This is a genomic window from Lysobacter enzymogenes, assembly GCF_900106525.1.
GTDB lineage: Bacteria > Pseudomonadota > Gammaproteobacteria > Xanthomonadales > Xanthomonadaceae > Lysobacter > Lysobacter enzymogenes.
This window is the reverse complement of record NZ_FNOG01000004.1, coordinates 527,677-585,347: the sequence shown is the minus strand read 5'-3', so window position 1 is coordinate 585,347 and position 57,671 is coordinate 527,677. Positions and strand designations below refer to the sequence as shown.

Here is a 57,671-nt window from a genome sequence, read left to right as displayed (position 1 = left end):
GCCAGCGCCTGGAATTCCGCCTGCCGCCGGCGGACGAAGCGCTGGCCTGGCTCAAGGCACAGGGCCATGCGGACGCCGCCGCGCGCGAGGCGTTCGACGCCGCGCGCGGCCATCCCGGCCTGGCCCACGACTGGCTGACCGGCGAAGGCCTCAAGCTGCGCCGCGAAGTCGCCGCCGACCTGGCCAAGCTCGGCCGCGGCGAAACCTCCGCGCCCGAAGTCGCGCAGCGTTGGGTCGGCGACGAACACGCTGCGCTGCGTCTGCGACACGCGTCGGACATCGCGCTCGCCGAAGCCAGCGCCGGCTTGACCGACCCGGCGCGCGCGCGCAGTCTTGCGTCCTGGTTCGACCGGGCGAACCGCACCCGCGACCTGCTGCGGACCACGGTCCGCGCGGATCTGGCGGTGACCGAATTGTTGATGGCTTGGCGCAGCGACGATGCGCGCCGCGCCGGGGGAGGAAGGGCATGAACGCACCAGCGGGCGCAGCGCGGCAGGGCATCTTGTCGTTGACGATCAAGGACAAGGCGGCGTTGTACAGCGCTTATATGCCGTTCCTGAAGTTCGGCGGCATTTTCGTGGCGACGCCCAAGCGTTATTTCCTCGGCGATGAAGTGTTCCTGCTGCTGACCCTGCCCGAATCCGGCGAACGCCTGCCGGTGGCCGGCAAGGTCGTCTGGGTGACCCCGACCGGCGCTCAGGGCCACCGCACTGCCGGCATCGGCGTGCAGTTCGCCGAGACCGCCGAGGGCGATGCGGTCAAAGGAAAGATCGAGGCCTTGCTGGCCGGCACGCTGGGCGCGGAGCGGCCGACGCATACGATGTGAGCGCGATTTGCGCCGCGTTGCGGGATTGAGCGTTGGCGGCGAACGGCCGAAGCTGTGCGGCACCGCTGCAGTGTGTTGAAAGCCAGGCCCCTGGCGGTTGTTCCGGTTGCGACCGGAATCCAACCGAAGCGACAGAGCTCCGCCGTCGCGTACCGAAGCAACGCCTCTCCCTTGCGATTCCGGCGAAAGCCGGAATCCATATCGCCGTTGCCGTTGCCGTTGCTTTTCGCTCCCCCCGCCGCCCCGAACTCGCCACAGGCAAGCGTAGACCCGAAGGGCGGCGCACAGGATGTGCGCCGTGCGCCACCCAGGCCATGGATGGCCTGTGTGGCGCATCCCTGCGCAAGCTCCGCCCCATAGTGGCTCTTGATTCGAAAACAAGGAAAGCGCCTTTCTTTGGTCACTTTCTTTGGCAAGACAAAGAAAGTGACCCGGCCGCTTGCGGACGGAAGCTTTGGATTTCGGCTTGTCCTCACTCGTTTTGCAGGTAACGAAGAAAGCCCCCGCGGAACGCCCCCCCTGTAGGAGCGACGCAAGTCGCGACCGAGACAACACAACCATCGCGCAGGTGTCGTCGTAGTTGCGAATTCGCAGTCGCGGCTCGCGCCGCTCCTACAGCCGGATACGTAACTCGCCGGAGACCCTGTAGGAGCGACGCAAGTCGCGACCGCGAAGTCGCAACTACGGCAAACTCCGCCTAAGCCCGTTGGTTTCGCTTGACGACAGACCAAGATCAACAGCTTCCGTCCGCAAGCGGCCGGGTCACTTTCTTTGTCCAAAGCAACAAAGAAAGTAACCAAAGAAAGTGCTTTTCCCTGTTTCGAATCAAAAGCCACTATCGTTCGGTGCGTTCGCGGGGATGCGCCACACAGGCCATCCATGGCCTGGGTGGCGCACGGCGCACATCCTGTGCGCCGCCCTATCGGGTCTACGGTTGCCTGTGGCGAGTTCGGAGCGGCGGGGGGAGCGAAGGGCAGAACGGCAGTGGTAGTTGTCGCTGCGAACTGACACAAAGAAAAAGCCGCGCAATGCGCGGCTTTTCCTTTTTCTTTGCAGAGCGGGCTTATCGCCGCAGCGCCGGCGAGTCCCAACCGGGGCGCGGAGCGAACCGCTCGCCATAGCGGGCTTGCAGCTGCTTGAGCCGCGCCAGCACGTTGTCCACGCCGGTTTCGCGCACGTATTGGATCGGGCCGCCGCGGAACGGGGCGAAGCCGGTGCCGAAGATCACGCCGGCGTCGAGCAGGTCGCCGTCGGCGACCACGCCGTCGTGCAGGCAGGCCACCGCTTCGTTGACCATCGGCAGGATCAGGCGGTCTTCCAGGTCGGTCGGCGCCTTGTAGTCCTTCGGCAGTTCGGGCTTCTGCGCGCGGCCGTTTTCCCACTTGTACAAGCCCTGGCCGTCCTTCTTGCCGCGCTTGCCGGGCTCTACGCCGGCCAGCGCTGCGGGCACGGTCAGGCCGAGGAACGGCGCGAGTTCGGCGCCGACGCCCGCGGCCACGTCCAGGCCGACGGTGTCGATCAGTTCGATCGGGCCCATCGGCATGCCGAACTTCACCGCCGCCTTGTCGATCGCCGCGCCCGGGATGCCTTCGGCGAACGCGGTGCCGGCTTCGAGCATGTACGGGAACAGCACGCGGTTGACCAGGAAGCCGGGCGTGCCGGCGACCGGCACCGGCAGCTTGTCCAGCGCGCGACAGAACGCGGCCAGCCGTTGCTCGGTTTCCGGCGCCATGCGGTCGTGGCGGATGATCTCCACCAGCGGCATCAGCGCGACCGGGTTGAAGTAGTGCAGGCCGGCGAACTCGGCCGGACGGCGGATGTGCTCGCGCAGTTCGTCGAGCGGAATCGACGAGGTGTTGGTGGTCAGCAGCGCGTCGGGCTTGAGCTGCGGCTCGACCGCGTCGTAGAGCTCGCGCTTGGCCTCGGGCTTTTCGATGATCGCCTCGATCACCAGGTCGGCGTCCTTCGCGCCGTCGCCGGCGAGGTCGCCCTTGAGCCGCGCCGCCACCGCCGGACGCTTGGCCTCGTCCTTGACCTTCTTGGCGAACAAGGCCTGCGCGCGCTCCAGCGCGCCATCGATGAAGCGCTGCTCGCGGTCGCTGAGGGTGACCTCGAAACCCTTGTAGGCCGACCACGCGGCGATGTCGCCGCCCATCACGCCGGCGCCGACCACGTGCACGTTCTTGATCTTGTGATCCTTGCCGCCCTGGCTCTTGAGCCGCTCCTGCAGGAAGAACACCCGGATCAGGTTGCGCGCGGTCGGCGTGCCCGACAGTTTGACCACCGACTTGCGCTCGGCCGCGAGCAGCGCCTGCACGCCGCCGCTGCTGCGTTCCCAGGTCGAGATCAGCGCGTAGGGCGCGGGGTAGTGATCCTTCTTGGCCTTGCGCGCGACCTGCTTGACCAGCATCGGCGCGAGGATCTTGCGCGCCAGCCAGGTGTTGCTGGCCCAGGCGGTGAAGCGCTGCTTGAACGGACGCTGCGCGCCGTTGAGCGCCAGCGCCGCGGCGGTATCGACCAGCACCGCCGGTTCGGCGGTCTTGTCGACCAGGCCGATCGCGCGCGCGGCCGAGGCCGACAGGCTGCGGCCGGTGAGCATCATGTCGAACGCGGCCGGCGCGCCGACCAGGCGCGGCAGGCGCACGCTGCCGCCCCAGCCGGGATAGATGCCCAGCTTCACTTCCGGCAGGCCGATGCGGGTGGAGGCGTCGTTGCTGGCGACGCGGTAGCGGCAGGCCAGCGAGATCTCGGTGCCGCCGCCCATGCAGAAGCCGTGGATCGCCGCGACCGTGGGGCAGGGCAGTTCGGCCAGGCGCTGGAACACCTGCTGGCCGCGGCGGATCGCATCGCCGACCGTGCCCTTCTCGTCGAAGGTCTGGAATTCCTTGATGTCGGCGCCGGCGATGAAGCCGCTGGCCTTGGCCGAGCGCAGCACCAGGCCCTTGGGCGGGTCCAGCGCCAGACGTTCGAGCAGGCCGTCGAGTTCGATCAGCACCTCCTGGGCGAAGGTGTTGACCGGCGATCCTTCGCGGTCGAAGGAAAGCACCAGCACTCCGTCCGCGCGCAGTTCGGTATGCCAATGGCGGGCGCGTAGCCCGTCAAACGCGGGGAGGCCGTCGAGGGCTGCAGTCATGCCGCACCATCCGTTCAGGTATGGAATAGGCCGCTATCATCCCGATCAGGCTCGGCTGCCGTCAAATCGGCGTCGCCGCGGCCCGGTCCCGCGACCGTCCGGCGGGGCTTTCAGCCGCGGTGCGGGCGTCGGGGATACAGGTTGTGTGACACTTGGCGGTTGCGAGCGGTCGCCGGCGGCCCCATTACTGCGACGATTGAACTTTTGCCCCGACAGGGTTGTCCCATTGCTCGGCCATGCGCCGAGCCGACAGGAGTGCCGGCGCGGTATGGCCGATAACGAGTTGTTGGACCAGGAGCTGGTCAGGCGTGTCCAGCGCGGCGACAGCACGGCCTTCGATGCTTTGGTGCGCAAGTACCAGCATCGGATCACCGCGCTGATCGGGCGCTACATTCCCGACTGGAGCGAATGCCAGGACGTGGCCCAGGAAACCTTCATCCGCGCTTACCGCGCGATGGCGAATTTCCGCGGCGACGCGCAGTTCTATACGTGGTTGCACCGCATCGCCGTGAATACCGCCAAAAACCATCTCGTCGCGCAGAACCGGCGCCCGCCGACCGACGACATCGACGCCGGCGACGCCGAGCAGTTCGAGACCGGCATCCGCCTGCGCGACACCGACACCCCCGAACACGAACTGCTGCGGCAGGAGATCGAGCGCACGGTCATGCGCGTGGTCGAGTCCCTGCCGGAGGAGTTGAGGTCTGCGATCACCCTGCGCGAGGTGGAAGGCCTGAGCTACGAAGAGATCGCGCAGAAGATGAATTGTCCGATCGGCACCGTGCGTTCGCGCATCTTCCGCGCCCGCGAGGCGATCGATACGGAACTTCGGCCCCTCTTGGACAATCAAGACCAAGGTACCCACCGCACCAGGGAGCGCGCTCACTGATGACTTCCACCCCTATCCATAGCGACGAACGCGAGAACCTGAGCGCGCTGTTCGACGGCGAGCTCGACGGCGACGCCGCGCGCTTCGCGTTCAAGCGGCTCGGCCACGACGCGCAATGGCGCGAGGCCTGCGGCCGCTGGCAGCTGTGCGGCGACGTGCTGCGCCGCCGCGCCCACGGCGCGGCCGAGCCGACCCCGGGCTTCGCCGCGGCCGGCTTCGCCGAGCGCGTGGCCGCCGCGATCCAGGCCGACGCCGCGTTGCAGGCCAGCCAGCGCGCCGCCGCGCCGGCGCAAACCGAATTGAAGCCGCGCAAGGCGGCCGGATCGCGTCGCGGCTGGTTCGGCGGCGCGGCGCTGGCGGCCTCGGTGGCGGTGGCGGCGCTGTTCGTGGCGCGGCCGTTCTCCGACGACACCGCGACCGGCGCCGGCGATCCGGCCCAGGTCGCCCAGCAGGCCGCCCAGCCCGCGCCCGCCCAGCCCGCTGCGCCGCAGCAGCCGGTGCCGGCTCCGGCGCCGCAGGCGGTCGCCGCCAACACGCCGGCCGAAACCGGACTGACCTCGGCCGACGCCTCCGGCCTGGCCGCCGGCGCCGCGGTGGCCGTGGCCGAGCTGCCGCGCCGGCTCAACGAGCGCCGTTCGCGCGGCCAGAGCCAGCGCGCCGCGGTGCGCGCGTCCGAGCGCCAGGAAGCGCCGCTGCAGGCCGTTGCCGGCGCCGCGCCGCTGGTCGCCGACGCCCGCGCCACGGCCAATGCCGGCGCCCACCCCAATCCGTTCCGCCCGCAGCAGAGCGAAGCGCCGGCGGGCCGGCCGTGGCCGCGCGCGGCGTTGCCGAACTACCCCAGCAACAGCGCCTACACCGCCAGCTACGGCGGGCCCGGCCTGGCGTCGCCGTCGTTCTACCCGTTCGAGCCGGCGCAGGACGCCGCCGCGCGAACCCGGCCGCCGGTCCAGGAACCGCAGCCGCAGCAGCCCTAAGCTCAGCGGTGCGGGTTCGACCGCACCGCGCCGCCCGGGTCCGCGCCGCCGCCGGCCGGACCCTCCCCCGAAACCTTCCCGCCTGCGCGCTTCGTCCGCGCGACGGGATCGCCTTGCCGCGGTTTTGCCGCGTGTCGCCCCCACCATCGGACCCACCAAGCCGTCTCGAGGCCGCCGCCATGAATCTGCCGATCCCCGCTCCGTCCGCGAACCGTCTGTCCACGACCCTGTCCTTCCGCCGCCGCCGGCCGCTGCAATCGCTGGCCCTGGTCGGCGCGATCATCGCCGCGCTGCCGGTGGCCTGCACCGCGCAGGCGCCGACCGCGCCGATCGCGCCGCCGCCGTCGGCCACCCCGTCCGCGCCGATCGTCGCCGGCCTGCCGGACTTCACCCAACTGGTCCAGCGGGTCGGCCCGGCGGTGGTCAACATCAGCGCCGAGGTCACGCCCAAGCGGGTCGCGCGTTCGCGCAACCAGATGCCGGACGAGGACCAGGTGCCGGAATTCTTCCGCCGCTTCTTCGGCCCGGATTTCCCCGGCCCCGGCGGCGGCCAGGGCCAGGGCCCGCGCCAGCCGCGCGGCGGCGCGCGCTCGATCGGCAGCGGCTTTTTGATCTCGCAGGACGGTTACGTGCTGACCAACCACCACGTGGTCGACGGCGCCGACACGGTCACGGTCAAGCTGACCGACCGGCGCGAGTTCAAGGCCAAGGTGATCGGCAGCGACGAGCAGTCCGACGTGGCCCTGCTCAAGATCGACGCCAAGGGCCTGCCGTTCCTGCGCAGCGCCAACGCCAGCCTGACCAAGGCCGGCCAGTGGGTGGTCGCGATCGGCTCGCCGTTCGGCCTGGACCACTCGGTCACCGCCGGCATCGTCAGCGCGGTCGGCCGCGCCAATCCTTACGCCGACCAGCGCTACGTGCCCTTCATCCAGACCGACGTGGCGATCAACCAGGGCAACTCCGGCGGCCCGCTGCTCAACACCGCGGGCGAGGTGGTCGGGATCAATTCGCAGATCTTCTCCAACTCCGGCGGCTACATGGGCGTGAGCTTCGCCATTCCGATCGACGTGGCGATGAATTCGGCCGAGCAGTTGCGGGCCAAGGGCAAGGTCAGCCGCGGGCAGTTGGGGGTGGTGGTGCAGGCGCTGACCGCCGAAAGCGCCAAGGGCTTCGGCCTGCCCGACAGCAGCGGTGCGCTGATCACGCAGGTCGTGTCCGGCGGTCCGGCCGAGAAGGCCGGGCTGCAGGCCGGCGATATCATCCGCACCGTCAACGGCGCGCAGGTGCGCGAATCCAGCGACCTGCCGCCGCTGATCGGCAACATGGCGCCGGGTTCCAAGGCGCGCCTGGGCGTGTTCCGCGAAGGCAAGACGGTCGAGATCAGCGTGGCGGTCAACGAGCTCGATCCGAACCTGGCCGGCGAGGCCGGCGGCGCGGGCCCGTCCGACCGCGACGGCGCGCCGGCGGCGCCGAGCGCGAAGGGCAACCCGCTGAGCCTGGTCGCCCAGGACGTCGACCCAGCCGCGCGCCAGCGCCTGGGCCTGAAGGCGGGCGAGGGCGTGATCGTGCGCGACCCGGGCGATGCCGGCGACGCCGGCGTGCGTCCGGGCGACGTGGTGCTGTCGGTCGGCCGCACCCCGGTCGGCAACGTCGCCGCGCTCAACCGCGCCCTGGCCGGCGCCCGTCCGGGCCAGACCGTGATGTTGCTGATCCGGCGCGGCGCGCAGACCCAGTTCATCGCGGTCCAGCCGGCCGAGGCCAAGTGATCCGGGCCTGACGGCCGTCGCGGTTGCGCCCGCGGGCGCAGCCGCGGTGGGCCGGGCCTGCTGCGACGCCCGCCGTGCCGAGGCGGGCGTCGTCGCTTCCGGGTTCCGTTCGCGCGCCGGCGTTGGCCGGCCGTGGATGGGGGAGGGGCGTAAAGCCTCGGCCTAGCCCGGCCGATCTTGCCGGGCCGGGTTTGCCCGAGCGGGCGTTCGCCGCGATCCGTGATCCCGTCCGGCCGCGCGCCGGCGGCCGGTTCAGGAGCCGCGAACTCGCAGCGGCGGCTGTGCGACAATATCCCGTTAACTTTCCCGACCGACCCACTCTTTGGAGCCGGCGAATTCCGCGTCGCCCTGCATGCATCTGATCAGAAACTTCTCCATCATCGCCCACGTCGACCACGGCAAGTCGACGCTCGCCGACCGCATCATCCAACTGTGCGGAGGCCTTGAGGCGCGCGAGATGGAAGCCCAGGTGCTCGATTCCAACCCGATCGAGCGCGAGCGCGGCATCACCATCAAGGCGCAGTCCGTGTCCTTGCCGTACAAGGCGAAGGACGGCAACACCTATCAGCTCAACTTCATCGACACCCCCGGCCACGTCGACTTCAGCTACGAAGTCAGCCGCTCGCTGGCCGCCTGCGAAGGCGCGCTGCTGGTGGTCGACGCCGCCCAGGGCGTGGAAGCGCAGTCGGTGGCCAACTGCTACACCGCGGTCGAGCAAGGCCTGGAAGTGGTGCCGGTGCTCAACAAGATCGACCTGCCCACCGCCGACATCGAGCGCGCCAAGACCGAGATCGAAGCGGTCATCGGCATCGATGCCGAGGACGCGGTGGCGATCAGCGCCAAGACCGGCCTCAACGTCGACCTGGTGCTGGAAGCGATCGTGCAGCGCATCCCGCCGCCGAAGCCGCGCGATACCGACAAGCTGCAGGCGCTGATCATCGACTCGTGGTTCGACAACTACCTCGGCGTGGTCTCGCTGGTGCGGGTCATGCAGGGCGAGATCAAGCCGGGCAGCAAGATCCTGGTGATGTCGACCGGCCGCACCCATCAGGTCGACAAGGTCGGCGTGTTCACTCCCAAGCGCAAGGAGCTGACCAAGCTCGGCGCCGGCGAGGTGGGCTGGATCAACGCCTCGATCAAGGACGTGCACGGCGCGCCGGTCGGCGACACCCTGACCCTGGCCGCCGATCCGGCGCCCACGCCGCTGCCGGGCTTCCAGGAAATGCAGCCGCGCGTGTTCGCCGGCCTGTTCCCGGTCGACGCCGAGGATTACCCGGCGCTGCGCGAAGCGCTGGAAAAACTCCGCCTCAACGACGCCGCGCTGCGCTTCGAACCGGAAAGCTCCGAGGCGATGGGCTTCGGCTTCCGCTGCGGCTTCCTCGGCATGCTGCACATGGAAATCGTGCAGGAGCGGCTCGAGCGCGAGTACGACCTGAACCTGATTTCCACCGCGCCGACGGTGATCTACGAAGTGCTCAAGACCGACGGCACCGTGATGCCGATGGACAACCCGGCCAAGCTGCCGCAGTTGAACATGGTCGCGGAAATCCGCGAGCCGGTGATCCGCGCCAACATCCTCACCCCGCCGGACTACATCGGCAACGTGATCAAGCTGTGCGAGGAAAAGCGCGGCGTGCAGATCGGCATCACCTATATGGCGAGCCAGGTGCAGATCAGCTACGAGCTGCCGATGGCCGAGGTGGTGCTGGACTTCTTCGACAAGCTCAAGTCGGTCAGCCGCGGCTACGCCTCGCTGGACTACCACTTCCTGCGTTTCCAGGAAGGTCCGTTCGTGCGCGTGGACACGCTGATCAACGGCGACAAGGTCGATGCGCTGTCGATCATCGTCCACCGCAGCCACGCCGACCGGCGCGGCCGCGAGCTGTGCGAAAAGATGAAAGACCTGATTCCGCGGCAGATGTTCGACGTCGCCATCCAGGCCGCGATCGGCTCGCAGATCATCGCCCGCAGCACGGTCAAGGCCATGCGCAAGAACGTTCTGGCCAAGTGCTATGGTGGCGACATCAGCCGCAAGAAGAAGCTCCTCGAGAAGCAGAAAGAGGGCAAGAAGCGGATGAAGCAGGTCGGCCGGGTCGAGATCCCGCAGGAAGCGTTCCTGGCGGTGCTCTCGACCGACAGCAAGTAGTCGGGCAATCAAGCAATCAGGACGGGAATAGGGAATGGGGAATCGGGACTCGTCGATGCGACGCTCGCGATCCGGGCTCCCCGAGGTTTTCGTCTTCAACCACTATCGTGGCCGGTGGGTGCGGGCATGAGGGAAACGCAGCGGCGCTAGCCGCTTGCGCCTCCCGACTCCCGGCTTCCGGCGGCCTCCAAAGGAAAACGCATGCGTTGGTTCGAAATCGCCCTGGTGTCGCTGACCCTGTTCACCGGCCTGGTGTGGCTGCTGGACAAGATGGTGCTGGCCAAGCGCCGCGCCGCGCGCGAAGGATTGCTCGACGACGGCAAGGAGCCGGTGCTGGTCGACTATTCCAAGGCGTTCTTCCCGGTGCTGGCCGTGGTGCTGATCCTGCGCAGCTTCGTCGCCGAGCCGTTCCGGATCCCGTCGAACTCGATGATGCCGACCCTGCTGACCGGCGACTTCATCCTGGTCAACAAGTTCACCTACGGCCTGCGCCTGCCGATCACCAATCAAAAGGTGCTGGCGATGGGCGAGCCGTCGCGCGGCGACGTGGTCGTGTTCCGTCCGCCGCACCATCCCGAGCAGGACTGGATCAAGCGCATCATCGGCCTGCCGGGCGACAAGATCAGCTACCGCGACGGCCGCCTGACCGTGAACGGCGCGCCGATCGCCTACACCCCGATCGGCTCCTACCAGGGCCGCGGCAACGGCGCGGAAATGACCGGCGCGCAGGAACTGAGCGAGCAGATCGGCGAGCACGTGCACCGCATCCTGCTGCGCACCGAATCGCCGCTGCTGGATCAGGGCGAAGGCGACTGGGTGGTGCCGCAGGGCGAATATTTTGTGATGGGCGACAATCGCGACAACAGCGAGGACAGCCGATACTGGGGTTTCCTGCCGGAGCAGAACCTGCGCGGCCGGGCCTTCCTGATCTGGATGAATTTCGACGAAGGCGTGGATTTTTCCCGAATCGGTAATAGCATTCCCTGACCGGCGCGACGCACCGATGGGGCGGCGCGCGGCGCCGGGGATCGCGGATCGGGGCCGCAGCGGCAAGCCCGGGACGGCGCGGTCGGCAACCAGGATCGGCGGTTCCGCATCGGTTCCGCCGGGATCGGCACTCTAGAGCAAACGGGGATTCAAGCTCATGAAGCGTAATCAGCGCGGCATCACTCTGCTGGGTTTCATCATCACGCTGGCCGTGGTCGGCGTTTTCGCCTACGTCGGCATGAAGCTGGTGCCGATGTACACCGAGTTCTATTCGGTCAAGCGCTCGCTGGCCGACCTGGCCAAGGAGCCCGGCGCCGGGCAGATGGATTCGGCCAAGATCCGCGACCTGTTCTTCCGCCGCATGGACATGAGCTATGTCGAAAGCGTCCGGCCGGAGAACTTCAAGATCCAGCGCACCGACCGCGGCCTGGAAGTGACGGTGACCTACGACGTGCGCCGTCCGCTGATCGCCAATCTCGACGTGATCGGCCATTTCGAAGCCAAGCAGGCGATGACCAGTAAAGAAGGTGACTGATCCGATCTCCCATCGCTTCGCCAGCCCGGCGTTGCTGGAGCAGGCGCTGACTCACCGCAGCGCCGGCGCGCCGCATAACGAGCGCCTGGAGTTCCTCGGCGATGCGCTGGTGAACCTGATCGTGGCCGAAGCGCTGTACCAGCGCTGGCCGCAGGCCGACGAGGGCGCGCTGACCCGCGCCCGGGCCGAACTGGTGCGCGAATCGGCGCTGGCGCCGATCGCGCGCGCGCTGGAGCTGGGCGCGCGCCTGACCCTCGGGCCGGGCGAGATGAAATCCGGCGGCCACCGCCGCGACTCGATCCTGGCCGACGCGCTGGAAGCGGTGGTCGGCGCGATCTATCTCGACGCCGGCTTCGATACTTGCCGCGCGCAGGTGCTGCCGTGGTTCCTGCCGGCGATGGACGCGCTGCCGCCCGCGCACAAGGTCGGCAAGGACGCCAAGACCCGCCTGCAGGAATGGCTGCAGGGCCGGCAGAAAGCGCTGCCGGTGTACGCCTTGCTGTCGGAGAGCGGCGAAGACCACGCCAAGACCTTCCAGGTCAGCTGCACGGTCGCCCAGCCGGCGCTGAGCGCCGTGGGCGAGGCCGGCTCGCGCCGCGCCGCGGAGCAGTTGGCGGCCGAGGACGTGCTGCGGCAGCTCAAGGCGGACGATTGAGCGGCGGGATTCGGGATCGCTTTGGAGCTTGGGGCCCGCCTTTGGCGGGCTTTTTGCTTTTGGGGCCGGTGTCGGGCTTTTCGCTTCGGGGCCGGGCCTGGAGATTGAAGCGCTTGAGGCCCGCCTTCAGGTTTTTGCTCGGATGCCGACCTTCGAAGGCATCGGCGAGGCGGCAAGCCTGCAAGCCCGCAAGCCGCCGCGCTCGCCACCTACCGTCATCCCCGCGAAGGCGGGGATCCAGGGCTTTATCCAGGCATGACTCTGAAGTCTCTGGATCCCCGCCTTCGCGGGGATGACGGTAGGTGGCGGGCACGGTTACTGGTGAGGCTCGGGAACCTGCAGCCGCTCCCAGCGCCGGATCCAGGCTCCTGGACCCACTGCAGCCCCCGATTCCCAACTCCTTAGCCCCTGTTTCGATCCTTCGATCCATCCCCAACCCCCAACCCTCAATTTGCCGTCCCAGCCGCCCAAGCGGACAATTCCCCCCATGACTCCCACTCCGCACCGCGCCGGCTACGTCGCCGTCATCGGCCGACCCAACGTCGGCAAATCCACCCTGACCAACGCCCTCGTCGGCGCCAAGGTCAGCATCGTCTCGCAGCGGCCGCAGACCACGCGCCACCGTCTGCTCGGCATCGCCACATTCCCCGAAGGCCAGCTGCTGCTGGTCGACACCCCCGGCATCCACCGCGAACAGAAGCGGGCGATGAACCGGATGATGAACCGCGCCGCGCGCGGCTCGCTGGAAGGCGTCGACGCCGCGCTGCTGGTCGTGCGCGCCGGCCAGTGGGACGACGAGGACACGCTGGCTTACGACGCCCTGCGCGGCGCCGGCGTGCCGGTGGTGCTGGTGGTCAACCAGGTCGACCGCATCGCCGACAAGACCAAGTTGCTGCCGTACCTGGCCAAGATCACCGAAGGCCGCGAGTTCGCCGGCGTGCATCCGATTTCCGCGCTCAAGCGCAGCGGCCTGGAAGCCCTGGTCAAGAGCCTGCTGGCGCTGCTGCCCGAACAGGACGCGCTGTACGGCGAGGACGAGATCACCGACAAGAGCCAGCGCTTCCTCGCCGGCGAGATGGTGCGCGAACAGCTCATGCGCCAGCTCGGCGAAGAACTGCCGTACGCGACCACGGTCGAGATCGAGCGCTTCGAAGTCGACGGCGCGATGCTGCGCATCGGCGCGGTGATCTGGGTCGAGCGCGACGGCCAGAAGGCCATCGTCATCGGCAAGGCCGGCACGCGCCTGCGCGAGATCGGCGCCAAGGCGCGCATCCAGATGGAGCGCCTGTTCGGTTCCAAGGTGTTCCTGGAAACCTGGGTGCGCGTGCGCGAGGGCTGGTCGGACGACGAGGCCGCGCTGCGGCAGCTCGGTTACGAATGAGGCCGGGAATAGGGGCCTGAGGGAACCGGCGATGGCGGGCGCGGCGCGATAGCGCGTTGCGCGCCGGACACCGAAACTGGGTCAAGCTGCGCCTCCGGCGTAACCCAAAGCGCCAACGTCCCCATCCTTCCCCGATCCCTCATCGCCTGTTCCCCGCTCCTAAGCCATGCGCCTGACCGCGGAACCCGCCTACATCCTGCACGTGCGCCCCTGGCGCGAGACCAGCCTGCTGATTGAAGCCTTGAGCGAGCAGCACGGCCGCGTCGGCCTGGTCGCGCGCGGCGTGCAGGGGCCGAAGAAACAGGTGCTGCGCGCGGCCTTGCAGCCGTTCCAGCACGTGCGCCTGGATGCCTTGCTGCGCGGCGAACTGGCGCGGCTGACCACGGCCGAGGCGGTCGACGCGGCTCCGCGGTTGCACGGCGACGCCGCGCTGGCCGGCTTCTACATCAACGAACTGCTGCTGCGGCTGGTGCCGCGCGGCGATCCGTTCCCGGAACTGTACGAACTCTACGGCCGCACCCGCGCGCGCCTGGACGGGCCGCAGCTGGCGTGGACCTTGCGCCGGTTCGAACGCGACCTGCTCGATGCGCTGGGCTCGGGCTTCGACTGGGGCGCCGATGCCGACGGCGCGCCGATCGATCCGGCCGCGCGCTATCGGCTCGACCCGGAGCAGGGCGCGCGCCGCCTGCTCAGCGACCGCGGCCACGGCGAACGCAGCGCCGCGGCGACCGGGCGCGCGCTGTTGGCGCTGGCCGAGGATCGCCTGCCCGAGGCCAGCGACCTGCCGGGCCTGCGCCATGCGCTGCGCGCGGTGCTGGTCCACCACCTCGGGCCGCGCGGTTTGAAATCGTGGGAAATGATGGCCGAACTGGCGCAGGTGTCGCGGCCGAAGCCGGCGCGCGACGACGGCGGCTAAGCGTTCGCCGGCTGGCGGCGAACGCTGTGGATCGTGCGCGCCGAACGGCTCGCTGCGAACGACTGTTTCGATGCGACCCCGCCCACACCATTCGGTGCGCGGCCGACCCGCTCAGTTGGCCTGCTCGGCCGTTTCCTGCGCCGTGCGCTCGAAGCGTTGCAGCTCGTGCGCCGAATCGGGTTGGGTCTGCAAGGCTTGCACCGCCTGCGCAAGTTTCGCCGCGCCGACGAAGCCGCAACTGGCGCGCAGCTTGTGCAACTCGCCGCGCAGCGCGTCGAGATTGCCGATCCGCGCCGCGGCCAGGATCGCGCGCCGCGCGTTCGGCAGTTCCTGCACGAACAGCTCGCGCAAGGTGGCGATGTGGGCGCGGTTGCCGTTGAGCGCGCGCGCCGCGGCGTCGTCGTCCCACACCGGCGCGGCCGCGTCGTGCAGCGGCGCGGCGGCCAGCGCGTCGTGTTCGGGCAGGTCGAGCAGGCGCCGGATCGCGCCGCGCACCGCGGCCGCCGGCAGCGGCTTGACCAGCACGTCGGAGAAGCCCGACGCGATCAGCCGCGCGCGCACTTCGCTCTCGCCGGTGGCGGTGTGCGCCAACGCGGGCGTGGCCGGATGTGAGCGGCGCAGGCGTTCGAGCAGGTCGATGCCGCTGCCGTCGGGCAGGTGCGCGTCGAACAGCCACAACTGGTAATCGGTGGAGGCGCTCAGCGCCATCGCCGCGGCCAGGCTGTCGGCGCCGTCGACCTGGGCCGGTACCGCCTCTACGGCGGCGGTCAGAAAGGCGCGGCTGGTCGGGTCGTCCTCGACCAACAGCACGCGTGGGACCTGGGAATTCTTCATTGCCGGTTCGCTTCCGCCCGCTATCCTGCTTCCATGCTGCGGCCCATGTTACGCCTACTGATGGGGTTGTCGCTGCCCCTGCTCGGGGCGGCGGCGCTGTGCAGTTTGCCGGCCGCGGCGCAGGCGCGCACCCTCGAGGCGCGCATCGCCAAGGTCGTCACGTCCGTGGCCCGGCTGGAGCAGGTGCGGGTGCGGCTGGCCTGGCCCGACGGCGCCGCGCAGGGCGAACTGGAGCTGCAGGCCGGGCGGATCGACGCGCCGGAACTGGGCTACCGCTTCCAGAACGTGGCCTGGCGCTGCCCGCTGCGCCGCGACGGCCGCGGCGGCTGGCGATGCGCGGGCGAGCTGCGCGCGCCGGGCGGCGCGCCGCTGACGCTGGCGCTGGACCTGGGCGTGGCCAGCACCGACGCGCGCCTGAGCCGCGGCGCCAGCGCGGTCTCGCTGCAACGCGCCGCGGCCACGCCCGACCTGACCCGGATCGACCTGACCCGGGTGCCGCTGGCCTGGACCCAGGCGCTGGCGGCGCAGGCCTGGAGCGAGGGCCGGATCAAGAGCGGCACCCTCGACGGCCGCCTCGACATCGCCGCGCCCGCGCGCGCGCCGCTGCGCATCGCCGGCGAGCTGCGTCTGGCCGGCGCCGGCTTCGACACCCCCGACGGGCTGATCGCCGGGGAAAAACTCGCCGCCGACCTGCGCGTGGACAGCGAACTGGGCGCGGTCACCCGGGTGCGCCTGGGCGGGCGCCTGCGCGACGGCGAGATGCTGTTCGGCAACGCCTACATCGCCCTGCAGGGCAAGCCGGTGGAACTGGACGTGCAGGCCGAAAGCGCGCCCGGCCAGGGCTGGCGCCTGCCGCGCATCGCCTGGCGCGACCCGGGCGCGCTGAGCGCGAGCGGCAGCGCCGCGCTGCGCGGCGATGCCAGCATCGAAGCGCTCGACCTGCAGCTCGACAGCCCCGACCTCGCCCCGCTGCGCGAGCGCTACCTGAGCGGTTTCCTCGGCCTGGCCGGCTTGGCCCAACTGGAACTCTCCGGCGGCCTCGACGCGCAGCTGAGCCTACGCGGCGGCGACCTCTCGCAGGCCAGCGCGCGGCTGCACGAGGTGCGCCTGCGCGACGCGCAGGGGCGGTTCCGTTTCGATGGGCTCGACGGCACGTTGGCTTACTCCGATGCCGCGCCGCGCGAGAGCGAACTGAGCTGGCGCAGCGGCGCGCTGTACGGGTTGGAATTCGGCGCCACCCGTCTGCCGTTCTCCAGCGACCACGGCGAATTCCGGCTGCAGCGCGCGATCTCGTTCCCGATGCTCGGCGGCCGCGTCGGCGCCGACAACCTGCGCTTGCGGCCGCCGGCCGGCGGCAAGGGGCTGGACCTGCGCTTCGGCCTGAACCTGGACAAGCTCGACGTCGGGCAGTTGTCCAAGGCGCTGGACTGGCCGGCCTTCACCGGCGAACTCAGCGGCCGCATTCCCGAAGCGCATTACGCCGACGAGCGCCTGGAGCTCGACGGCGGCCTGGCCATGCAGTTGTTCGGCGGCACCGTGGAAGTGTCGTCGCTGGCGATGGAGCGGCCGCTCGGGGTCGCGCCGACGCTGAGCTCGGACCTGGCGCTGCGCAATATCGACCTGGAATCGCTGACCGGCGTGTTCGGCTTCGGCAGCATCACCGGGCGCCTGTACGGCCGCATCGACAGCCTGCGCCTGGTCGACTGGCAGCCGACCGCGTTCAACGCCGAACTGCACACCGAAAAAACCCGCGGCGTGCGCCAGCGCATCAGCCAGCGCGCGGTGCAGGACCTGTCCAGCGTCGGCGATTCGTCCTTCGTCGGCAGCCTGCAGGACCGGCTGATCGGCTTCTTCGACGACTTCGGTTACGCCCGCCTGGGCATCTCCTGCAAGCTCGCCGACGAGGTCTGCCAGATGGGCGGGCTCGACGCGGCCAAGCCCGGCCCCGACGGCAGGCCCGGCTTCGTCATCGTGCGCGGCGCCGGCGTGCCGCACCTGGACGTGGTCGGCTACAACCACCGGGTCGACTGGCCGACGCTGCTGGAGCGCATGGAGGCGGTCAGCAAGGGCGAGCTCAAGCCGGTGGTGCAATGAAGCCCGCGCCCGCGCCGGCGTAGCCTTGCGGTTCAACGGCGCCGTGGTTCAATGGCCCGCATTCGTTCACTGCCGCGGACGGACCCGCGGCCCGCCGCGCCGGACGCGCACAACCAGAAAGGACCCGCACATGCGCCGTTGGATGGGAGTACCGGTCGCCGCCGTGATGTTGACGGCCTGCGTGACCATCAACGTCTACTTCCCGGCCGCCGAGGCCAAGGAAGCCGCCAAGGAATTCGTCGAGAAGGTCATCGGCGACACGCCGGCGGCGCAGCCCGAGGCCAAGCCCGCCGACGGCGGCAAGCCCGGCGGCAGCGCTTCGCTGCAGCGTCCCCCGCTGCAGTGGGGGCAACTGGCCAGTCGCATCGACTGGTGGTCGGTGGCCGGCATCGGCAGCGCCCGCGCGCAGTCGCCGGACATCTCGATCAAGACCCCGGCGATCCAGGCGATCCAGTCGCGCATGGCCCAGCGCTTCGATTCGCAGCTGCGCGCTCAGTTCGACTCCGGCGCGCTCGGCTTCGCCAGCAACGGCACGGTGAGCGTGCGCGACGCGGCCAAGATCCCGCTGTCGGACCGGGTCGGCGTCAACCAGGCGGTGGCCGACCAGAACCGCGATTCCAACGCGGTCTACAAGGAAATCGCCGTGGCCAACAACCACCCGGAGTGGGAAGGCCAGATCCGCCAGGTGTTCTCGCGCCAATGGATCGAAAGCGCCAAGGGCGGCTGGTGGTATCAGGACGGTGGCGGGGCCTGGAAGCAGAAGTAACCGGCAATCGCCCAGCGCCCAAGCGCAAAGCCCGCCATCGGCGGGCTTTGTCGTTTCTGCGCAGGAGCTTGGGCGCGCAGACGTTCAGGTTTTCCGGCCCCGGCCCGGGATGGCCGAACATGCGACAATAGCCGGCCGTAAAACCCGCCAGCCGCTGTGGCCCGCATCGATCAGACTCCCTTCGAAATCGCCATCTCCGATTTCACCCACGATGGCCGCGGCGTCGGCCGCCGTCCCGATCCCAAGGCTCCCGACAGCGCCGGCAAGGCGGTGTTCGTCACCGGCGCGCTGCCGGGCGAGCGGGTCATGGCCAAGCAGACCGCGCGTTCGCGCAGTTTCGACGAAGCCATCGCCGTGCAGGTGCTGCAAGCCTCGCCCGACCGCGTCGAGCCGCGCTGCGCGCATTTCGGCGTGTGCGGCGGCTGCGCGCTGCAGCATCTGGCCGAGGACAAGCAGATCCTGGCCAAGCAGCGCGTGCTGATGGAGAACTTCGAGCGCATCGGCCACGTCATGCCCGAACGGGTGTTGCCGGCGCTGACCGATTCGGCCTGGGGCTACCGGCGCAAGGGCCGGTTCTCGGTGCGCCGGGTCGAGAAGAAGGACAAGACCCTGGTCGGTTTCCGCGAGAACGATCCGCGCTTCGTCGCCGATATTTCGCGCTGCGAAACCGTGATCCCGGCGATCGGCGACAAGGTCGAAGCGTTGGCCGCGTTGATCGACGGCATGGACGGGCGCCGCGAGATTCCGCAGGTGGAGTTCATCGGCGGCGACCGCATGAGCGACCACAGCGGCATCGCGCTGACCTTCCGCCATCTGGCGCCGCTGTCGGACGGCGATCGCGACAAGCTGATCGCGTTCGGCCGCGAGCACGAGTTCGCGATCTTCCTGCAGCCCGGCGGCCTGGACACGGTGCATCCGCTGTGGCCGGCCGATCCGCAGTTGCAGTTCTCGCTGCCGGATTGGGATCTGCAACTCAAGTTCCGGCCGCTGGACTTCATCCAGGTCAACGCCTCGCTCAACGGCCGCATGATCCAGCACGCGCTGGACCTGCTGGAACCGCAGCCCGAGGACCGCGTGCTCGATCTGTTCGCCGGCCTGGGCAATTTCACCCTGCCGCTGGCGCGGCGCGTGCGCGAAGTGGTCGGCGTGGAAGGCGAGGCCGGGCTGGTCCGGCGCGCGCGTGAGAACGCCGAGCACAACGGTTTGGGCAATGCGCAGTTCTACGCCGCCGACCTCAGCAAGGATCTGCGCAGCGAGCCGTGGATGCGCGAAGGCTTCGACCGCCTGCTGCTGGATCCGCCGCGCTCGGGCGCCGATTTCGTGCTGACCCAGCTGCCGCTCAAGCAGTTCAAGCGCATCGTCTACGTGAGCTGCCATCCGGCGTCGCTGGCGCGCGATGCGGGCTATCTGGTGCGCGAGAAGGGCTGGAAGCTGCGCGCGGCGGGGGTGATGGACATGTTCCCGCATACCGGGCATGTGGAATCGATCGCGATGTTCGAGCGCTGAGGCGTTCGGGTTCGGGTTGTGCTTGCAGTGCCCTGATGCCGTCGTTCCGGCGAAAGCCGGAACCCATTTTGACTTTGCTCTTCGCTCGCGGGGTTTGCGGGCAACAACGCGAGCCGAATAAGAGCCAGATCAAAATGGATTCCGGCTTTCGCCGGAATGACGGCGTTGGGACGTGGGGCGATGGTTTGCATCGTACGGCGGCGCGGGCGATGGTTGCGGCGGCTGCGCGCGGACGGTGGGTTCGGCGTTGTTTTTACTAATTGGAATTCCCGTGGGCATCGAAATCGAACGCAAATTCCTCGTCGTCGGCGACGCCTGGCGCGAAGCCGCGCACAAGGTCGCGCCGATGGCGCAGGGCTATCTCAACGACCTGGCCGCGATGGATAAGGGCGCGATGAAAGCCTCTGTGCGCGTGCGCATCGCCGGCGATGAGGCCTTCCTCAACCTCAAGTCGCGCGAGCTCGGCCACACCCGCGAGGAGTTCGACTATCCGATCCCGGTCGATGATGCGCGCGCGCTGCTGGCGCTGTGCGTGGGCGGGTTGGTCGACAAGCGGCGGCACTATGTCGAGCACGCCGGCTTCGTGTGGGAGGTCGACGAGTTCCTCGGCGACAACGCCGGGCTGGTGGTGGCCGAGATCGAGCTGCCCAGCGCCGATACGGCGTTCGAGCGCCCGGCCTGGGCCGGACGCGAGGTCACCGATTCGTCGCGCTACTACAACCTGGCGCTGTCGACCCGGCCGTTCGCGCAGTGGAGCCCGGCCGAGCGCGCCGGCGAAGACTGATCCATAGCCCCGGGGCCGGCGGCTGTTGCGCAGGGACTGCGGTTGTGGGAGGGACTTCAGTCCCGACGCTTTCCGCTCCGATCGCCGCGACCCGGCACAAGAGCATCGGGACTGAAGTCCCTCCCACAACAGCCCCCTGGCGCCCGACATCCCCGGGATGCCCCGCCGCCCCATCTGCGCGACAATGCGCCCGACGCGCACCGCGCCGTAATCCTCCCTCAGGAGTCCCCGCATGCTCGTGATCGGCGTCGCCGGTACCGAACTCACCGCGCAGGAACGCGACTGGCTGCAGCACGACGCCTGCGCCGGCGTGATCCTGTTCGCCCGCAACTTCGCCTCCCGGGCCCAGGTCGCCGAGCTGTCGCAGGCGATCCGCGCCGCTGCGCCGCGCCCGCAGCTGATCTGCGTGGACCAGGAAGGCGGCCGCGTGCAGCGTTTCCGCGAGGGCTACAGCGCGCTGCCGCCGCTGCAGTTGCTCGGCAAGCTCTACGCCCAGGACCGCGCGGCCGCGCTGGCGCTGGCCGAGGAACACGCGCAGCTGATGGCCGGCGAAGTGCAGGCCAGCGGCGTCGACCTGAGCTTCGCGCCGGTGGTCGACCTGGGCCGCGGCAACCTCGCCATCGGCAACCGCGCCTTCGACGCCGATCCGCAGGTCGTGGCCGAGTTCACCCGCGCCTACATCCGCGGCATGCACGCGCGCGGCATGGCCGCCACGCTCAAGCATTTCCCCGGCCACGGCTCGGTGCTGGCCGACACCCATTTCGACCAGGCCGCCGATCCGCGCAGCCTCGACGAGTTGCGCCGCACCGACCTGATCCCGTTCGTCGCCGGCATCGAAGCCAAGGCCGACGCGGTGATGATGGCGCACGTGTCGTATCCGGCGGTGGCGCCGGAGCCGGCCGGTTATTCGCGCCTGTGGATCGAAGACATCCTGCGCAAGGAGATGGGCTTCCGCGGCGTGGTCTTCAGCGACGACATCGGCATGGCCGCGGCGTTCTCCGTCGGCGGCGTGCGCGCGCGCATCGACGCGCACCTGGACGCCGGCTGCGACGTCGTGCTGGTCTGTCATCCGCAGTTGGTAGAAGAGTCGCTGCAAGCGGTCGCCGGCCGGCCGCTCAACACCGCCGCGCTGCTGGGCCTGATCGGCCGCGGCGCGATGGGCTGGGACGGCCTGATCGCCGATGCCCGCTACGCCGACACCCGCACCCGTTTGGAAGGACTGGCTTGATGAGCGACAACGACCTGGCCCAGGCGCTGGAAAACGCCGACCTGATCTTCGACCGCCGCACCCTGGAGCGCGAGATCGCGCGCATGGCCGTGCGCATCCGCAACGATTACGCCGGCGCGCGTCCGGTCTATCTCACGGTCATGCACGGCGGCCTGCCGTTCGCGGCACAACTGGCGATGGAACTGGGCGAGCGCGGGCTGGACCTGGAGTTCGATTACCTGCACGCCACCCGCTACCGCGGCGCCACCACCGGCGCCGACCTGGTGTGGAAGCACCGCCCGGCCACGCCGCTGCGCGGGCGCCGGGTGCTGCTGGCCGACGACATCGTCGACGAAGGCCATACCCTGCACGCGATCCGCGCCTGGTGCCTGGAGCAGGGCGCGGCCGAGGTGCGCATCGCCGCGCTGGCGGTCAAGGCGCACGACCGCTGCGTGGAAGGCCTGCGCGCCGATTACGTCGGCGTGGACGTGCCCGATCGCTACGTGTTCGGCTACGGCATGGATTTCCACGAGCAGGGCCGCAACCTGCCGGCGATCTACGCGCTGCGCTGAGCGCGCGGCCCGCATCGACGGCGCGCCGCCGCTGCGCGCCTGCATTCCCATCTTCACTTCGAATCCCGCCTCATGACCCAGCCCATCGATCTCGCCGTCATCGGCGGCACCGGCCTCTACCGCATCGCCGAACTGCAGGACGTCGAATCGCACCAGCCGGTCACCCGCTACGGCGCGCCGTCCGGCCCGATCCGGGTCGGCACGCTCGGCGGCCGTCGCGTCGCGTTCCTGGCGCGCCACGGCGAAGGCCATTCGCTGCCGCCGCACCAGATCAACTACCGTGCCAATCTGGCCGCGCTGCAGGCCGTCGGCGCCGGCCGCGTGCTCGCGCTCAATACGGTCGGCGGCATCACCGAACGGTTCGGCCCGCGCGTGCTCGGCTGCCCGGACCAGTTGATCGACTACACCTGGGGCCGTATCTCCACGCTCTGCGAAGAGCCCGGCACCGAAGTGCTGCACGTGGATTTCGGCGAACCGTACACGCGCAGCTTGCGTGCGGCGGTGCTGGCGGCGGCGCAGCGCGCCGGCGTGGCGCTGGTCGACGGCGGCTGCTACGGCGCGACCCAAGGGCCGCGCCTGGAAACCCGCGCCGAAATCGCCCGCATGCGCCGCGACGGCTGCGACCTGGTCGGCATGACCGGCATGCCCGAGGCCGGGCTCGCGCGCGAGTTGGGCCTGGACTACGCCTGCCTGGCGATCGTCGCCAACTGGGCGGCCGGCGCCGGCCCCGATCCGGACGAGGTCATCACCTTGCAGGACGTGCTCGACAACGTCGCCGCCGCATCGTCGGGTTTGCCGGCTTTGCTCGCGGCGTTGCTGGAATCGCATTGAGTCGCCGCACTGAGTAACGGACGCACTGAGCGACCGCCGCACCGAGTGACAGCGGTCGCATAAACGCGAAGACGTGTCGCCGGCGTGGCCGGAAATTTCATCGTTTCACGTGTTCGATGCCGTCACGCTGGGCCGTTGTCATCCATTGGCACAGTTTGCATACTCGGCGGTGCGTCAAACGCCACGCGGCGGCGACGCACGTCAACGCATCCAGCATGAGGTCAATAAGGATATGCAGTACGGCACCGTGAAGTGGTTCAACGACGCCAAGGGCTTCGGTTTCATTTCTCCCGAAGATGGCAGCGCGGATGTATTCGTGCATTTCTCCGCGATCAACGCCAAGGGCTTTCGCAGCCTGCAGGAAGGCCAGCGCGTCAGCTACCAGCTGACCCAGGGCCCGAAGGGCGCGCAGGCTTCGGAAGTCACTCCGCAGGCTTGATCGTTCGCATTGCCCGCCGCGCGGGTTTCGGCGTATCGCCCTACCGTTCCAACGCGGACCGCTCCTGACGGACCGATCCGCCGGACAGTTTCCAAGGCCTCGCTTCGGCGGGGCCTTTTTCTTTGCGCGCGCCTGCGCACCGCCGATGCCGTATCGATGCTGCATCGATGCTGCATCGATGCATCGCGCGTGGCCGTTGTCCGTCCAACACTGAATTGGCGCTCAACCGCGCCGGCCGCGGTTACACGCGGTTACTTCCTCGTTTGCGCGCTGTCGGGAAACAGTGGCCGCCGCCGGCGCTCCGCCGCCGCCGCCGACGACCTACGAGGACTCCCACGTTGAAACTCCCCACGACTCCCTTTTTGCCGAGCCGAGCGCTCGCGGCGACCACCGCGGCCGCCATGGCCTGCGCCTTGCTCGCCGGCTGCGCCAGCGTCAACCGGCCGCGCGCCGACGACGCCGAACTGGTGCGCGAGCGCGAAACCCAGAACGAGTTGATCGTCGAGCGGCAGCTGCGCAGGCAGCGCCGCCTGGACGGCATCGCGTTCGACTTCATGCGCCGCAACGCGCCGTTGTGCGGCAACGACGCGACAGCCGGCGTCGATGCGCGGGTGGCCAATCTGGCCGCCTTTCCCAAGGCCCGGCGCGCCGCCGTCGCGCGCCGGTTCGGCGTCGGCGAGGGTTTGTCGGTGCTGTGGACGCTGCCGGGCGAATCGGCCTTGCGCGAGGGCGACCGGGTGACGTCGATCCGCGGCGTGCCGGCCGAGCCGGGCGAGCGCGGTTTGCGCCAATGGCGCGAGGCCTTGCAGGCCAGCGACGGCGAACTGCGGCTGACGGTGTGGCGCGACGGCCGCGAACAGCCGGTGTCGGCGACGACCCGGCCGGCCTGCGACTACCCGGTGATGGCGAATCCCGATGCCGCCATCAACGCCTTCAACGACGGCGAACAGATCGTCTTCTACGCCGGCATGCTGGATCTGTTCGCCGAGGACCGCGACATCGCCGTCGTCCTCGGCCACGAACTCGCGCACGGCACCCGCGGCCATGTCGCCAAGGGCCGCGCCGCCGCGGTGTTCGGCGCGCTGCTGGACACCGCGCTCGGCGACACCGGGCTGGTCGCCGGCCTGGCCAGTGCGCCGTTCTCCCGGCGCATGGAGGCCGAGGCCGACTACACCGGCCTGTACATGGCCGCCAACGCCGGCTACGACATCGCCCAGGCCGAACGCGTGTGGCGCGAGATCGGAGTTACGGTAGCCTCCAGCGCCGACAAGAAGGCCGCCGACACCCACCCCAGCTCGCCGGAGCGCTACGTCGCGATCCGGCGCACGGTCGCCGAGATCCAGGACCGGCAGCGGGCCGGACGCCCGCTCGCGCCCTAGTCGCTGCGGCGCGGCGGCAGGGCGGGAAAACGCGGGGCTAGAATGGAGCGAACCCCGCAGGAGATGCGCTCACATGGAATCGCTGCCGCCGTTCGCCACCCACACGGTCGACAACCAGCCGCCGCCGTTCGCGCCGCGCGATCTGTGGGCCGACGACGCCGCGCTGCGCGAAGCGGTCGAGCGCGAAGGCGGCGGCGCCTTCGCCGCGCGCCTGCAGCGCTACGGCGCGTTCGCCGGCGACGGGCTGCTGGCGCTGAGCCTGGACGCGCACCGCGACAAGCCGCGCCTGCGCAGCCACGATGCGTTCGGCCACCGCATCGACAAGGTCGAGTTCCATCCGCATTACCACGCGATCATGGGCGCGGCGATCGAGCACGGCGTCGCCGGCCTGTCCTGGCACGAGCCGGTGCCCGGCGCGCACGTGGCGCGCGCAGCGCTGAGCTATCTGCACCATCAATCCGAGCCGGGCACCAGCTGCCCGCTGACCATGACCCACGCCAGCGCGCCGGTGCTGCGCCACGCGCCGGCGCTGGGCGAGTGGATGCGCAAGGCCGCCGCGCCGCACTACGACGGCCGCGACGTCGCCGCCGCCGACAAGCCCGGGCTGACCCTGGGCATGGGCATGACCGAGAAGCAGGGCGGTTCGGACGTGCGCGCCAACCGCACCGTGGCCACGCCGATCGGCAGCGACGAATACGAACTGGTCGGCCACAAGTGGTTCTTCTCCGCGCCGATGTCCGACGGCTTCCTCGTCCTGGCGCAGGCGCCGGGCGGCCTGACCTGCTTCCTGCTGCCGCGCTGGCATCCGCACGGCGGCAAGAACGCGTTGCGGCTGATGCGGCTCAAGGACAAGCTCGGCGACTGGTCCAACGCCTCGTCGGAAGTGGAATTCCAAAATGCCTGGGCGCAGCGCGTCGGCGAGGAAGGGCGCGGGGTGGCGACCATCATCGAGATGGTGATGCTGACCCGGCTCGACTGCATGCTCGGTTCGGCCGGCGAAATGCGCATGGCCCTGAGCCAGGCGCTGCACCACACGCGCCACCGCCGCGCGTTCGGCAAGCCGCTGGCCGAGCACGCGCTGATGCGCAACGTGCTCGCCGACCTGGCGCTGGAATCGGAAGCCGCCACCGCGCTGGCGCTGCGCGTGGCCGGCGCCATCGACCGCGCGCCGCGCGATCCGCGCGAGGCGGCGCTCGCTCGCATCGCCACGGCGATCGGCAAGTACTGGATCTGCAAGCGCGCGCCGGCCTTCGTCAACGAGGCGCAGGAGTGCCTGGGCGGCGCAGGCTATGTCGAGGAATCGCTGCTGCCGCGGATCTACCGCCAAGCGCCGTTGAATTCGATCTGGGAAGGCAGCGGCAACATCCAGTGCCTGGACGTGTTGCGCGCGCTGACGCGCGAGCCCGAAGCCGGGCAGGCGCTGCTGGCCGAACTCGACGCCGCGCGCGGCCGCGACGATGGCTTCGACGCCTACGCCGACGCGCTCGCCGGCGCGCTGGCGGGCGGCGCGGCGCTGCCGGAAGCGCAGATGCGCCTGTGGGTCGAACGACTGGCGCTGGCGCTGCAGGCGGCGTTGCTGCTGCGCGCCGACAGCCCGCTCGCGGCCGCGTTCTGCCGCAGCCGCCTGCGCGGCGAACACGGCCTGGGCTTCGGCACCTTGCCGGACGACCTGGATTTCGTCGCCATCGCCCAGCGCGGGGTGCCGGCGTGAGCGCGCGCATCGCGTGGGCGTTCGCGCTGCTGGCGCTCGGCCTGGCGCCCGCGTTCGCGCGCACGCCGCCGGCGATGGCGGCGAAGGCGCAGCAGGCCGACCGCATCCAGGTCGACAAATCCGAGCGACGCATGCGCCTGTACCGCGACGGCAAGCTGATCCGCACCTATTCGATCCTGCTCGGCGACGCGCCGGCCGGGCACAAGCGCCAGCAGGGCGACGAGCGCACGCCCGAGGGCGATTACCGCATCAGCGGGCGCAATCCCAACAGCCGTTTCCATCTGTCGTTGCGGGTGTCGTATCCGAACGCGGCCGACCGCAAGCAGGCGCAGGCGCGCGGCGTCGATCCGGGCGGCGACATCATGATCCACGGCGGCACGCCGCGCGGTTACACGCGCGACTGGACCGACGGCTGCATCGCCCTGACCGACAGCCAGATCGAAGAAGTCTGGAGCCTGGTCCCGACCGGCACGCCGATCCGCATCGACCCTTGAAGCGCGCGCAGCCTGGACCGCGCTCCAGGCCGGCGGTCGCATCGATTCGTATCGGCGCTTGAGATGCGCGCGGTGCACACTCGCGCGATCGTCCGACATCGGAGTCGTTGGTTATGGGCATGACCTGGAGCGCCACCGCGATGGACCCGGCGCGCGCCGCCGCGCTGCTGGAGCGCGCCGACAGCGTCGAAGCGGAGCTGTACGAACGCGAAGACGCGCAAGCGGCGACCGACGCCTATCTCGACAAGGCCTGGCACGCGATCCATTTCGTGTTGACTGGTTCGGCCTGGGCCGGCGAGGCGCCTTGGGCCTGGGCGGTGTTGGGCGGCACGCCGGTCGGCGAAGATGAAGCCGGCTGGCGCCATCTGCCGGCCGAACAAGTGCGCGAAGTCGCGCAAGCGCTGGCCGGGTTGCCGCCGGCCGAGTTCGCGCGCCGCTACGACGCGCAGGCGCTGGCCGAGGCGCAGATCTATCCCGACGTGATCTGGCTGCGCGACGGCGAGGACGCGCGCGACTACGTGCTGGACTACTACGCGCAACTGAGCGGGTTCTATGCCGCAGCGGCGCAGCGTGGGGACGATGTGTTCGCGACGATCGGTTGAGTGATTGAGCGGTTGAGCGGTGGTTTGCGGCCGGTTCGGCGTGGCTTCGACAGTGCGTGCTTGGGCGGGTTGGTACGCGCGAAGATCGAAGCGGTGGATAGGGTCGCTGTGAAGGGCAGGCCGCTTGCGTTGCGATGAGGCGGCCTGGCCTGCGGATTCGCCTGAATGCGCGTTACAACGGCTTAGTCGCGGGACGGCCAATACCGTCGGTCGCGCAGCGCGGGTAGTGCGGTTCGGCCCGGCGCGATCGGGTGTAAGGTCGCGCCAGGCGGCATCCATGCCGCCACGGGAGGCCCGCCATGCGTGGTTCGCGTAAATCCCAGGCTTTGGCCCTGCTGGCCCTGGCGGTGGTGCCGCCGCCGGCGCACGGCTCGGATTTTTCTCTGGCCTTGTTATGGCTCGGCCGCGGCGCGGGCTTGCTGGCGTTGTGCGCGCTGATGCTGTGGTTGTGGACGCAGGCGCAGCGGCAGTCTTAGCTTGGGGTGCGCAGGCGAGACGCGAGATTTTGGTCCGCAGACTCCTGAGTCACGCCTTGCAGAACGTCATCCCCGCGAAGGCGGGGATCTAGAGACTTCAGAGTCATGCTGCGATGAGGCCCTGGATGCCCGCCTTCGCGGGCATGATGGTAGGTGGGGTTCGCGGCGTTCCTTGCGCAATGTCATTTGCGTGCCTCTTCTGCACCGTCATTGCCGCGTCTCTTCCAGCGCGGCATTCCTGCGTCCCTTTCAGTGCGGCGTCCCTGCGTTCCTTCTAGAACGTCGTCCCCGTATCTCTTCCAGAACGTCATTCCCACGTCCCTGCCAGAACGCCATCCCCGCGAAGGCGGGGATCCAGAGACTTCAGCGTCATGCTGCGATGAAGCCTGGATGCCCGCCTTCGCGGGCATTACGGCAGGTGGAATTCGCGGCGCTTCTCCGCGACGTAATTTCTGTGCCTCTTCCAGGCCGCTATTACCGCATCTGTATCCAGAGCCTCATCCCGCGTTCCCTTCAGAACGTCATCCCCGCGAACGCGGGGATCCAGAGACTTCAGCGCGATGCTGCGATAACGCGTCGGGCAAGAATCCTCACGACTGCAACGACGAACAACGCGCGTCTTCTTTCGTGCATCACGCTACACATGCACGAACAAACACACTTGCCGCGTGCGCTGCAATGCAGCAAGCAACATCGATGCATCAACGCGATGTTCGAATCGATCGATGAATTCGTACAATGCGCAGGCGAATGCGCCGTCTTGTGACACGGCTCGAATTGCGCGTGTGATCCGGCCTCGCGCAAGCGGCTTGCGCTGGCGGCGCGCATCTTTTTATCTGGCATAGCCCCGCGAGGCCGCGCCCAACGACGGCGTTGCGCCTCGCCGCTTACGGGCCGCCGTTCGCGCAACGGCGTTCGCGAAGCCGACCGGCTTCACCGACGATCCCATGAAAGATTCCTCTAGGAGTTTTCGCATGTACGTATCGAACCACCGTTCGCGCCGCGTCGCGCGCGTGTCCGTTTCCTGCCTCGTCGCCGCGCTGGCGGCGATGTCCTGCGGCGCTGCGCTGGCGGCCGATCAGGTCGATCCTCAGCTAAAATTCGCAATGCAGCGCGATCTGGGCATCTTCCCGACCCAGCTGCCGCAGTACCTGCAGACCGAAAAACTCGCGCGCACCCAGGCTGCGGCGATCGAGCGCGAGTTCGGTGCTCAGTTCGCCGGCAGCTGGATCGAGCGCAACGAAGACGGCAGCTTCAAGCTCGTCGCCGCGACCTCGGGCGCGCGCAAGTCGAGCACGCTGGGCGGGGTGGAAGTGCGCAACGTGCGCTACAGCCTCAAGCAGCTGCAGTCGGCGATGGAGCAGCTCGACGCCGGTGCCAACGCGCGGGTGAAGGGCGTCAGCAAGCCGCTCGACGGCGTGCAGAGCTGGTACGTGGATCCGCGCAGCAACGCGGTGGTGGTCAAAGTCGACGACGGCGCGACGGATGCCGGCGTCGACTTCGTCGCCCTCAGCGGCGCCGACAGTGCGCAGGTGCGGATCGAAAGCTCGCCGGGCAAGCTGCAGACCACGGCCAACATCGTCGGCGGCATCGAATACTCGATCAACAACGCCTCGCTGTGCTCGGTCGGCTTCTCGGTCACCCGCGGCGCGACCAAGGGCTTCGTCACCGCCGGCCACTGCGGCACGGTCAATGCGACCGCGCGCATCGGCGGCGCGGTGGTCGGCACCTTCGCCGCGCGCGTGTTCCCCGGCAACGACCGCGCCTGGGTCAGCCTGACCAGCGCGCAGACTCTGCTGCCGCGCGTGGCCAACGGCAGCAGCTTCGTCACCGTGCGCGGCAGCACCGAGGCCGCGGTCGGCGCGGCGGTGTGCCGCTCGGGCCGCACCACCGGTTACCAGTGCGGCACCATCACCGCCAAGAACGTCACCGCCAACTACGCCGAAGGCGCGGTGCGCGGCCTGACCCAGGGCAACGCCTGCATGGGCCGCGGCGATTCGGGCGGTTCGTGGATCACCAGCGCCGGCCAGGCGCAGGGCGTGATGTCGGGCGGCAACGTGCAGTCCAACGGCAACAACTGCGGCATCCCGGCCTCGCAGCGCAGCAGCCTGTTCGAGCGTCTGCAGCCGATCCTGAGCCAGTACGGCCTGAGCCTGGTCACCGGCTGATCGCCGACAAGATCAGCGGCGCCGCGCCTGCAGCGCCGTCGATGCGAACGCCCCGCCTTGCGCGGGGCGTTCGTTTTTCAGCGCGGCGCCGTCGCGGCGCGCGCTACCACTGCGGCCCGTACAGCAGCGGCTCGGCTTCCCACGCGGCGCGGCTCGCCGGCGCGAGTTCGCGCGCGTCGCGGGTACGTTGCGGGTCGAGCTTGAGTGTCACCATCTCGCGCTCGTCGACTTCCTGCGGACGGTAGCCGTTGCGGTGGAGCAGGGCGCCGCTGAGGTTTTTCGCGCTCAGCCGGCCGTCGAATTCGAACAGGTCGCGGCTGGGGCGGCCGTCGTCGCCGCTGTCCTTGCTGTACTCGCGGCCGACGGTGAGCTTGGCGCGGAAGGACAGCTTGCCGCTGGCGGCATCGAAGCGCACGTCCTGCAGCCGCCCGCGCGGGGTGTCGCCGACCATGCCCTGGGAGGAATAGAACAGACCGAACAGCGCGCCGTTCTGGCGATAGAGCTCGACGTCGTAGCCGTAAGCGTGCGGGTCTTCGCTGTGGCTGATGCGCACGTTGCTGTAGACGCCGACGGTTTCGACCTGGGTCGCCGCCGATGCGGTGGGCGCCAGCAAGATCAGCGGCAGCAGGGCGGCAAGAAGGCGAGTCATCGTGGCATCTCGGGGCTGTCGGGTGGGGAGGCGATAACTTGCTTTGCGATCATGCGTGCGGCTTCGCGTCCCGAAAGACCAAACCCGTGTACCAGCGCAGTGTGCAGGTAAAGCCGGCCGCAACGCTGCGCTAGCAGCGCCGCGACGGCCCGTTCCAGGCTCAGGCCCGACTCGGCCAGCGACGACAAGCGGGTGGCGATATCGGCGGCGCGTTCTTTAGCGTCGATGAGCATGACGAACCCGACGGTAGCCGATTCAATCCAGGAACTGCAGCTTGGCCAGTTCCGCGTACAGCCCGCCCTGCGCCAACAGTTGCTCGTGCGTGCCCTCGGCGACGATCCGGCCGCGGTCCATGACCACGATCCGGTCGGCCTTGAGCACGGTGGCCAGGCGGTGGGCGATCACCAAAGTCGTACGGCCCTGCATCAGCGCTTCCAGCGCCTGCTGCACGGCGCGCTCGCTCTGCGCGTCGAGCGCGCTGGTGGCTTCGTCCAGCAGCAGGATCGGCGCGTCCTTGAGCAGGGCGCGGGCGATGGCGATGCGCTGCTGCTGGCCGCCGGACAGGCGCGCGCCGCGTTCGCCCAGCTCGGTCGCCAGGCCCTGCGGCAAGTCGTGGATGAAGTCGGTGGCGTGGGCCGCGCGCACGGCTTCGTCGAGTTCGGCGTCGCTGGCGTCGAGGCGGCCGTAGCGGATGTTCTCGCGCGCGGTGGTGGCGAACACCGTCGCCTGTTGCGGCACCAGGGCGATGGCGCCGCGCAACTGGCTGAGGTCGGCCTCGCGCACATCCACGCCGTCCACCTTTACCGCGCCGTGCTGCGGGTCGTGGAAGCGCAGCAGCATCGAGAACACCGTGCTCTTGCCGGCGCCGGACGGGCCGACCAGGGCGACGGTCTCGCCGGGATTCACATGCAGGCTGAAATCCTGCAGCGCCGGCAGGTCCGGGCGTTGCGGGTAATGGAAGCCGACCTGGTCGAACACGACCTCGCCGCGCACCGGCTGCGGCAGCGTCGTGGGCTGCGCGGGCGGCTGCACCGCGCTGCGCTCGGACAGCAGTTCGCCGATCCGGCCCATGCCGCCGGCGGCGCGCTGCAGGTCGTTCCAGACTTCGGCCAGCGCGCCGATCGAGCCGCCGCCGATCAGCGCATACAGCACGAACTGGGCCAGGGTGCCGCCGGTGAGGCGGCCGGCGACCACGTCGTGCGCGCCCGACCACAGCACCAAAGTGATCGCGCCGAACACCAAGGTGATGGCGATGGCGGTGACCCAGGCCTGGGCGCGGATGCGCTTGCGCGCGGTCTTGATCGCCACTTTCAGCGAATCGCTGAAGCGGCCCTGCTCGTAAGGCTCGCGCGCGTGCGCCTGGACCGTGCGCACCGCGCCGAGGGTTTCGCTGGCCAGGGTGTTGGCGTCGGCGATGCGGTCCTGGCTGGAGCGCGAGATACGTTGCAGCCGGCGCCCGCCGACGATGATCGGCAGCACCGCCAGCGGAATGCCGAGCAGGGCGTAAGCGGCCAGGCGCGGGCTGGTGACGAACAGCATCGCCAGGCTGCCGATGAAGGTGACCATGCTGCGCAGCGCCACCGACATGCTCGAGCCGACCACGCTGCGCAGCAGTTCGGCGTCGGCGGTCAGGCGCGAGACCAGCTCGCCGCTGCGGTTGCGGTCGTGGAAGCCGGCGTCGAGCGCGATCAGGTGGCGGTAGAGCTGCTCGCGCAGGTCGGCGACGACTTTTTCGCCCAGCACCGAGACGAAGTAGAAGCGCGCCGCGGTGGCCAGGGCCAGGGCGATGGCCACTGCGAACAGCAGCAGGAAGGCCTGGTCGATCGCGCCGCTGCCGTGGCCGGCCGCGCTCTGGGCGAAGCCCTGGTCGATCATGGTCTTGAACGCCACCGGCAGGGTCAGGGTGACCGCGCTGGAGGCGGCCAGCGCGAACAGCCAGGCGATGAACAACAGCCGGTACTTGTTCACGAACGGCCACAGGATGCGCAGGCTGCCGATCGGAGCCTTGTCGCGGTTGGATGCGGCCTGGGAGCCGGCGCTGGCGTCGGTCATCGGGTTTTCAGACTGGGGAGGGCGGCGCGCCGGGTTCGTCCAGGCGTACGCGATTACGGGTGGCGTCGCGCAACTGCGCTTTCAAGGCGGGCAGTTGCGCGGCGGGCAAGCGGATGCGCACCCGCGCGCCGGCGGCGTCGAAACGTTCGTCGGCCTTTTCCGCGCCGAAGGCGTTCAGTGTCGCATGGACCGCACCGGTGTCCGCGAACGGATACGCCAGTTCCAGCTCGGCGTAGACCACCAGCTCGCGGCGCGGCGCGCGGCGCAGGCATTCGGCCGCAGCGCCGCCGTAGGCGCGCACCAGGCCGCCGGCGCCGAGCTTGATGCCGCCGTACCAGCGGGTGACCACGACGACGGTCTGATCGCAGCCCTGGCCGTCGATGGCCGCCAGGATCGGCCGGCCGGCGGTGCCGGAGGGCTCGCCGTCGTCGCTGGAGCGGTACTGCGCGCCGATCCGGTAGGCCCAGCAGTTGTGGGTGGCGGCCGGATCGGCGACTTCGGCCAGGAATGCCAGCGCCGCTTCCGGCGAGGCCGCCGGCGCGGCCAGGGCGATGAAGCGGCTGTGCTTGACCTCGAGCGTGTGGCTGGCGCGCTCGGCCAGGGTCGACGCGCTCATCGAAGCGCTCCGCGGCCGCGCGCGGCGGGTGCGCTCATTCGAGCAGCGGCCGCAGATCCTTGGGAATGCGGATGTGCGGGTGGGCGCGGCGGAAGGCGCGCAGGTCCTGCCGGGCGAGGTCGGTCTGGCCGTCGTCGCGGTACTGGCGGATGCGTTCCAGCCATTGCTCGGGCGGCGGCGCGGCGGCGCGCTGCGGCGAGGCGATGCGCGAGCCGGTGACCTGGACCTGGTCCAGGCCGGTGTCGGCGGCGTTCTGCGCCGGCGGCGGAGGCGCTGCGGGAGCCGGCGCCACCGCGCCTGCGGCCGCGGCGGTTTCGGCGTAGGCCGGGGCGCTGTCGGCCCGCGCTTTCTGGCTGGCGGCGGCCGCTGCGGGCGCCGCTGCGCGCTTGGCGGCGGCGTTTTCCTGGCGTTGGCGGCGATCCGCGGCCTCGGCCGGGGCGGCGTCGGCGGGCGCTTGATAGCCGTAGCTGTCCGCGGTCTGCGCGGCGGCCCGGGACCGCAGCGCCGGGGCGGCGGCGGCCGGGGCGGGCGGCGGCGGTGGCGCCGGAATCGGCTCCACGACGGGCTCCACGGCCAGGGCGGGCATCGATTCGGGCATCGGCGGCGCGGCCATCGGCGCGACCTCGCGCTTGAGCTGCAACTGCCCCGGCGGCGCGCTGCGCGCCGGTTCGGCGTTGGCGACCGGCGCCGCGCGCGGCTGCGCAGGCTTGGCCAGCGACGGAGCTTGGTCCGGCAAGGCCACGGCGTCGGCGGCCTTGGCCTCCTGGTCGGACGCGGCTTCGGCTGCGGCGTCCGCCGCCGCGCCGCCCGAGGGCATCGACGCCACTGCGTCGGCGGCGGCTTCGCTCGCTGCGATCGGCGCCTCGGGCGCGGCGGCCGGCATGGCCCGATCCTCGGCGATCTGCGCCTCGCTCAGCGCCTGCGGCGCCTTGTCCTGCGGCCGCAGCTGCCAGGCCACGCCGACGGCCAGGCTCAGCGAGGCGGCCACGCCGATCCAGGCCGGCCAGCGGGATTTGTTCGGTTTCGCGCGCACGGCAGCGGGCGGCGGCGCGGCCTTGGCCGCTGCTGCAGCCACGGGCGCAGCCGCCATCGGCGCGGCAGCGCGCAACGCCGCGGCCTGCGGCGAGGTTTCCTGCGCCGCGGCCGGTTGGCCCACGGCGGCGCGGGCGGCGGCCAGGATCGCGGCGTCCAGCGCCGGCGACGGACCCTCGTGCGGGCCCAGCCGCAGCAGGCGATCGGCCAGCGCGCGTTCTTCCGGCGACAAGGGATCGGGAGCGTCGGGACGGCGGTTCATTCGGTCAACCTCGCGCGCAGCTTGTCCATCGCGTACCGCAGCCTGGACTTCACCGTTTCCCGACCCACCCCCGTAATGGCGCCGATCTCCTCCAGGCTCAACTCCTGCTCCAGGCGCAGCAGCACCACTTCGCGCTGCTCCTCGGGCAATTCCTCGATCGCGCGCTGCAGGCGGCGGCGCTGCTCGAAGTCGGACAGCTCGCGCTCCGGCGTGGTCGGGTCGGGCACGCGCGCGGCGCGCTCGTCGCCGTCCTCCGGCGTCGCCGGGCGGTGCTTGAGCCCGCGCCAGTAGTCGTTCAGCCGGTTGTGCGCGATCCGGAACAGCCAGGTGTTGAACTGCGCGTCCGGCTTCCAGCCCTGGCGCGCGCCGATCACGCGCTGCCACACATCCTGGAAGAATTCGTCGGCCAGGGCCGAATCGCGCAACTGGCGCAGCAAGAAGCGGTACAGCGGGCCGCGATGGCGCGCGTACAGGACCTCGAACGCGCCGGCGTCGCCGGCCGCCCAGGCCAGCATCAACACATCGTCGCTTGCGTCCGCACCGGAGTTCATCGGCGGCAGGTTAAGCGCAGACGGCGCCGACGGGAAGCGCTTGCCTGTCGCGGCCGGGTCGTATAGCGGGATTTGCAGCGCCAGGATCATGACAGGAACCAACGGATCACGGCCGCCGATGGGGTTTGCCGCGGCAAACGCCGACCCAAAGCGGGGTTTGCGGCCTGCCGCGGGGGGAACGCTCGCGTTATCCTTGCGAAAGCTCGACTACGGGCGGTTCAGGACAGGCGGTCCGGTGCGGGGCGATCGGGTGCGGAATGATGCGATGCGAGCGGCAGCGGCGGACTCGCCCGAAGGCGCCTGGCCCGGCCAGGCGCTGGCGGCCGCGTTGCTGGAAGCGCTGCCGTCGGGTTCGCAGATCGCGGTGAGCTGGCGCACTGCGCAGGGCCGGGTCGCCGAATCGTTCACCCCCGGCGCCGACGGCGCGCTGCGCGCCAGCGCGCTGGACCGGCTGGAATGCGATCCGCCGGCCATCGGCGCCTCCGCCGACCGTTACGCCGACCGCATCGAAGCGGCGTGGTGGCTGGAAGACCGCAGCCGCGCCAGCCTGATCGCGCAGATGCCGCGCGCGCTGCCGGCGCCGCTGCGCGCGGCGTGGCTGGCGATGGCGCGGCGGGTGGTCGCCGCCGAACTGGCCGTGCTGCGCGCGCACGCACGCGCCGAGGCGCTGGAGAAATCCGAGCGCCTGCAGCAGGCGCTGTTCGGCATCGCCGACCTGGCCGGCTCGGGCCTGGAGATGAACGACCTGCTCAGCCGCATCCACGGCGTGGTGTGCGGGCTGATGTACGCCGAGAATTTCTACATCGTGCTCTACGACGACCTCGCCGACACGATGCGCTTTCTGTATTTCGCCGACCGCAACGACCCGTACGTGGCCAACCCGCTGCAGGTGATCCGCGGCGAAGACATGCCGACCAGCCTGACGCTGGCCCTGCTGCGCCACGGCGAGCCGCTGCAGGGCAGTTCGGCGCAGTTGCGCGAACGGCTCAACGTGCCCAACGACGAGCACCACGGCCCCGACAGCGCCGACTGGCTGGGCGTGCCGATGCGGCGCGAGGAGCGCGTGTGCGGCGCGGTGGTGGTGCAGAACTACGACAGCGCCGACAGCTACGGCGAGGAAGACCGCGCGCTGCTGGCGTTCGTGGCCCAGCACATCCTCACCGCGCTGGACCGCTTCCGCGCGCGCGAAGAGCTCGAGCGCCGGGTCGCCGAGCGCACCTACGCGCTGCAGCTGAGCAACCGCGACCTGCAGGCCGAGATCATCGAACGCCAGCGCTCCGAACGGCTGCAGCGCGCGCTGTTCCGCATCGCCGAGCTGACCATCACCTCCGACACGCTGGAGCGCTTCTACTCGCAGGTCCACGACGTGGTCAGCGAGCTGCTGTACGCGCGCAACTTCTACATCGCGCTGCTCTCCGACGACGGCGCGCGCCTGCAGTTCCCGTATTCGATCGACGAACGCGACATGATCCGCGAGACCCGCCAGCTCGCCGGCGGCCTGACCGAATTCGTGATCCGCCAGGGCCGGCCGCTGCTGGCCGACCGCCACCGCATCGCCGAGCTCAACAGCCGCGGCGAGGTGCGCAGCCACGGTTCGGCCGCGCACTGCTGGCTGGGCGTGCCGCTGTACCGCGACGACGCCGTGGTCGGGGTGATCGCGATCCAGAGCTACTCGCGCGCGATCAGCTTCAACGCCCGCGACCAGGAACTGCTGACCTTCGTCGCCCACCACATCAGCATCGGCCTGGCGCGCAAGCAGGCCCAGGACCGGCTGCTGACCGCGCACGGCGAGCTCGAACAGCGCGTGGCCAGCCGCACCCGCGAACTGGCCCACACCAACGCCGAACTGGTCGCGCAGATCGGTGAGCGCGAGCGCGCCGAGCGCAAGCTCACCCACCTGGCCCTGCACGATCCGCTGACCGAGCTGCCCAACCGCAGCCAACTGCTGGAACGGCTCGACCACGCGATCGCCCGCGCGCGCCGCGAGCAGCGCCCGTTCGCGGTGCTGTTCCTCGACCTGGACCGGTTCAAGCTGGTCAACGACAGCGTCGGCCACGCCGCCGGCGACGAGCTGCTGGTGGAAAGCGGCCGCCGCATCGTCGGCGCGGTGCGCGGCGACGACATGGTGGCGCGGCTGGGCGGCGACGAGTTCGCGATCCTGGTCGAGCACATCGACGGCCTGAGCGTGGCCGAGGAACTGGCCCAGCGCGTGCTGCGCGCGCTCGGCGAGCCGTGCTGGGTGGCCGGGCGCGAGGTGTTCCCCTCGGCCAGCGTCGGCATCGCGCTGTGGCATCCGCGCTATCGCAGCGGCATCGAGCTGCTGCGCGACGCGGACGCGGCGATGTACCGGGCCAAGGGCGCCGGGCGCGGCCGTTTCGCGGTGTTCGACGAAGAGATGCGCGAGCAGGCCATGCGCATCCTCGACCTGGAAGCCGACCTGCGCCGGGCGATCAACTCCGATGCGTTCATCGCCTACTACCAGCCGATCGTGCGCCTGGACGACGGCGTCGCCATCGGCCACGAAGCGCTGCTGCGCTGGCGCCACGAGAAGCGCGGGCTGCTGCTGCCGCGCGAGTTCATCGGCCTGGGCGAGGACAGCGGCCTGATCGAGGAAGCCGACTGGATCCTCTACGGCCGGGTCGTGCAGGAACTGGCGCGCGGCGGCGAGGGCTACATCTCGGTCAACGTTTCGCCCAAGCATTTCCGCGCCGGCGACTTCGCCGACCGACTGCTGCGCCTGCTCGACGGTGCCGGCGCCGACCCGCGCCGGCTGCGCATCGAAATCACCGAGGTGGCGCTGCTCGACGACGTGCCGCGCGCGCTGCGGATGTTGCGGACGCTGCGCAATCATGGGGTGTTGGCGCAGCTGGACGATTTCGGCACGGGGTTTTCGGCGTTGTCCTACCTGCATCGATTCCCGATCGAGTGTCTGAAGATCGATCAGAGTTTCGTCGCGGGGTTGGTCGGCGAATCGCGGCCTGAAAGCGTGGCGGTGGTGCGCGCGATCCAGGCCTTGGCGGGCACGCTGGGCATCCACACCATCGGCGAAGGCGTCGAGACCCAGGCGCAGCGCTCGGTCTTGCGCGAGCTGGGCTGCGTATACGGCCAGGGCTATCTGTTTGGCCGCCCGGCCGAGCGCATGCACACCATGCAGCCAGCCGTAGGCGAATAGCCGCGTATCGACCTGTAGGAGCGGCGCGAGCCGCCACTGCGACAACACAACTGCGTCGAACCTTGCGCCGTAGTCGCGTTGTCGCGGTCGCGGCTCGCGCCGCTCCTACAAGAGTTTCGCAACGAAAACGCCGCCGGTGCCGGCTGCGACGGGCCTGACTGCGTCGCAGAACGGTACCGGCGGCGTGCGCAACGCCTGTACTCGAAACTTACTGGCTCACCGCCACCTTCGCGGCCGGTTTGAGCTCGCCGATCTGGGCCTTGGCCCGCTCGACCAGACGCACGAACTCGGCGCGCTGGCCCCAGGGATCGGCCGACTTCACTGCGCGCGCCGCGCCGAGGATCTGTTCCCAGCCCCAGCCGTCGTACTGGCTGCCGCCGCGCAGCGCGTCGGCGAACGCGGCGACCGCGGCGGCCATGCGCAGCGAATCGCTGGCCGCGGCGCGCTCGCCCGAGCGCAGGATCGGGGTTTCGATCAACTGGCTGCGGTCTTCGCCCGGGCGCTTGTAGCGCAGCTTGAGGTTGGCCAGCTCGCCGTTGCCCGCGCCCGCGGCCGGCGCGGCCTGGGCATAGCGCAGCGGCGGCAGGCGCGCGGCCTTGGAGCCGACCGGAGTGATCTCGTACAGCGCGGTGACCTCGTGGCCGGCGCCGATGTCGCCGGCGTCGACCTTGTCGTTGGCGAAGTCCTCGCGCTTGAGCAGGCGGTTTTCATAGCCGATCAGGCGATATTCGGCGACCTGCGCCGGGTTGAACTCGATCTGGATCTTGACGTCGCGGGCGATGGTCATCAGCGTCGAGCCCATTTCCTGCACCAGCACCTTGCGCGCTTCCTGCAGGGTGTCGATGTAGGCGTGGTTGCCGTCGCCGACGTCGGCCAGCTTCTCCGACAGCTCATCGTTGTAGTTGCCGGCGCCGAAGCCGAGCGTGGTCAGGGCGATGCCGCTCTTGCGCTGGTCGGCGACCAGCGTTTCCAGCGCGTCGGTGCCGACCGTGCCGACGTTGAAATCGCCGTCGGTGGCCAGGATCACCCGGTTGACGCCGTCCTTGATGAAGCTCTGGCGCGCGGTGGCGTAGGCCAGGCGGATGCCGTCGCCGCCGTTGGTGCTGCCGCCGGCCTGCAGGCGTTCGAGCGCGTCGAGGATCTCCTGTTGCTTGTCGCCCGGCGTCGGCGGCAGCACCAGACCGGCGGAACCGGCGTAGACCACGATGGAGATGCGGTCCTGCGGCCGCAGCTGCTTGGCCAGCATCGAGAACGCGCTCTTGAGCAGCGGCAGCTTGTCGGGCGAATTCATCGAGCCGGAGGTGTCGATCAGGAACACCAGGTTCGACGGCGGCAGCGTCTGCTTGGGCACGTCGAAGCCCTTGATGCCGATCATCAGCAACTGCCGCTGCGCGTTCCACGGCGCCGGCGCCAGTTCGGTGGAGACCTTGAACGGCACCGCGCGCGAGGCCGGCGCCGGGTGGCCGTAGTCGAAGTAGTTGATGAACTCTTCCGCGCGCACCGCATCGGCTGGCGGACGGATGCCGTCGTTGAGCATGCGCCGCACGTTGGCGTAGCTGCCGGTGTCGACGTCGATGGAGAAGGTCGACAGCGGCTGCTCGCTGGCGCGCTGGACCGGGTTGTCTTCGCGCTCGGCATATTTTTCGGTGTTGGCCGGCTGGCTGTAGTACGGCGGCGGAGGCGGCGGTGCCGGCGCGGCGTAGCCGTAACCCACCGATTGCACGGTCATGGCGCGGCGGGCGACGGCGGCCTTGGCCGCGACCGGTGCGCCGACGCGCGAGCCGGTGACGACGACCTGTTCCAGGCGCTGGTCGGCGACCGCGCCGGCCGGCGCGATGCTTTGCGGCTTGGCCGGCGGCGCGGCGGTGGGTTGCGGGACGCCGGCGGCATTGGCGGCGCTGGCGGCCGCATCGACCGGTGCGGCCTCGGCGGGCGCCGGCGCTTCGGCGATGGTTTGGGTCTCGGCCTTGGCGTCGGCGGTGCTGCCGGTGGACTGGCAGCCGGCGAGGGCGAGGGCGGCGAGCAAGGCCGCGCTGAGGCAATGGACGGCGAGGCGAGGCGAGTGCGGACGGACGGCGGCGGACATGTCGGCTTCCCTGGTGTGTGGACCTGGGAAAGCGAACGGGCGGGGTCGGGCGGTGGGGTTAGCTTGGGGCGATTTTTTTGAGGGCGGCGGAAAACGGGCTCCCCCAACACCGTCATTCCGGCGAAAGCCGGAATCCGTTTTGATCTTGGCCTTTCGCTTTCTCGTGCGCAAAGCCAGGGCGAAAAATCAAAATGGATTCCGGCTTTCGCCGGAATGACGGCTGGGAGCTGCGTCGCCGGAACGCAGTTCGTGGCGTCGGCGGCGGCAGATGGGGACTCCGGGCTTCGGAGGGGGCCGGGGTTACGTGGCTTCGGTTGGATCGCGAATAACCAACAACCGCTGCTCGCTCATATCCTCGATCGCATAACGCACGCCCTCGCGGCCCTGGCCCGAATCCTTGACCCCGCCATACGGCATGTTGTCGACGCGGAAGCTCGGCACGTCGCCGACGATCACCCCGCCCACGTCGAGCCGGTCCCAGGCGCGCATGGCGTGGTCGAGGCGGCCGGTGAACACGCCGGCCTGCAGGCCGAAGTCGCTGTCGTTGACCCGCTCGAGCACGGCGTCGAAATCGTCGAACGGCTCGATCAGCGCGACCGGGCCGAAGGCTTCCTTGCGGTACAGCTCGGCGTCGTGGGCGACGTGCTCCAGCAAGGTCGCCGGGATCATCGTGCCCTGGCGCGCGCCGCCGGCGATGCGCTTGGCGCCGCCCTTGAGCGCGGCGTCGATCCAGGCCTGAATGCGCTGCGCCGCCTGCTCGTCGACCACCGGGCCGATGAAGGTTTGCTCCTCGCGCGGATCGCCCATGCGCAGCGCGCCGACCGCGGCCTTGAGCTTCTTGCGCAGCCTGTCGTAGATATCGGCGTGGGCGTAGATGCGCTGCACGCTGATGCAGCTCTGGCCGCTCTGGTAGTAGGCGCCGAACACCAGCCGCTCGACCACGTGGTCCAGGCTGACGCCGGGGTCGGCATCGACGATGCAGGCGGCGTTGCCACCCAGTTCCAGGGTGACTTTCTTCTTGCCGGCGCGGGCCTTGAGATCCCAGCCGATCAGGCCGCCGGTGAAGCTCAGCAGCTTGATCCGCTCGTCCTCGACCAGCAGCGAAGCGTCTTCGTTGGAGCAGCACAGCACCGAGAACGCGCCCTCGGGCAGGTCGGTCTCGGCCAGGATCTCGGCCATGATCAGCGCGCCGACCGGGGTCTTGATCGCCGGCTTGAGCACGAACGGGCAGCCGGCGGCGATGGCCGGGGCGACCTTGTGCGCGACCAGGTTGAGCGGGAAGTTGAACGGAGTGATGAAGCTGCACGGCCCGATCGGCACGCGCTTGACCATGCCGCGATAGCCGCGGGTGCGCGGCGAAATCTGTAGTTCCAGCAAGGTGCCCGGATCGCGCGTGGCCTCGTTGGCGGCGATGCGGAAGGTGTCGATCAGGCGGGTGACTTCGCCGCGCGCGTCCTTGATCGGTTTGCCGGCCTCGATGCACAGCGCCAGCGCCAGTTCCTCGAAGCGCTCGCCGAAGCGGCGCACGCAGTGCTCGAGCACGTCGCGGCGGCGGTCGGGCGCGAATTCGGCCATCGCCTCGCGCGCCTTGTGCGCGGCCACGATCGCCTTGCGCACCGCGGCGGCGTCGGCCATCGCTACGCGCGTGGCGCGCTTGCCGCTGTACTTGTCCAGCACCTCCAGATCGCCGTTGGCAGCGACGGCGCGGCCGGCGAGGTAGTAGGGATAGCTGCTCTTCAAGCCTTTGCCGGGCTTGGCGGCTTTGTTCTTCTTCTCGGACTTGGCCATGCGAATGCTCCGTGGATGGCGCCGCGCTCACACCACCGCGGCGGCGCGCTGGGGAATGTCTTGGTTGAGGATGACGTCGTCGTCGCTGTAATCGATGGGCACCTCGATCAGGTCGACGCCGGGCGTGTCCAGCGCGCGGCGCAGCAGCGGCGCGAACTCGTCGGCGGACGCCGGGCGATGCCCGCGCGCGCCGTAGCTGTGCGCGTACTCGACGAAATCGGGATTGCCCAGGTCCATGCCGAAGCTCGGATAGCGCTCGTGCGCCTGCTTCCACTTGATCATGCCGTAGGCGTCGTCGCGCAGCACCAGCACCACCAGGTCCAGGCCCAGCCGCACCGCGGTTTCGAGTTCCTGCGAGTTCATCATGAAGCCGCCGTCGCCGCACACCGCCACCACCTTGCGGTCGGGGCAAACGATGCGCGCGCCGATCGCCGAAGGCAGGCCGGCGCCCATCGTCGCCAGCGCGTTGTCGAGCAGCAGGGTGTTGGGCTCGCGGCAGCGGTAGCTGCGCGCGAACCACAGCTTGTACAAGCCGTTGTCGAGGCAGACCACGTCGCGTGGCGACAGCTCGCGGCGCACGTCGGCGACCAGGCGCTGCGGCGCCATCGGGAAGCGGTCGTCGTCGGTGCGTTCCTGCAATTGCTCCAGCAGCGCGGCGCGGACCCGGTCGAAATAGCCGAAATCCCAATGCGGCTGCGGCTGCAGCGCTTCCTGCAGGCGCCACACCGAATGGGCGATGTCGCCGATCACCTCGATCTGCGGGAAGTACACCGCATCGACTTCGGCTGCGGCGTAGTTGACGTGGATCACCGTGCGCCGGCCTTCGCGCATGAAGAACGGCGGCTTCTCGATCACGTCGTGGCCGATATTGACGATGCAGTCGGCCGCATCGATGGCGCGGTGGACGAAGTCGTGGTCCGACAGCGCCGCGTTGCCGAGCCACAGCGGGCCTTGCTCGTCGAGCACGCCCTTGCCCATCTGGGTGGTGAAGTAGGGGATGCCGAGCTTGGCGACGAACTGCTCGAGGGTTTTCGAGGTGGTCTTGCGGTTGGCGCCGGCGCCGATCATCACGATCGGATGGCGGGCCTGGGCAATGGCTTCGGCCGCGCGCTCGATGGCCTTGTCCTCGGCCACCGGGCGGCGCGAGAACGAGGCGGGGATCAGCCGCGCCTGGGTCGGGTCGCCGGCGATGTCCTGCGGCAGTTCCAGGTGGGTCGCGCCGGGGCGTTCTTCCTCGGCGCGGCGGAAGGCTTCGCGCACCCGCGCCGGGATGCTGTCGGCGGCGACGATCTGACGCGTGTACTTGGTCAGCGGACGCATCGTGTCGACCACGTCGACGATCTGGAAATGGCCCTGCTTGCTGGTCTTGATCGGCTTTTGCCCGGTGATCATCAGCATCGGCATGGCGCCGAGCTGGGCGTAGGCCGCGGCGGTGACCAGGTTGGTCGCGCCGGGTCCGAGCGTGGACAGGCACACGCCGGCCTTGCCGGTCAGGCGGCCGTAGGTCGCAGCCATGAAGCCCGCGGCTTGTTCGTGGCGGGTGAGGACGAGTTTGATCGAGGAGGTGCGAAGCGATTCGAGCAGATCGAGATTCTCTTCGCCGGGGATGCCGAACACGTATTGCACGCCTTCGGCTTCGAGCGCGGCGACGAACAGGTCGGACGCCTTGGTCATGCGGGACTCCGGGAGACGGAAACGCAGGGCGCCCAGGATCGCGCAAACGGCGTGAGCGAAGGGCGACGGCGATGGAACGGTGCGGGCCGCCCGCAGCTTTCGCCCAACCCGGAAAAGCTGCAGCGCCGGTGGGGCGCGATGGAGGGCTGTTGTGGGAGGGGCTTCAGCCCCGATGCTCTTGTTCCAGATTGCAGTGGACTGGCCGAACAGCGTCGGGCCTGAAGGCCCTCCCACAACAGCGGTAAGGCTCTGCTACAAGAATCAGCCTTCGCGCGGTTCGACCTTGACCCGGATCTGCCCGTCCTGCACCCGCGCCGTCAGCCGGTCGCCCGGGGCGGCGTCGAGCACGCTGCGGACCACGCGCCCGTCTTCGTGCTGGACGATGGCGTAGCCGCGCGCCACGGTGGCCAGCGGGCTCACCGCTTCCAGCGAGCGCGCCAGCCCGCGCAGGCGCAGCGCGTCGCCGTGCAGGCGCCGCGCGACCGCCGCGCGCGGGCGCAGCGCCAGCGCGGCCAGGCGTTCGCGCAAGGAGGCGATGCGCCGGCGCGGATGGTGCGCGCGCAACACCGCGTCGCTGTGGCGCAGGCGCGCGGTCTCGCGTTCCAGGCGCAGGCGCCAGGCCTGTTCGAGCCGGCGCAGCGCATCCTGCTGGCGGCCGCGCAGGGTCGCCAACCGCGCTTGCGGGCGCAGCGCGTTCAAGCGCAGGCCGGCGCGGTCGGTGCGCTGCATGGCCTGGTTCAGGCGCTGCCCGTGCAGATTGCGCAGGCGCGCTTCGAGCACGCGCAGGCGGTGCAGCAGATCCTCGCGCTGCGGCACCAGCAGCTCGGCCGCGACCGAGGGCGTCGGCGCGCGCACGTCGGCGGCGAAGTCGGCCAGGGTGAAGTCGGTTTCGTGGCCGATGGCCGAGACCACCGGCACCTCGCTGGCGGCGATCGCGCGCGCCAGGCGTTCGTCGTTGAACGCCCACAGGTCTTCCAGCGAGCCGCCGCCGCGCGCCAGGACGATCACGTCATAGCGCTGCGCGGCCTGCGCGCGCTGCAGCATCGCCACGATCTTCTCGGCCGCGCCGTCGCCCTGCACCGGCACCGGCAGCACCTCGGCTTCGGCCAGCGGGAAACGCCGGCCGAGCACGCTGAGCACGTCGCGCACCGCCGCGCCGCTGGGCGAGGTGATCACCGCGATGCGTTCGGGAAAGCGCGGCAGCTCGCGCTTGCGCTCGCGGTCGAACAGGCCTTCGGCGGCCAGCCGCGCCTTGAGTTCCTCGAACGCGCGGCGCAGCGCGCCTTCGCCGGCCTCTTCCATGTGGTCGAGCACCAACTGGTAGTCGCCGCGCGCTTCGTACAAGGTCAGCCGGCCGCGCGCGAGCACGCGCAGGCCCTCGCGCGGAACGAACTTCAGCCAGGTGCTCTTGGGTTTGAACATCGCGCAGCGCACCTGGGCGCGCGCGTCCTTGAGGGTCATGTACAGATGCCCGGACGACGGCCGCGACAGATTGCCCAGCTCACCTTCGACCCAGATCAGCGGGAAGGTGTCCTCGAGCAGGTTGCGCGCCAGGGTGTTGAGCTGGCTCGGGGTGAGGACTTCGTCGGGGGAACTGGGGGGCATAAGAAAACGCAAACGACGTAAGTCGCCCGAAGCGAAACAGTTGCGGCGATAGTAACCCGTCCCTCGCGGCGCTTGCGGGGAAGGGTTTGCCGAGTCGGATCGGAAGGCGTCGGGCGTGAAGGCCCTCCCACAAAGGCCCTCCCACCGGAGGCTGAGGCGCTCCTTCCAGAACGTCATCCCCGCGCAGGCGGGGATCCAGAGACTTCAGAGTCATGTTGCGGTGAAGCCCTGGATCCCCGCCTGCGCGGGGATGACGTTCCGGAGGGAGCGCGTTGGCGGGGACGAGCGGGGAGGAGTGCACGGGCGGGGGCGCGCCGGAGGGAGCGAGCCGGCGGGAACGCGCAACCCGGCGCGAGGCCGCCCGGGCTGGCGATTTCCCGCCCCGACCACGCCGAAACCCAAGCCCCGCAAGCCTTCGCGCCCAAGCCGCCGCGTCAGCCGCGCTTCACTCCCGCCGCACAACCGCGCGCCGCGGCGGCGGTACAATGCGGCCCATGAATTCCGATGCCGTCCTGCCTTGCTCGCTCCCTGATTTCGGCCCGTTGCCGCGCCGCCTGACCCGCTCCGTCGTCGTCGGCGGCGTCCAGGTCGGCGGCGGCGCGCCGGTGGTGGTGCAGTCGATGACCAACACCGACACCGCCGATGTCGCCTCCACCACCAAGCAGGTCGCCGAGCTGTGGCGCGCCGGTTCGGAACTGGTGCGCGTCACCGTCAACACCGTCGAGGCCGCCGCGGCGGTGCCGCGCATCGTCGACAAGCTGGCGATGATGGGCATCGAGGTGCCGATCATCGGCGACTTCCACTACAACGGCCATCAGCTGCTCGCCGCCGAACCGGCCTGCGCCGAGGCCTTGGGCAAGTACCGGATCAACCCGGGCAACGTCGGCTTCGGCAAGAAGAAGGACAGCCAGTTCGCGACCTTGATCGAGTTCGCGATCAAGTACGGCAAGCCGGTGCGCATCGGCGCCAACTGGGGCTCGCTCGACCAGGCCCTGGCCGCGCAGTTGATGGACGAGAACGCCAACCGCGCCGACCCGTGGGACGCCGGCAAGGTGTTGCGCGAAGCGCTGATCCGTTCGGCCCTGGATTCGGCCGCGCGCGCGGTCGAGCTGGGCCTGGCGGCCGAGCGCATCGTGCTCAGCGCCAAGGTCAGCGGCGTGCAGGAACTGATCGCGGTCTATCGCGAACTGGCCACGCGCGGCGATTACGCGCTGCACCTGGGCCTCACCGAAGCCGGCATCGGCAGCAAGGGCATCGTCGCCTCCAGCGCCGCGCTCGGCGTGCTGCTGCAGGAAGGCATCGGCGACACCATCCGCATCTCGCTCACGCCCGAACCGGGGCAGGCGCGCAGCAACGAGGTCATCGTCGCCCAGGAACTGCTGCAGACCATGGGCCTGCGCGCGTTCACCCCGATGGTCACCGCCTGCCCGGGCTGCGGCCGCACCACCAGCACCTTCTTCCAGGAACTGGCGCAGACCGTGCAGGAGCACGTGCGCGCCAAGATGCCGGAGTGGAAGATCACCCACCCCGGCGCCGAGAACCTGACCCTGGCGGTGATGGGCTGCGTGGTCAACGGCCCCGGCGAATCGCGCCACGCCAACATCGGCATCTCGTTGCCGGGCACGGGCGAAGCGCCGTCGGCGCCGGTGTTCGAGGACGGCGAGAAGACCGTGACCCTGCGCGGCGAGAACATCGCGCGCGAGTTCGTCGAACTGATCGACGGCTACGTCGAGCGCCGCTACGGCGCGCGCTCCGGCGCGGCGGCGTGAACGAGCGGCCGCGCGCCGACGAGCGCGCGCCCGCCGACGAAGACCGCGCCGCGCTGCGCCGCGGCGCCGGCGACAGCGCGTTCGAACAGGAGGCGCGCTTCGGCCTGGCGCTGCTGCGCCGCCACGTCTGGAGCCTGCTGCTGGCCTTCGCCGGCCTGCTGCTGCCGCTGTGGGCCTTCGCCGAACTGGCCGAGGACATCCACCGCCAGGAAGCGCTGGTGTTCGACGTGCCGGTGCTGCAGTACGCGCACGGGCTGTCGCGCGGGAGCCTGGATTTCCTGTTCGGCCTGCTCTCCAAGCTGGGCTACCAGTGGGGCGTGGTGCCGTTCGATATCGTCCTGGTGCTTGCGCTGACCGTGCTGCGGCGTTTCCGCGAGGCCAGCTTCGCTGCGCTCGCGCTCGGCGGTTCGGGCCTGCTCAACATCGCCGCCAAGCAGTTCTTCGCGCGCGAGCGGCCGTCGCTGTGGGAATCGATCGCGCCGGAGCACAACTACAGTTTTCCCAGCGGCCATGCGATGGGTTCGATGACCTTGGCCGCGGTGCTGATCCTGCTGTGCTGGCCGACGCGCTGGCGTTGGGCGGTCATCGTCTCGATGGTGCCGTTCACGGTCCTGGTCGGCTTCTCGCGCCTGTATCTGGGCGTGCATTACCCCTCCGACATCCTCGCCGGCTGGGCGGTGGCGACCGCCTGGGTCGTGGCGGTGTACCTGCTGGCGTATCGCGGCGGCTTGCACAAGCCGTGGCAGAAAATCGCCTAGCACACGCGTTCGTTATTCCCCGCGCAAGAATTTGTCAAGGCCCATCGGGCAGGGTATTGCGCGTTTCGGCCGCGACACATCACGACATCCGGCACATATCGCAAAGTCCGGGTAGGGTGGTTACTATCGGGGTGCGTTGTGACTTCTAGGGGGAAGTGCAGGCGCAATCGAAATGCCGGCGGGGTGCAGTCCGGCGCATAACTCACTATTTCGTCCCTTCCCCTTCACGGATGCGCACGGTCGGCCGCTGCGGTGGCGCCTTGCGCTTGGCGTTTGGTAGACAACTGGGGAAAGGGGAATGCGCAAGGTAATGAGGAAAACGTCCATCGCCGTGGCGATCGCTGCGGTCGCCGCCGTTGCGGGGGCGATGACGATGTCCGGCGGCGGCGCGAGCCCGTCCGCGGCCACCGGCGCAGCGCCGCCGCCGTCGCTGGCGAGCGAGGCCTCGCTGGACAAGCGCCAGCGCTACATCGTGGTCTACAACGAAGCGCCGCTGAGCACCTACAAGGGCGACCTGCGCGGTCTGCCGGCGCCCAAGCGCCTGGCCGCCGGCGTTTCCGGCGTCGGCCGGCTGGACGTGCACAGCGCTGCCGCGCGCGGTTACGTGCAGCACCTGGGCGAAGTCCAGGCCGATCACGAACAAAGCATCCGCGGCCTGATCGGCCGCAGCCCGCGCGTTGATTTCCGCATGCGCCACGCGCTCAACGGCATGGTCGCCGAACTGAGCCAGAGCGAGGCCGACCGCATCGCCCAGCTCGCCGAAGTGCGCTTCGTCGAGCCGTACATGGAATACAAGCAGGCCACCGATGTCGGCCCGACCCTGATCGGCGCGCCGGCGTTGTGGAACGCCGCCCCGACCGGGTTCCGCGGCGAAGGCATGGTGGTCGGCATCATCGATTCGGGCATCAATTTCGGCAGCCCGGCGTTCGCCGCCGTCGACGACACCGGCTACCACCACGTCAATCCGCTCGGCGCCGGCACGTACCTCGGCACCTGCGCGCCCGGCGGCGTCGACGAAGGCCGCTGCAACGACAAGCTGATCGGCGGCTACGACTTCGTCTGCAACGCGCCGGGCAACCAGTGCGGCGTGGCCAACATCCGCGAGGAGCCCGGCTTCGGCGACACCAACAGCCACGGCAGCCACGTCGCTTCCACCGCCGCCGGCAACGCCTGGACCGCGACCTACCGCGGCCACAACGTCCGCATTTCCGGCGTCGCCCCGCGCGCCAACATCATCGCTTACGACGCCTGCTACACCGAGATCTCGACCAGCCGCGGGCTGTGTCCGAACACCTCGACGGTGCGCTCAATCGACCAGGCCATCGCCGACGGCGTGGTCGACGTCATCAACTACTCCATCGGCGGCGGTTCCAACCCGTGGACGGAAGCGACCTCGCTGTCGTTCCTCAACGCCACCGACGCCGGCATCTACGTCGCCGCGGCCGCGGGCAACGACGGCCCGGCCTCGTACACCAGCGATCACCTCGAACCGTGGGTCGCCACCACCGCCGCGTCGCAGCACGGCCGCGGCACCTTCGCCTGGGTATTGTCGGTGTCCGGCCCCGGCGCCGTGCCCGGCGATCTGCAGGCCATCGAGCTGACCGAAGGCAGCGGCGGCACGCCGTTCACCACCGCGGTTGCGAACAACACCCCGGTCAAGATCAGCGCCGGCATCGACACCGCCAACGACGGTTGCGCCGCGTTCCCGGCCAACACCTTCCAGGGCGCGATCGCGGTGGTCCGCCGCGGCACCTGCAACTTCACCGACAAGGTCTCCAATGCCGCGGCCGCCGGTGCGGTGGCGGTGGTGATCGCCAACAACCAGGTCACCGGGCTGTCGCCGTCGGTGCCCGGCGCTACGGTGCCCGCCTTCGTCGCCAGCCAGGCCGCCAGCAATGCGCTGCGCGACTTCGCCAACGGCAACGGCAACACCAGCACCGGCGGCATCCTGTATCCGTCGGTGATCCTGCGCAATACGCCCGACCAGCTCGCCGACTTCAGCTCGCGCGGCCCGGCCGACACCTTCGACATCATCAAGCCGGAAGTCACCGCGCCGGGCGTGGACATCCTCGCCGTCACCGCGGGCACCACCATCTCCGGGTTCGAGCAGCAGGTCGGCCTGATCAGCGGCACCTCGATGGCTTCGCCGCACCATGCCGGCGCGGCTGCGCTGGTGCGTCAGGCGCGTCCGGGCTGGAGCGTGGCCGAGGTCAAGTCGGCGCTGATGATGACCGCCAAGCAGGAAGTGCTGAAGGAAGACGGCGTCACCCAGGCCGACGCCCACGCGATGGGTTCGGGCCGCATCCAGGTCGACCAGGCGATCCGCGCCGGTCTGGTGCTCAACGAGACCACCGCCAACTACCGTGCGGCCAATCCGGCCAGCGGCGGCGACGTGTCGGCGCTGAACCTGGCCAGCATGGCCAAGTACAGCTGCGCCACCTCGTGCTCGTTCACCCGCACCTTCCGCAACGTGCTGTCGACCCGCCAGACCTGGACCGGCAAGGTGCAGGGCCTGAGCGCGCTGGTCTCGCCGTCGCTGTTCACGCTCAACCCGGGCGAGACCAAGACGGTCAAGATCACGGTGAGCACGAGCGCGCAGGCGTCCAACGGCAACTTCAACTTCGGCAAGCTGGTGCTGACGCCGTCCGGCGGCGACACCACGCAGCCGCTGTTGCGCCTGCCGATCGCCGTGGCGGTGCAGCCGCCGCGTCTGACCGCCACCGAGTCGAGCGCGCTGACCCTGGCGCAAGGCGGTAGCGGCAGCGTGAACCTGCGTCTGGGCAACGTCGGCGGTTCCAACCTGGATTGGCAGATCGACAACACCGGCAGCGGCGGACGCACGCTGGTGGCGCAGTTGCCGAACAACGCCAACGGCCGCCGCTCGACCCGCTTCACCGACGCGGCCTCGGTCGGCGCGCGCGCGCAGCTGTCGGCGGACGACTTCACCCTGACCGACGCCACCGCGATCAGCCGCATCGTCGCCGACGGTTTCGTCAACGGCGGCAACCTGACGACCTCGACCAACATCAACTGGTCGATCTTCCGCGACGTCGGCGGCAATCCCGAAGGCAATCCGGAGTCGACGCCGCAACTGGCGCTGTGGAGCTACACCTCCACCTACAACGGCACCGGCGTGTCGACCTCGGGCTTCGCCACCATCAACCTCAACCTGGCCGCCGCCGGCCAGAACGTGAACCTGGCGCCGGGCCGCTATTGGCTGGTGGTTTCGGTGCGCGCTCCGCTGGCGACGAGCTGGTTCTGGTTCAACGCCACCAGCGGCGACAACGTCTACCGCGGCGCGATCATCAACCCCGATGGCAGCGGCGCGTGGACGGCGACCGCCGGCGCACCCGGCATGGCCTACCAGCTCAGCGGCAGCAACAACTGCGGCGCCACCTGGATCGGCGCGCCGTCGCGCGCGTTCGGCCGCATCGCGGTCGGCGCCAACGTCGACACCACGGTGCAGATCAGCGCCGCCGGCCTCGCGCCGGGCAGCTACTCGGGCTATGTCTGCGTGGCCAGCAACGATCCGCTGCGTCCGAAGGCGGCGCTGCGCGTCGCGCTGACGGTGCAGGCCGCGCCTTGACGGCGCTGCGCGCCGGGCCCCTGCGCGGGCCCGGCGCGCCTGATCCGGCCGGGCCGCATGCGGCCCGCGCCGACGGGTTTTCCGCCGCCGCGCGCGTTCACGGCCGCGCGGCGCGCATCACATTCTTCTGGGGGACAGCTTGAACATTTCGCACAAGACCATTCTCGCCGCCGCGTTGTCGCTGGCCTGCGCCCAGGCCTGGGCGGGCGAACCTTGCGTGCTCGACGACGGCTTCGGCGGCACCACCACCGGCGGCGCCACCGCCACCGGCGGCAGCGCCATCGCCTGCGGCCAGGGCGCCACCGCCAGCGGCGATTTCGCCGTCGCCCAGGGCGCCGGCGCGACCGCCAGCGCCGTCGGCTCGACCGCCGTCGGCGCCAACACCACCGCCTCGGGCGACCAGAGCACCGCGCTGGGCACCGGCGCCACCGCCTCGGCCGCCAACAGCAGCGCGATCGGCGACAGCGCCAGCGCCTCGGGCGAGTTCTCCACCGCCACCGGTTCGTCCAGCGTCGCCGACGGCCAATTCGCCACCGCCAACGGCGCGGGCAGCTCGGCCAGCGCCGACAACGCCACCGCGATCGGCGCCAACAGCTCGGCCAGCGCCGCCAATTCGGTCGCGCTCGGCGCCGGTTCGATCGCCGACCGCGCCAACGCCGTGTCCTTCGGCAGCGCCGGCGCCGAGCGCCAACTGACCAACGTCGCCGCCGGTACCGCCGATACCGACGCGGCCAACGTGCAGCAGCTCAACACCCTGGCCGGCGCGCTCGGCGGCGGCGCCAGCTTCGCCGGCGGCGCGTTCACCGCGCCGACCTATTCGATCCAGGGCGGCAGCTATCGCGACGTCGGCGCCGCCTTCGCCGCGGTCGACGGGCGCCTGACCGATCTGTACGGCCTGGTCGGCAGCAACACCTCCAACTCGGTGGTCTACGACAGCCCCACGCGCGATGCGGTCACCCTGCAGGGCGGCAACGGCACCCGCGTCAGCAACGTCGCCGCCGGCACCGCGCCGACCGACGCGGCCAACGTCGGCCAGGTCCAGGCCGGCGACGCGTCGACCCTGCGCAGCGCCAACGCCTACACCGATTCGCGCGTGAGCCAGATGCTGGCCGCGCCGACCGAGGCGATCAACCGCCTGCGCGACGACATGGAATGGAAGCTGCGCAAGCAGGACCAGCGCATCGACCGGATGGGCGCGATGACCGCGGCGATGGTGCAGATGTCGGCCAGCGCCTCGGGCCTGCGCACGCAGAACCGGGTCGCGGTCGGCGCCGGCTTCCAGGGCGGCGAGCAGGCGTTGTCGATCGGCTACCAGCGCGCGATCAGCGACCGCGCGACCTTCACCGTCGGCGGCGCGTTCAGCGACAGCGAAAGCTCGGCCGGCGTGGGCCTGGGCTTCGGTTGGTGATCGATCCCGATGCGGCGCCGCGACGGCGCCGCATCGATACGCGACGGCGCCCTGCGGGGCGCCGTTTTCGTTTGTGCGGCCTTCGCCGCAGACATCGCCCAGGCGCGCCGCCGTCGGCGAATGCATTGCGTTGCGCAGACCGACTGGCGGTGCGCCATCGCAAGGCGGACTGTCCGGCGACAAGATCGATGGCGGTCGTCTTGCGACCCAGGGCATGAGGCCGGTCGGAGCGCTCGCATCGAGGCGTTCGGCGGCCGCAAAGGCGATGCCGCGTCAGTTCGGGCTCGCGGCGCGCTCCACCAGTTTCAACTCCGGTTGAGCCAGCGCCCATTCCGGGTCGTGTTGCATGTGGAAGTCCCATCCGCGGATGGGGGCGTCCTGCGAGGTCGGCGCTTGCAGCGTGCCGTTCGCGGCATCGGCGTCTTTGATGCGAAACAAAAGCACGCGTTCGCCGCGCGCGGTGATGCGCGCGAGGAATATCGCGTTGTCGGCGGCTTGCAATCGCGGCGCGAGATCTTCTTCGAATCGCCGCAAGACGCCCGCTTCCTCGACCGTCGGCATGCCATAGGCGTTTGTGAACTCGCAGTCGATGACGATCCGCAAATGCCACGCAAAGGCCGCGCGCTCCCGGAAGGAGCGCAGCGACGAATTGACGACGACGACCGCAGGGTCGTTTCCGAGGGTGGTTTCGATCAGCGCGTAACGGGGTTCGGGAATCATTCGCAAGCTCGCTCGGGGATCGGTCGCGGGTTTGGCGCTGGCGGCTCGGTCCGCGCGAATTCGGTGCGGCTCAGGTGGGCGTCGACGATGCGGAAGGCAGCCTATTCCCAGAGCGGGTTCGCGTTCAAGCGGTGAGCCAGAATGCCGAGCTGGGTTTGAATCGGTGCAACCGCAATCGACGCGGGCGCGATTCGATGCCCGGCGATATCGTCTCGCGCCGCAGCCAGGCAAGCGCGCCGTGAAAGACGCGGCTTAGGCCGGGCATTTTCATCGATACGCGAACGCTTCGTCGTCGTTTCGCGCATCTGCGCGATCGGATGCGCGCTTTCGCCGCGCATGCTCGTATGCGAGTCCGATGAACGCATTGCGCGCACGCGCGGAGCCGAGCGTCCCGGGTTCACCATTCGCAGCCGCACTGTAACCGCTGCAGGCGCTGCCGTTTAGGCAAGTGAAGTTTCACCGTCGCAACATGCTGCACCTGCATATGTAACCAAATGCGATTTGTGCGCATGATCACGCCGAAATCTTCCCGCCTCTTGCAGTGTTCGGCGTGGGTAGGAAGGTTCGGCCCGGCGCTGTCGCGCACGGGCACGGTGACAGGAGCGATCGGCCGATGCGCGGTGTGCGCGTCGGCTCACGGACGACGCTCGATCACGGCGATCCCTCCCTGGCCCAACCCTTGAACCGCGACCTGCGCCTGTTGACAGGGAACAGGCGTGGGGCGGTTTCTTCGCGAACGATACGTGGAGTACCTCCCGATGCCTAACGCAAAGAACCGACTGACTCTCGCCATCGCGCTCGGCCTGACCGGGCTGACGGCGCTCGCTGCTGCCGCGGCGGTGAGCAGCTTGAGCAACGCCCCGGCGAGCCAAAGCGCCGCCGTCGGCGGCGCACCGGCGCCGCAACGCGCGGCCGCCGACACGCGCGCCGACCGCTTTCTGGTGCTGTACGACGAAGCTCCGCTGAGCGTCTACAACGGCGAAGTGGCGGGCCTGGCCGCGCCGCAGCGCCTGGCCGGCGCGCAGAACGCCAACAGCGACGCCGCCAGCATCGCCGGCGGCGGCACCGCGCGCATCGACCTGCGCAGCGCTCAGGCGAGCAAATACCTGAGCTATCTCGACGGCGCTCAGCGCAACCACGAACGCGGCATCAACGCCGCGCTCGGCCGCACGTTGAAAGTCGAACGGCGCCTGCGCCACGCGGTCAACGGCGTGGTCACGCAGATGAGCGCGAGCGAAGCCGCGCGCGTGGCCAAGCTGCCCGGCGTGGCGCTGGTGGAGGCCTATCACGAGTATCCGGTCGCCACCGACGTCGGCCCGGCCCTGATCGGCGCGCCGGAACTGTGGAACGCCAAGCCCGGCCGCTGGCGCGGCGAAGGCGTGGTGGTCGGCATCCTCGACACCGGCATCAACTTCGGCAGCCCGGCCTTCGCCGCGATCGACGACACCGGCTACCGTCACCGCAATCCCAACGGCGCCGGCAATTATCTCGGCACCTGCGCGCCCGGCGGCGTCGACGAAGGCCGCTGCAACGACAAGCTGATCGGCGGCTGGGACTTCGTCTGCGGCGAGCCGGCCGGCGCCTGCGACGTGCCCGGCATCCGCGAGGAACCCGGTTTCGGCGACACCAACGGCCACGGCAGCCACACCGCCTCGACCGCCGCCGGCAACGCCTGGACCGCGAACTTCAAGGGCCGCAACATCCGCATCTCCGGTGTCGCCCCGCACGCCAACATCGTCGCCTACGACATCTGCTACACCAACATCGCCACCGGCCAGGGCCTGTGCCCGAACGTGTCGGCGGTCGCGGCGATCGACCAGGCCATCGCCGACGGCGTGGACGTGATCAACTACTCCATCGGCGGCGGCGCCAACCCGTGGGGCGAGGCGGTATCGCTGGCCTTCCTCAACGCCGCCGACGCCGGCATCTTCATCGCCACCTCGGCCGGCAACAGCGGCCCGGGCCCGAGCACCACCGGCCATCGCCAGCCGTGGACCTCGACCACCGCCGCCACCACCCACGGCCGCGGCGATTTCGCCTCGCTGCTGCAGATCACCGGGCCCGGCTCGGTGCCCTCGGACCTGCAGGCGATCCAGTTGATCGAAGGCAGCGGCGGCGTGGCGCTGTCCGCCTCGATCCCGCCGAGCACGCCGGTGCGCATCAGCGCACGCATCGACAGCGCCGACGACGGCTGCGCCGGCTTCGCGCCGGGCGCGTTCGCCGGAGCCATCGCGGTGGTCCGCCGCGGCACCTGCAACTTCTCGGTCAAGGCCAACAACGCCACCGCCGCCGGCGCGATCGCGGTGGTCATCGCCAACAACCAGGTCACCTCGGCGACGCCGAGCGTGCCGGGCACCACGGTGCCGGTGTTCCTGGCCGCGCAGGACGACAGCAACGCGCTGCGCGACTTCGCCGCCGGCAACGGCAACGTCTCCACCGGCGGCATCGGCTATCCGCCGACGCCGATTCCGAACACGCCCGACGTGCTCGCGGCCTTCAGCTCGCGCGGCCCGGCCACCGGCTTGAACCTGATCAAGCCCGACGTGGCCGCGCCGGGCGTCAGCGTGCTGGCGGTGCTGGCCGGCACCACCATCGGCGGCAGCGAGAACCTGGTCGGCCTGCTCAGCGGCACCTCGATGGCCTCGCCGCATCAGGCCGGCGCGGCGGCGCTGCTGCGCCAGGCGCGTCCGGACTGGACCGCGGCGGAGATCAAGTCGGCGCTGATGATGACCGCCAAGCAGGAAGTGTTCCGCGAGGACGGCGTGACCCAGGCCGATCCGTTCGACACCGGCTCGGGCCGGATCCAGGTCGATCAGGCGGTCAACGCGGGCCTGGTGCTCAACGAGACCACCGCGCGCTACCAGGCGGCCGATCCGGCCGCCGGCGGCGACCCGGCCACGCTCAACCTGGCCAGCATGGAGCAGAGCGCCTGCACCAATGCCTGCACCTTCAAGCGCAGCTTCCGCCACGCCCAACGTCCGGCCGAGCTGTGGCTGGCGCAGGTGCAGGGCGTGGACGGCATCGCCTTCCCGCCGGTGTTCGCCTCGGTGCGCGGCAGCAACACGCCGATCAACGTGATCGTGCTGAGCCGCAAGTACGCCGCCGACGGCAGCTGGCACTTCGGCCAGTTGCAGCTCAAGCCGCTGCTGAGCCGCAAGTCGCCGACCCTGCACCTGCCGATCGCGGTCTCGGTGCCGGCGCCCGCGCCGGCGCCGGACGCGCCCAAGCCGGTCGCGGTGGTCACCGGCAGCGCGGTCCCGGCGGGGGAGGCGCAGAGCGCGCGTTGAGCGGTGCTGCGGCCGGCCCGTTCGCGGGCCGGCCGTGGGCGCTGGGTTGAGTCAGAAAGCGGCCGCGCAGTCGCGGCTGCAACGACCGGGTCCGTTCGCGGGCCCGGTTTTTTTTATGGGGGCGTTGCGAATCCAATCGCTGCGAAACCCGCCTATCGTCATGCCCGCGAAGGTGGGCATCCAGGGCTTTACCGCGGCATGGCTCTGAAGTCTCTGGATCCCCGCGTTCGCGGGGATGACGGCTTGGGGTGGCGCGGGGAAACCTACTCGCCGCGAAATCTACCTGTCGTCATGCCCGCGAAGGCGGGCATCCAGGGCTTCACCGCGACATGGCTCTGAAGTCTCTGGATCCCCGCCTTCGCGGGGATGACGGCTTGGAGTTGCGCGGTGAAACCTACTCGCCGCGAAACCTACCTATCGTCATTCCCGCGAAGGCGGGCATCCAGGGCTTTATCGCGACATGACTCTGAAGTCTCTGGATCCCCGCCTCCGCGGGGATGACGGCTTGGAGTTGCGCGGCAAAACCCACTCACCGCGAAACCCGCCTATCGTCATGCCCGCGAAGGCGGGCATCCAGGGCTTCAC

47 protein-coding genes and 2 pseudogenes (1 of these 49 running past the window's edge) are annotated in these 57,671 nt (G+C 70.0%); 34 read left to right on the top strand and 15 right to left on the bottom strand.

Features of this window, described 5'->3' with window-relative positions; genetic code table 11:
• Positions 1-470, top strand: partial view of a DNA polymerase III subunit delta' gene (locus BLU84_RS13425; RefSeq protein WP_074867664.1) — the 3' portion only. The gene continues 514 nt to the left of window position 1, outside the view; the window shows 470 of its 984 coding nt (coding positions 515-984); its start codon lies beyond the left edge, outside the window; it ends in the stop codon at positions 468-470.
• The gene (locus tag BLU84_RS13420; RefSeq protein WP_074867662.1) at positions 467-826 is read left to right on the top strand and encodes a PilZ domain-containing protein; all 360 of its coding nucleotides are present in this window, start codon (positions 467-469) and stop codon (positions 824-826) included. The genes BLU84_RS13425 and BLU84_RS13420 overlap by 4 nt, the downstream gene beginning before the upstream one ends.
• A 1,063-nt stretch (positions 827-1,889) precedes the next feature.
• On the opposite strand, the gene BLU84_RS13415 is transcribed toward BLU84_RS13420, so the two are convergent.
• The gene (locus BLU84_RS13415) at positions 1,890-3,959 is read right to left on the bottom strand and encodes a 3-hydroxyacyl-CoA dehydrogenase NAD-binding domain-containing protein (RefSeq protein WP_074867659.1); all 2,070 of its coding nucleotides are present in this window, start codon (positions 3,957-3,959) and stop codon (positions 1,890-1,892) included.
• 268 nt (positions 3,960-4,227) lie between these two features.
• On the opposite strand from BLU84_RS13415, the gene rpoE reads away from it, so the two are divergent.
• The 10 genes from rpoE to recO all read left to right on the top strand — a co-directional run bounded on the left by rpoE (position 4,228) and on the right by recO (position 14,208).
• Entirely contained in the window at positions 4,228-4,848 is a 621-nt protein-coding gene (rpoE, locus tag BLU84_RS13410; RefSeq protein WP_074867656.1) for an RNA polymerase sigma factor RpoE, read from the top strand.
• Positions 4,848-5,822: a sigma-E factor negative regulatory protein gene (locus BLU84_RS13405; RefSeq protein ID WP_074867653.1), complete on the top strand. Its 975-nt coding sequence runs from the start codon at positions 4,848-4,850 to the stop codon at positions 5,820-5,822. Before rpoE ends, BLU84_RS13405 begins: the two co-directional genes overlap by 1 nt.
• Positions 5,823-6,001: 179 nt before the next feature.
• On the top strand, positions 6,002-7,588 hold the full coding sequence (locus tag BLU84_RS13400) for a Do family serine endopeptidase (RefSeq protein ID WP_083382548.1): 1,587 nt from the start codon (positions 6,002-6,004) through the stop codon (positions 7,586-7,588).
• Positions 7,589-7,940: 352 nt separating this feature from the next.
• The gene (gene lepA / locus BLU84_RS13395) at positions 7,941-9,734 is read left to right on the top strand and encodes a translation elongation factor 4 (RefSeq protein ID WP_074867651.1); all 1,794 of its coding nucleotides are present in this window, start codon (positions 7,941-7,943) and stop codon (positions 9,732-9,734) included.
• A 201-nt stretch (positions 9,735-9,935) separates the two neighbouring features.
• Complete coding sequence (lepB, locus tag BLU84_RS13390) at positions 9,936-10,721, top strand: signal peptidase I (RefSeq protein ID WP_074867648.1); 786 nt, start codon at positions 9,936-9,938, stop codon at positions 10,719-10,721.
• A 157-nt stretch (positions 10,722-10,878) separates the two neighbouring features.
• Complete coding sequence (locus BLU84_RS13385) at positions 10,879-11,256, top strand: DUF4845 domain-containing protein (protein WP_074867645.1); 378 nt, start codon at positions 10,879-10,881, stop codon at positions 11,254-11,256.
• The gene (rnc, locus tag BLU84_RS13380) at positions 11,249-11,911 is read left to right on the top strand and encodes a ribonuclease III (protein WP_074867643.1); all 663 of its coding nucleotides are present in this window, start codon (positions 11,249-11,251) and stop codon (positions 11,909-11,911) included. Before BLU84_RS13385 ends, rnc begins: the two co-directional genes overlap by 8 nt.
• Before the next feature lie 28 nt (positions 11,912-11,939).
• The gene (locus tag BLU84_RS13375; protein ID WP_074867640.1) at positions 11,940-12,170 is read left to right on the top strand and encodes a hypothetical protein; all 231 of its coding nucleotides are present in this window, start codon (positions 11,940-11,942) and stop codon (positions 12,168-12,170) included.
• Between the two features lie 228 nt (positions 12,171-12,398).
• Positions 12,399-13,292: a GTPase Era gene (gene era / locus BLU84_RS13370; protein WP_074867637.1), complete on the top strand. Its 894-nt coding sequence runs from the start codon at positions 12,399-12,401 to the stop codon at positions 13,290-13,292.
• Between the two features lie 166 nt (positions 13,293-13,458).
• A complete protein-coding gene (gene recO, locus BLU84_RS13365) occupies positions 13,459-14,208 on the top strand; it encodes a DNA repair protein RecO (RefSeq protein ID WP_074867634.1) in 750 nt (249 codons plus the stop codon).
• 111 nt (positions 14,209-14,319) lie between these two features.
• Here the strand turns inward: recO and BLU84_RS13360 are convergent, their stop codons facing one another.
• Positions 14,320-15,042: a response regulator gene (locus BLU84_RS13360; protein WP_074867631.1), complete on the bottom strand. Its 723-nt coding sequence runs from the start codon at positions 15,040-15,042 to the stop codon at positions 14,320-14,322.
• Positions 15,043-15,087: 45 nt separating this feature from the next.
• On the opposite strand from BLU84_RS13360, the gene BLU84_RS13355 reads away from it, so the two are divergent.
• The 4 genes from BLU84_RS13355 (at position 15,088) to BLU84_RS13340 (ending at position 20,192) form a co-directional block, all read left to right on the top strand.
• Positions 15,088-17,136, top strand: a complete 2,049-nt coding sequence (locus tag BLU84_RS13355) for a translocation/assembly module TamB domain-containing protein (RefSeq protein ID WP_139174983.1) — start codon at positions 15,088-15,090, stop codon at positions 17,134-17,136.
• Positions 17,137-17,266: 130 nt separating this feature from the next.
• Positions 17,267-17,902: a DUF1318 domain-containing protein gene (locus tag BLU84_RS13350; RefSeq protein ID WP_074867625.1), complete on the top strand. Its 636-nt coding sequence runs from the start codon at positions 17,267-17,269 to the stop codon at positions 17,900-17,902.
• A gap of 156 nt (positions 17,903-18,058) precedes the next feature.
• Entirely contained in the window at positions 18,059-19,408 is a 1,350-nt protein-coding gene (rlmD, locus tag BLU84_RS13345; protein WP_074867622.1) for a 23S rRNA (uracil(1939)-C(5))-methyltransferase RlmD, read from the top strand.
• A gap of 271 nt (positions 19,409-19,679) precedes the next feature.
• The gene (locus BLU84_RS13340) at positions 19,680-20,192 is read left to right on the top strand and encodes a CYTH domain-containing protein (protein WP_074867619.1); all 513 of its coding nucleotides are present in this window, start codon (positions 19,680-19,682) and stop codon (positions 20,190-20,192) included.
• On the opposite strand, the gene BLU84_RS28665 is transcribed toward BLU84_RS13340, so the two are convergent.
• Complete coding sequence (locus BLU84_RS28665) at positions 20,104-20,319, bottom strand: DUF6053 domain-containing protein (protein WP_425479386.1); 216 nt, start codon at positions 20,317-20,319, stop codon at positions 20,104-20,106. The two genes, BLU84_RS13340 and BLU84_RS28665, sit on opposite strands and share 89 nt — an antisense overlap.
• Here BLU84_RS28665 and BLU84_RS28660 point away from each other — a divergent pair.
• The 11 genes from BLU84_RS28660 (at position 20,237) to BLU84_RS13295 (ending at position 30,071) form a co-directional block, all read left to right on the top strand.
• Positions 20,237-20,434 carry a DUF6053 domain-containing protein gene (locus BLU84_RS28660; protein ID WP_425479370.1) on the top strand — a complete coding sequence of 66 codons (198 nt, stop codon included), beginning with the start codon at positions 20,237-20,239 and terminating at the stop codon, positions 20,432-20,434. The genes BLU84_RS28665 and BLU84_RS28660 overlap by 83 nt on opposite strands.
• Entirely contained in the window at positions 20,425-21,420 is a 996-nt protein-coding gene (gene nagZ, locus BLU84_RS13335) for a beta-N-acetylhexosaminidase (RefSeq protein WP_074867616.1), read from the top strand. The genes BLU84_RS28660 and nagZ overlap by 10 nt, the downstream gene beginning before the upstream one ends.
• Positions 21,420-21,971, top strand: coding sequence for a hypoxanthine-guanine phosphoribosyltransferase (locus BLU84_RS13330; protein WP_074867613.1), 552 nt, complete (start codon positions 21,420-21,422; stop codon positions 21,969-21,971). Before nagZ ends, BLU84_RS13330 begins: the two co-directional genes overlap by 1 nt.
• A gap of 72 nt (positions 21,972-22,043) precedes the next feature.
• A complete protein-coding gene (locus BLU84_RS13325; RefSeq protein ID WP_074867609.1) occupies positions 22,044-22,802 on the top strand; it encodes an S-methyl-5'-thioinosine phosphorylase in 759 nt (252 codons plus the stop codon).
• Positions 22,803-23,034: 232 nt separating this feature from the next.
• A complete protein-coding gene (locus tag BLU84_RS13320) occupies positions 23,035-23,241 on the top strand; it encodes a cold-shock protein (protein ID WP_057947005.1) in 207 nt (68 codons plus the stop codon).
• A 401-nt stretch (positions 23,242-23,642) separates the two neighbouring features.
• Positions 23,643-24,620 (top strand): M48 family metallopeptidase, encoded by a 978-nt coding sequence (locus BLU84_RS13315; protein ID WP_074867606.1) that lies wholly within the window; start codon positions 23,643-23,645, stop codon positions 24,618-24,620.
• Between the two features lie 73 nt (positions 24,621-24,693).
• Positions 24,694-26,331, top strand: a complete 1,638-nt coding sequence (locus tag BLU84_RS13310; protein WP_139174982.1) for an acyl-CoA dehydrogenase family protein — start codon at positions 24,694-24,696, stop codon at positions 26,329-26,331.
• The gene (locus BLU84_RS13305; RefSeq protein ID WP_074867603.1) at positions 26,328-26,825 is read left to right on the top strand and encodes a L,D-transpeptidase family protein; all 498 of its coding nucleotides are present in this window, start codon (positions 26,328-26,330) and stop codon (positions 26,823-26,825) included. Before BLU84_RS13310 ends, BLU84_RS13305 begins: the two co-directional genes overlap by 4 nt.
• 119 nt (positions 26,826-26,944) lie before the next feature.
• Positions 26,945-27,427 carry a YfbM family protein gene (locus BLU84_RS13300; RefSeq protein ID WP_170849165.1) on the top strand — a complete coding sequence of 161 codons (483 nt, stop codon included), beginning with the start codon at positions 26,945-26,947 and terminating at the stop codon, positions 27,425-27,427.
• Positions 27,428-27,726: 299 nt separating this feature from the next.
• Entirely contained in the window at positions 27,727-27,903 is a 177-nt protein-coding gene (locus BLU84_RS27200) for a hypothetical protein (protein WP_170849164.1), read from the top strand.
• A 974-nt stretch (positions 27,904-28,877) separates the two neighbouring features.
• On the top strand, positions 28,878-30,071 hold the full coding sequence (locus BLU84_RS13295) for a S1 family peptidase (RefSeq protein ID WP_170849163.1): 1,194 nt from the start codon (positions 28,878-28,880) through the stop codon (positions 30,069-30,071).
• 103 nt (positions 30,072-30,174) lie between these two features.
• Here BLU84_RS13295 and BLU84_RS13290 read toward each other — a convergent pair whose 3' ends face one another.
• The 6 genes from BLU84_RS13290 to BLU84_RS13265 are packed head-to-tail and all read right to left on the bottom strand — an operon-like array spanning position 30,175 to position 35,233.
• Positions 30,175-30,720: a hypothetical protein gene (locus tag BLU84_RS13290; RefSeq protein ID WP_074867598.1), complete on the bottom strand. Its 546-nt coding sequence runs from the start codon at positions 30,718-30,720 to the stop codon at positions 30,175-30,177.
• Positions 30,717-30,953 carry a hypothetical protein gene (locus BLU84_RS13285; protein ID WP_074867596.1) on the bottom strand — a complete coding sequence of 79 codons (237 nt, stop codon included), beginning with the start codon at positions 30,951-30,953 and terminating at the stop codon, positions 30,717-30,719. The genes BLU84_RS13290 and BLU84_RS13285 overlap by 4 nt, the downstream gene beginning before the upstream one ends.
• Before the next feature lie 22 nt (positions 30,954-30,975).
• Positions 30,976-32,772 (bottom strand): ABC transporter transmembrane domain-containing protein, encoded by a 1,797-nt coding sequence (locus tag BLU84_RS13280; protein ID WP_074867593.1) that lies wholly within the window; start codon positions 32,770-32,772, stop codon positions 30,976-30,978.
• Between the two features lie 7 nt (positions 32,773-32,779).
• Positions 32,780-33,388 (bottom strand): IMPACT family protein, encoded by a 609-nt coding sequence (locus tag BLU84_RS13275; protein WP_074867591.1) that lies wholly within the window; start codon positions 33,386-33,388, stop codon positions 32,780-32,782.
• Between the two features lie 34 nt (positions 33,389-33,422).
• A complete protein-coding gene (locus tag BLU84_RS13270; protein WP_074867589.1) occupies positions 33,423-34,682 on the bottom strand; it encodes a hypothetical protein in 1,260 nt (419 codons plus the stop codon).
• Entirely contained in the window at positions 34,679-35,233 is a 555-nt protein-coding gene (locus BLU84_RS13265) for an RNA polymerase sigma factor (protein ID WP_074867964.1), read from the bottom strand. The genes BLU84_RS13270 and BLU84_RS13265 overlap by 4 nt, the downstream gene beginning before the upstream one ends.
• 265 nt (positions 35,234-35,498) lie before the next feature.
• Between BLU84_RS13265 and BLU84_RS13260 the strand changes: the two genes are divergently transcribed.
• Positions 35,499-38,405, top strand: a complete 2,907-nt coding sequence (locus BLU84_RS13260; RefSeq protein ID WP_139174981.1) for an EAL domain-containing protein — start codon at positions 35,499-35,501, stop codon at positions 38,403-38,405.
• A gap of 208 nt (positions 38,406-38,613) precedes the next feature.
• Here the strand turns inward: BLU84_RS13260 and BLU84_RS13255 are convergent, their stop codons facing one another.
• From BLU84_RS13255 to BLU84_RS13245, 3 genes are all read right to left on the bottom strand, one after another.
• Complete coding sequence (locus tag BLU84_RS13255) at positions 38,614-40,491, bottom strand: vWA domain-containing protein (protein WP_083382544.1); 1,878 nt, start codon at positions 40,489-40,491, stop codon at positions 38,614-38,616.
• 300 nt (positions 40,492-40,791) lie between these two features.
• The gene (locus BLU84_RS13250) at positions 40,792-42,279 is read right to left on the bottom strand and encodes an aldehyde dehydrogenase family protein (RefSeq protein WP_074867582.1); all 1,488 of its coding nucleotides are present in this window, start codon (positions 42,277-42,279) and stop codon (positions 40,792-40,794) included.
• A 27-nt stretch (positions 42,280-42,306) separates the two neighbouring features.
• Positions 42,307-44,187 carry an acetolactate synthase large subunit gene (locus tag BLU84_RS13245; protein WP_425479369.1) on the bottom strand — a complete coding sequence of 627 codons (1,881 nt, stop codon included), beginning with the start codon at positions 44,185-44,187 and terminating at the stop codon, positions 42,307-42,309.
• Here BLU84_RS13245 and BLU84_RS28655 point away from each other — a divergent pair.
• Positions 44,105-44,344: a DUF6053 domain-containing protein gene (locus BLU84_RS28655; protein ID WP_425479368.1), complete on the top strand. Its 240-nt coding sequence runs from the start codon at positions 44,105-44,107 to the stop codon at positions 44,342-44,344. The two genes, BLU84_RS13245 and BLU84_RS28655, sit on opposite strands and share 83 nt — an antisense overlap.
• On the opposite strand, the pseudogene xseA reads toward BLU84_RS28655, so the two are convergent.
• Positions 44,251-45,558: pseudogene (gene xseA, locus BLU84_RS13240) on the bottom strand (exodeoxyribonuclease VII large subunit); the annotation flags it as partial. The gene BLU84_RS28655 and the pseudogene xseA overlap by 94 nt on opposite strands.
• A gap of 494 nt (positions 45,559-46,052) precedes the next feature.
• On the opposite strand from xseA, the gene ispG reads away from it, so the two are divergent.
• From ispG to BLU84_RS13220, 4 genes are all read left to right on the top strand, one after another.
• Positions 46,053-47,327 (top strand): flavodoxin-dependent (E)-4-hydroxy-3-methylbut-2-enyl-diphosphate synthase, encoded by a 1,275-nt coding sequence (gene ispG / locus BLU84_RS13235; protein WP_074867571.1) that lies wholly within the window; start codon positions 46,053-46,055, stop codon positions 47,325-47,327.
• 104 nt (positions 47,328-47,431) lie between these two features.
• Entirely contained in the window at positions 47,432-48,085 is a 654-nt protein-coding gene (locus BLU84_RS13230) for a phosphatase PAP2 family protein (protein WP_425479384.1), read from the top strand.
• Positions 48,086-48,383: 298 nt separating this feature from the next.
• A complete protein-coding gene (locus tag BLU84_RS13225) occupies positions 48,384-51,671 on the top strand; it encodes a S8 family serine peptidase (RefSeq protein ID WP_074867568.1) in 3,288 nt (1,095 codons plus the stop codon).
• Positions 51,672-51,810: 139 nt separating this feature from the next.
• On the top strand, positions 51,811-53,079 hold the full coding sequence (locus BLU84_RS13220; protein ID WP_233431131.1) for a YadA-like family protein: 1,269 nt from the start codon (positions 51,811-51,813) through the stop codon (positions 53,077-53,079).
• A 273-nt stretch (positions 53,080-53,352) separates the two neighbouring features.
• Here BLU84_RS13220 and BLU84_RS13215 read toward each other — a convergent pair whose 3' ends face one another.
• Together BLU84_RS13215 and BLU84_RS26505 are read right to left on the bottom strand one after the other, a co-directional pair.
• Complete coding sequence (locus tag BLU84_RS13215) at positions 53,353-53,799, bottom strand: DUF695 domain-containing protein (protein WP_074867562.1); 447 nt, start codon at positions 53,797-53,799, stop codon at positions 53,353-53,355.
• 101 nt (positions 53,800-53,900) lie between these two features.
• On the bottom strand, positions 53,901-54,137 hold the full coding sequence (locus BLU84_RS26505; RefSeq protein ID WP_139174979.1) for a hypothetical protein: 237 nt from the start codon (positions 54,135-54,137) through the stop codon (positions 53,901-53,903).
• Between the two features lie 420 nt (positions 54,138-54,557).
• On the opposite strand from BLU84_RS26505, the pseudogene BLU84_RS13210 reads away from it, so the two are divergent.
• Positions 54,558-57,002 (top strand): annotated as a pseudogene (locus BLU84_RS13210) (S8 family serine peptidase); the annotation flags it as partial.
• Positions 57,003-57,671 lie beyond the last annotated feature (669 nt).

Bases quoted from the DNA above. Each gene is read 5' to 3' on its own strand.
- BLU84_RS13420 (WP_074867662.1), top strand. From the start codon at position 467: ATGAACGCACCAGCGGGCGCAGCGCGGCAGGGCATCTTGTCGTTGACG.
- BLU84_RS13415 (WP_074867659.1), bottom strand. From the start codon at position 3,959: ATGACTGCAGCCCTCGACGGCCTCCCCGCGTTTGACGGGCTACGCGCC.
- rpoE (WP_074867656.1), top strand. From the start codon at position 4,228: ATGGCCGATAACGAGTTGTTGGACCAGGAGCTGGTCAGGCGTGTCCAG.
- BLU84_RS13405 (WP_074867653.1), top strand. From the start codon at position 4,848: ATGACTTCCACCCCTATCCATAGCGACGAACGCGAGAACCTGAGCGCG.
- BLU84_RS13400 (WP_083382548.1), top strand. From the start codon at position 6,002: ATGAATCTGCCGATCCCCGCTCCGTCCGCGAACCGTCTGTCCACGACC.
- lepA (WP_074867651.1), top strand. From the start codon at position 7,941: ATGCATCTGATCAGAAACTTCTCCATCATCGCCCACGTCGACCACGGC.
- lepB (WP_074867648.1), top strand. From the start codon at position 9,936: ATGCGTTGGTTCGAAATCGCCCTGGTGTCGCTGACCCTGTTCACCGGC.
- BLU84_RS13385 (WP_074867645.1), top strand. From the start codon at position 10,879: ATGAAGCGTAATCAGCGCGGCATCACTCTGCTGGGTTTCATCATCACG.
- era (WP_074867637.1), top strand. From the start codon at position 12,399: ATGACTCCCACTCCGCACCGCGCCGGCTACGTCGCCGTCATCGGCCGA.
- recO (WP_074867634.1), top strand. From the start codon at position 13,459: ATGCGCCTGACCGCGGAACCCGCCTACATCCTGCACGTGCGCCCCTGG.
- BLU84_RS13360 (WP_074867631.1), bottom strand. From the start codon at position 15,042: ATGAAGAATTCCCAGGTCCCACGCGTGCTGTTGGTCGAGGACGACCCG.
- BLU84_RS13355 (WP_139174983.1), top strand. From the start codon at position 15,088: ATGTTACGCCTACTGATGGGGTTGTCGCTGCCCCTGCTCGGGGCGGCG.
- BLU84_RS13350 (WP_074867625.1), top strand. From the start codon at position 17,267: ATGCGCCGTTGGATGGGAGTACCGGTCGCCGCCGTGATGTTGACGGCC.
- nagZ (WP_074867616.1), top strand. From the start codon at position 20,425: ATGCTCGTGATCGGCGTCGCCGGTACCGAACTCACCGCGCAGGAACGC.
- BLU84_RS13330 (WP_074867613.1), top strand. From the start codon at position 21,420: ATGAGCGACAACGACCTGGCCCAGGCGCTGGAAAACGCCGACCTGATC.
- BLU84_RS13325 (WP_074867609.1), top strand. From the start codon at position 22,044: ATGACCCAGCCCATCGATCTCGCCGTCATCGGCGGCACCGGCCTCTAC.
- BLU84_RS13320 (WP_057947005.1), top strand. From the start codon at position 23,035: ATGCAGTACGGCACCGTGAAGTGGTTCAACGACGCCAAGGGCTTCGGT.
- BLU84_RS13315 (WP_074867606.1), top strand. From the start codon at position 23,643: ATGGCCTGCGCCTTGCTCGCCGGCTGCGCCAGCGTCAACCGGCCGCGC.
- BLU84_RS13310 (WP_139174982.1), top strand. From the start codon at position 24,694: ATGGAATCGCTGCCGCCGTTCGCCACCCACACGGTCGACAACCAGCCG.
- BLU84_RS13300 (WP_170849165.1), top strand. From the start codon at position 26,945: ATGACCTGGAGCGCCACCGCGATGGACCCGGCGCGCGCCGCCGCGCTG.
- BLU84_RS27200 (WP_170849164.1), top strand. From the start codon at position 27,727: ATGCGTGGTTCGCGTAAATCCCAGGCTTTGGCCCTGCTGGCCCTGGCG.
- BLU84_RS13295 (WP_170849163.1), top strand. From the start codon at position 28,878: ATGTACGTATCGAACCACCGTTCGCGCCGCGTCGCGCGCGTGTCCGTT.
- BLU84_RS13290 (WP_074867598.1), bottom strand. From the start codon at position 30,720: ATGACTCGCCTTCTTGCCGCCCTGCTGCCGCTGATCTTGCTGGCGCCC.
- BLU84_RS13285 (WP_074867596.1), bottom strand. From the start codon at position 30,953: ATGCTCATCGACGCTAAAGAACGCGCCGCCGATATCGCCACCCGCTTG.
- BLU84_RS13280 (WP_074867593.1), bottom strand. From the start codon at position 32,772: ATGACCGACGCCAGCGCCGGCTCCCAGGCCGCATCCAACCGCGACAAG.
- BLU84_RS13275 (WP_074867591.1), bottom strand. From the start codon at position 33,388: ATGAGCGCGTCGACCCTGGCCGAGCGCGCCAGCCACACGCTCGAGGTC.
- BLU84_RS13270 (WP_074867589.1), bottom strand. From the start codon at position 34,682: ATGAACCGCCGTCCCGACGCTCCCGATCCCTTGTCGCCGGAAGAACGC.
- BLU84_RS13265 (WP_074867964.1), bottom strand. From the start codon at position 35,233: ATGAACTCCGGTGCGGACGCAAGCGACGATGTGTTGATGCTGGCCTGG.
- BLU84_RS13260 (WP_139174981.1), top strand. From the start codon at position 35,499: ATGCGAGCGGCAGCGGCGGACTCGCCCGAAGGCGCCTGGCCCGGCCAG.
- BLU84_RS13255 (WP_083382544.1), bottom strand. From the start codon at position 40,491: ATGTCCGCCGCCGTCCGTCCGCACTCGCCTCGCCTCGCCGTCCATTGC.
- BLU84_RS13250 (WP_074867582.1), bottom strand. From the start codon at position 42,279: ATGGCCAAGTCCGAGAAGAAGAACAAAGCCGCCAAGCCCGGCAAAGGC.
- ispG (WP_074867571.1), top strand. From the start codon at position 46,053: ATGAATTCCGATGCCGTCCTGCCTTGCTCGCTCCCTGATTTCGGCCCG.
- BLU84_RS13225 (WP_074867568.1), top strand. From the start codon at position 48,384: ATGCGCAAGGTAATGAGGAAAACGTCCATCGCCGTGGCGATCGCTGCG.
- BLU84_RS13215 (WP_074867562.1), bottom strand. From the start codon at position 53,799: ATGATTCCCGAACCCCGTTACGCGCTGATCGAAACCACCCTCGGAAAC.
- BLU84_RS26505 (WP_139174979.1), bottom strand. From the start codon at position 54,137: ATGCGCGGCGAAAGCGCGCATCCGATCGCGCAGATGCGCGAAACGACG.